The sequence below is a fragment of the Streptomyces sp. NPDC059477 genome (assembly GCF_042749375.1).
In the GTDB taxonomy this organism is placed as follows: domain Bacteria; phylum Actinomycetota; class Actinomycetes; order Streptomycetales; family Streptomycetaceae; genus Streptomyces.
Map to the genome: position 1 here is coordinate 28681 of NZ_JBHYUG010000034.1, position 43736 is coordinate 72416.

Annotated in this window: 41 protein-coding genes and 1 pseudogene; 19 read left to right on the plus strand and 23 right to left on the minus strand. The window is 72.6% G+C overall.

The features are described 5' to 3' along the window. Nucleotides 1-328: 328 nt before the first annotated feature. Both ACFXAZ_RS18940 and ACFXAZ_RS18945 read right to left on the minus strand, forming a co-directional pair. Nucleotides 329-1993, minus strand: a complete 1665-nt coding sequence (locus ACFXAZ_RS18940) for a DUF3152 domain-containing protein (protein ID WP_384592034.1) — start codon at nt 1991-1993, stop codon at nt 329-331. 162 nt (nt 1994-2155) lie between these two features. After that, on the minus strand, nt 2156-3190 hold the full coding sequence (locus ACFXAZ_RS18945; RefSeq protein ID WP_384592037.1) for an alpha/beta fold hydrolase: 1035 nt from the start codon (nt 3188-3190) through the stop codon (nt 2156-2158). A 245-nt stretch (nt 3191-3435) separates the two neighbouring features. Between ACFXAZ_RS18945 and ACFXAZ_RS18950 the strand changes: the two genes are divergently transcribed. The 4 genes from ACFXAZ_RS18950 to ACFXAZ_RS18965 all read left to right on the plus strand — a co-directional run bounded on the left by ACFXAZ_RS18950 (nt 3436) and on the right by ACFXAZ_RS18965 (nt 5577). After that, nucleotides 3436-3660, plus strand: a complete 225-nt coding sequence (locus ACFXAZ_RS18950) for a hypothetical protein (protein ID WP_384592040.1) — start codon at nt 3436-3438, stop codon at nt 3658-3660. Nucleotides 3661-3958: 298 nt separating this feature from the next. Next, a complete protein-coding gene (locus ACFXAZ_RS18955; RefSeq protein WP_384592043.1) occupies nt 3959-4606 on the plus strand; it encodes a TetR/AcrR family transcriptional regulator in 648 nt (215 codons plus the stop codon). 151 nt (nt 4607-4757) lie between these two features. Further along, nucleotides 4758-4985 carry a DUF3107 domain-containing protein gene (locus tag ACFXAZ_RS18960; RefSeq protein ID WP_382684966.1) on the plus strand — a complete coding sequence of 76 codons (228 nt, stop codon included), beginning with the start codon at nt 4758-4760 and terminating at the stop codon, nt 4983-4985. 322 nt (nt 4986-5307) lie between these two features. Beyond that, nucleotides 5308-5577 carry a hypothetical protein gene (locus ACFXAZ_RS18965; protein ID WP_384592046.1) on the plus strand — a complete coding sequence of 90 codons (270 nt, stop codon included), beginning with the start codon at nt 5308-5310 and terminating at the stop codon, nt 5575-5577. Between the two features lie 87 nt (nt 5578-5664). Here the strand turns inward: ACFXAZ_RS18965 and ACFXAZ_RS18970 are convergent, their stop codons facing one another. Further along, nucleotides 5665-6462 carry a ferritin-like fold-containing protein gene (locus ACFXAZ_RS18970; RefSeq protein ID WP_384592049.1) on the minus strand — a complete coding sequence of 266 codons (798 nt, stop codon included), beginning with the start codon at nt 6460-6462 and terminating at the stop codon, nt 5665-5667. Nucleotides 6463-7042: 580 nt separating this feature from the next. Here ACFXAZ_RS18970 and ACFXAZ_RS18975 point away from each other — a divergent pair. Together ACFXAZ_RS18975 and ACFXAZ_RS18980 are read left to right on the plus strand one after the other, a co-directional pair. After that, entirely contained in the window at nt 7043-9526 is a 2484-nt protein-coding gene (locus ACFXAZ_RS18975; RefSeq protein WP_384592052.1) for a DEAD/DEAH box helicase, read from the plus strand. Nucleotides 9527-9700: 174 nt separating this feature from the next. Continuing rightward, nucleotides 9701-10627, plus strand: coding sequence for an alpha/beta fold hydrolase (locus ACFXAZ_RS18980; protein ID WP_384592055.1), 927 nt, complete (start codon nt 9701-9703; stop codon nt 10625-10627). An 8-nt stretch (nt 10628-10635) separates the two neighbouring features. Here the strand turns inward: ACFXAZ_RS18980 and ACFXAZ_RS18985 are convergent, their stop codons facing one another. Then, on the minus strand, nt 10636-11541 hold the full coding sequence (locus ACFXAZ_RS18985) for an NYN domain-containing protein (RefSeq protein ID WP_384592164.1): 906 nt from the start codon (nt 11539-11541) through the stop codon (nt 10636-10638). Nucleotides 11542-11699: 158 nt separating this feature from the next. Here ACFXAZ_RS18985 and ACFXAZ_RS18990 point away from each other — a divergent pair, with 158 nt between their 5' ends. Next, nucleotides 11700-11852, plus strand: coding sequence for a hypothetical protein (locus ACFXAZ_RS18990; protein WP_129801357.1), 153 nt, complete (start codon nt 11700-11702; stop codon nt 11850-11852). 80 nt (nt 11853-11932) lie between these two features. Here the strand turns inward: ACFXAZ_RS18990 and ACFXAZ_RS18995 are convergent, their stop codons facing one another. The 3 genes from ACFXAZ_RS18995 to ACFXAZ_RS19005 form a co-directional block, all read right to left on the minus strand. Continuing rightward, nucleotides 11933-12781 (minus strand): PHP domain-containing protein, encoded by an 849-nt coding sequence (locus ACFXAZ_RS18995; protein WP_384592058.1) that lies wholly within the window; start codon nt 12779-12781, stop codon nt 11933-11935. A gap of 164 nt (nt 12782-12945) precedes the next feature. Beyond that, nucleotides 12946-13587, minus strand: coding sequence for a DUF6758 family protein (locus tag ACFXAZ_RS19000; protein ID WP_384592061.1), 642 nt, complete (start codon nt 13585-13587; stop codon nt 12946-12948). A gap of 341 nt (nt 13588-13928) precedes the next feature. After that, a complete protein-coding gene (locus ACFXAZ_RS19005; RefSeq protein ID WP_384592063.1) occupies nt 13929-14525 on the minus strand; it encodes a suppressor of fused domain protein in 597 nt (198 codons plus the stop codon). Nucleotides 14526-15062: 537 nt separating this feature from the next. Here ACFXAZ_RS19005 and ACFXAZ_RS19010 point away from each other — a divergent pair. Together ACFXAZ_RS19010 and ACFXAZ_RS19015 are read left to right on the plus strand one after the other, a co-directional pair. Further along, the gene (locus ACFXAZ_RS19010) at nt 15063-16178 is read left to right on the plus strand and encodes a magnesium and cobalt transport protein CorA (protein WP_384592066.1); all 1116 of its coding nucleotides are present in this window, start codon (nt 15063-15065) and stop codon (nt 16176-16178) included. A 42-nt stretch (nt 16179-16220) separates the two neighbouring features. Beyond that, nucleotides 16221-16739 (plus strand): hypothetical protein, encoded by a 519-nt coding sequence (locus ACFXAZ_RS19015; RefSeq protein ID WP_384592069.1) that lies wholly within the window; start codon nt 16221-16223, stop codon nt 16737-16739. 70 nt (nt 16740-16809) lie between these two features. Here ACFXAZ_RS19015 and ACFXAZ_RS19020 read toward each other — a convergent pair whose 3' ends face one another. Next, the gene (locus ACFXAZ_RS19020) at nt 16810-17556 is read right to left on the minus strand and encodes a hypothetical protein (RefSeq protein ID WP_384592167.1); all 747 of its coding nucleotides are present in this window, start codon (nt 17554-17556) and stop codon (nt 16810-16812) included. Nucleotides 17557-17813: 257 nt separating this feature from the next. Here ACFXAZ_RS19020 and ACFXAZ_RS19025 point away from each other — a divergent pair, with 257 nt between their 5' ends. From ACFXAZ_RS19025 to ACFXAZ_RS19035, 3 genes are read left to right on the plus strand one after another with little or no spacing between them, the layout of a single operon-like run. Then, a complete protein-coding gene (locus ACFXAZ_RS19025; RefSeq protein WP_384592072.1) occupies nt 17814-19103 on the plus strand; it encodes a magnesium transporter MgtE N-terminal domain-containing protein in 1290 nt (429 codons plus the stop codon). Continuing rightward, on the plus strand, nt 19093-19686 hold the full coding sequence (locus ACFXAZ_RS19030; RefSeq protein ID WP_384592075.1) for a DUF1003 domain-containing protein: 594 nt from the start codon (nt 19093-19095) through the stop codon (nt 19684-19686). The genes ACFXAZ_RS19025 and ACFXAZ_RS19030 overlap by 11 nt, the downstream gene beginning before the upstream one ends. A gap of 44 nt (nt 19687-19730) precedes the next feature. Continuing rightward, entirely contained in the window at nt 19731-20864 is a 1134-nt protein-coding gene (locus tag ACFXAZ_RS19035) for an Mrp/NBP35 family ATP-binding protein (RefSeq protein ID WP_384592078.1), read from the plus strand. 184 nt (nt 20865-21048) lie between these two features. Here ACFXAZ_RS19035 and ACFXAZ_RS19040 read toward each other — a convergent pair whose 3' ends face one another. The 5 genes from ACFXAZ_RS19040 to sigE form a co-directional block, all read right to left on the minus strand. Further along, entirely contained in the window at nt 21049-21711 is a 663-nt protein-coding gene (locus tag ACFXAZ_RS19040) for a hypothetical protein (protein ID WP_384592081.1), read from the minus strand. Between the two features lie 258 nt (nt 21712-21969). Then, nucleotides 21970-22428 carry a sec-independent translocase gene (locus ACFXAZ_RS19045; protein ID WP_384592084.1) on the minus strand — a complete coding sequence of 153 codons (459 nt, stop codon included), beginning with the start codon at nt 22426-22428 and terminating at the stop codon, nt 21970-21972. A 175-nt stretch (nt 22429-22603) separates the two neighbouring features. After that, nucleotides 22604-24691: a trypsin-like peptidase domain-containing protein gene (locus ACFXAZ_RS19050; RefSeq protein WP_384592087.1), complete on the minus strand. Its 2088-nt coding sequence runs from the start codon at nt 24689-24691 to the stop codon at nt 22604-22606. A gap of 488 nt (nt 24692-25179) precedes the next feature. Beyond that, entirely contained in the window at nt 25180-26157 is a 978-nt protein-coding gene (locus ACFXAZ_RS19055; protein ID WP_384592090.1) for an anti-sigma factor family protein, read from the minus strand. Next, complete coding sequence (sigE, locus tag ACFXAZ_RS19060) at nt 26154-26927, minus strand: RNA polymerase sigma factor SigE (RefSeq protein ID WP_384592093.1); 774 nt, start codon at nt 26925-26927, stop codon at nt 26154-26156. Before sigE ends, ACFXAZ_RS19055 begins: the two co-directional genes overlap by 4 nt. 163 nt (nt 26928-27090) lie before the next feature. Here sigE and ACFXAZ_RS19065 point away from each other — a divergent pair, with 163 nt between their 5' ends. Further along, entirely contained in the window at nt 27091-27789 is a 699-nt protein-coding gene (locus ACFXAZ_RS19065; RefSeq protein WP_384592170.1) for an O-methyltransferase, read from the plus strand. Nucleotides 27790-27946: 157 nt separating this feature from the next. Here ACFXAZ_RS19065 and ACFXAZ_RS19070 read toward each other — a convergent pair whose 3' ends face one another. Next, nucleotides 27947-28114, minus strand: coding sequence for a DUF3117 domain-containing protein (locus ACFXAZ_RS19070; RefSeq protein ID WP_003966491.1), 168 nt, complete (start codon nt 28112-28114; stop codon nt 27947-27949). 381 nt (nt 28115-28495) lie between these two features. On the opposite strand from ACFXAZ_RS19070, the gene ACFXAZ_RS19075 reads away from it, so the two are divergent. Then, nucleotides 28496-29299 (plus strand): enoyl-CoA hydratase/isomerase family protein, encoded by an 804-nt coding sequence (locus ACFXAZ_RS19075; RefSeq protein WP_384592096.1) that lies wholly within the window; start codon nt 28496-28498, stop codon nt 29297-29299. Between the two features lie 17 nt (nt 29300-29316). On the opposite strand, the gene ACFXAZ_RS19080 is transcribed toward ACFXAZ_RS19075, so the two are convergent. Both ACFXAZ_RS19080 and ACFXAZ_RS19085 read right to left on the minus strand, forming a co-directional pair. Continuing rightward, complete coding sequence (locus tag ACFXAZ_RS19080) at nt 29317-29904, minus strand: DNA-3-methyladenine glycosylase I (protein ID WP_384592099.1); 588 nt, start codon at nt 29902-29904, stop codon at nt 29317-29319. Continuing rightward, nucleotides 29901-30278, minus strand: coding sequence for a DivIVA domain-containing protein (locus tag ACFXAZ_RS19085; RefSeq protein ID WP_384592102.1), 378 nt, complete (start codon nt 30276-30278; stop codon nt 29901-29903). The genes ACFXAZ_RS19080 and ACFXAZ_RS19085 overlap by 4 nt, the downstream gene beginning before the upstream one ends. A gap of 172 nt (nt 30279-30450) precedes the next feature. Here ACFXAZ_RS19085 and folP point away from each other — a divergent pair, with 172 nt between their 5' ends. Next, nucleotides 30451-31311 (plus strand): dihydropteroate synthase, encoded by an 861-nt coding sequence (gene folP / locus ACFXAZ_RS19090; RefSeq protein ID WP_384592105.1) that lies wholly within the window; start codon nt 30451-30453, stop codon nt 31309-31311. Nucleotides 31312-31434: 123 nt separating this feature from the next. Here the strand turns inward: folP and ACFXAZ_RS19095 are convergent, their stop codons facing one another. Beyond that, complete coding sequence (locus ACFXAZ_RS19095; protein ID WP_384592108.1) at nt 31435-32193, minus strand: TIGR00730 family Rossman fold protein; 759 nt, start codon at nt 32191-32193, stop codon at nt 31435-31437. A 165-nt stretch (nt 32194-32358) separates the two neighbouring features. Next, the gene (gene dapE, locus ACFXAZ_RS19100) at nt 32359-33438 is read right to left on the minus strand and encodes a succinyl-diaminopimelate desuccinylase (protein WP_384592111.1); all 1080 of its coding nucleotides are present in this window, start codon (nt 33436-33438) and stop codon (nt 32359-32361) included. Nucleotides 33439-34119: 681 nt separating this feature from the next. Between dapE and ACFXAZ_RS19105 the strand changes: the two genes are divergently transcribed. Further along, nucleotides 34120-35103 (plus strand): heavy metal transporter, encoded by a 984-nt coding sequence (locus tag ACFXAZ_RS19105; RefSeq protein WP_384592114.1) that lies wholly within the window; start codon nt 34120-34122, stop codon nt 35101-35103. A gap of 342 nt (nt 35104-35445) precedes the next feature. After that, the gene (locus tag ACFXAZ_RS19110) at nt 35446-35877 is read left to right on the plus strand and encodes an ATP-binding protein (RefSeq protein ID WP_384592117.1); all 432 of its coding nucleotides are present in this window, start codon (nt 35446-35448) and stop codon (nt 35875-35877) included. A gap of 78 nt (nt 35878-35955) precedes the next feature. Here the strand turns inward: ACFXAZ_RS19110 and ACFXAZ_RS19115 are convergent, their stop codons facing one another. Beyond that, complete coding sequence (locus ACFXAZ_RS19115) at nt 35956-37056, minus strand: bifunctional succinyldiaminopimelate transaminase/glutamate-prephenate aminotransferase (protein ID WP_384592120.1); 1101 nt, start codon at nt 37054-37056, stop codon at nt 35956-35958. Between the two features lie 116 nt (nt 37057-37172). Further along, nucleotides 37173-37493, minus strand: a complete 321-nt coding sequence (gene fdxA, locus ACFXAZ_RS19120; RefSeq protein WP_003985062.1) for a ferredoxin — start codon at nt 37491-37493, stop codon at nt 37173-37175. A gap of 141 nt (nt 37494-37634) precedes the next feature. Here fdxA and ACFXAZ_RS19125 point away from each other — a divergent pair, with 141 nt between their 5' ends. Continuing rightward, nucleotides 37635-38627, plus strand: a complete 993-nt coding sequence (locus ACFXAZ_RS19125) for a GNAT family N-acetyltransferase (protein WP_384592123.1) — start codon at nt 37635-37637, stop codon at nt 38625-38627. Between the two features lie 387 nt (nt 38628-39014). Further along, complete coding sequence (locus ACFXAZ_RS19130) at nt 39015-39866, plus strand: tetratricopeptide repeat protein (RefSeq protein ID WP_384592127.1); 852 nt, start codon at nt 39015-39017, stop codon at nt 39864-39866. An 83-nt stretch (nt 39867-39949) separates the two neighbouring features. On the opposite strand, the gene ACFXAZ_RS19135 is transcribed toward ACFXAZ_RS19130, so the two are convergent. The 3 genes and pseudogenes from ACFXAZ_RS19135 to mshB form a co-directional block, all read right to left on the minus strand. Beyond that, nucleotides 39950-42361 (minus strand): hypothetical protein, encoded by a 2412-nt coding sequence (locus ACFXAZ_RS19135; RefSeq protein ID WP_384592130.1) that lies wholly within the window; start codon nt 42359-42361, stop codon nt 39950-39952. A gap of 198 nt (nt 42362-42559) precedes the next feature. After that, the gene (locus ACFXAZ_RS19140; protein ID WP_384592133.1) at nt 42560-42970 is read right to left on the minus strand and encodes a DUF6113 family protein; all 411 of its coding nucleotides are present in this window, start codon (nt 42968-42970) and stop codon (nt 42560-42562) included. Next, nucleotides 42967-43608 (minus strand): annotated as a pseudogene (gene mshB, locus ACFXAZ_RS19145) (N-acetyl-1-D-myo-inositol-2-amino-2-deoxy-alpha-D-glucopyranoside deacetylase); the annotation flags it as partial. The gene ACFXAZ_RS19140 and the pseudogene mshB, both read right to left, overlap by 4 nt. Between the last annotated feature and the right edge of the window lie 128 nt (nt 43609-43736).

Consider the following 43736-nt stretch of genomic DNA (forward strand, 5'->3'; position numbering starts at 1 on the left):
CGTCCGCTTCTTTTTTTTATAATATACTGGCACGTGGGGGTCGCCGCCCGTCCCCCTGCGGCTCGCCGCGGCACGACCGTTTGCGGCCCGGGGGGGGGCGCTCCGGAGGTTTTCCCAGCGCCCCACCAAAAGGGGTGAACGGTCGTAACTTTCCCGTGCGGATCGCGTTCGATCGCGCTAGGCGATCATTCGACTACCCCTCGCACGCGCGGACGCCCCACCGACCGGGCCGACCCAGCAGCCGACTCGGCGGGCCGCTCCCGGCACCGATCCGCCACCGCCCGGCCGATCGCCCGGCCTGCCTCCCGCCGCCTCCCGCGGTCTCGCGTCATCTCCCGGCGTCGCCGGGATACGGCCACGGATTGGGCAGACAGCGCACCCCGTCGTACTCCAGGAACTTCGTCTGCTGCTGCATGACCGGCGCGAGATCGCCGTCGCTGTCGCAGGTCACATGGGTGTAGCCGAGCCGGTGGCCGACCTCGTGATTGATCAGCATCTGCCGGTAGGCGAGGATCTCGTCGTCGCCGTACGTCTCCGCCCCCTGCGCCCAGCGATACGCGTTGATCATCACCCGCTCGGTGGAGGCGGAGTCGCAGGAGACATTGTCGATGGTCGTGTCCAGCCCGGACTGGGCACACCAGTCGGCGGTGGTGCCCGGGCTGGCGAGCGTGATCACGAAGTCCACCGAACCGGAGTGGACCCGCTCAAACGTACGACCGCCGTCGTGCGCCCAGCTCCGCTCGTCGTTCAGCGTCCGGTGCACGGCCTCCGCGAACAGCTCGGCGTCGAGCCCGAGCCCCTCCTCGACATCGACCCGGTAGGTGTACTGCTCCCCCGTGCCCGGCGCCTGCTCGATCCCCTCGATCGCCTCGAAGGTCCCCGGTCCGGCCAGCGACGCGCTCAGCGGGTAGATCTTCGACATCTTCTGCTCGTACGTCAGCGGCACCGGGCTCGGCGACTCGGACGCCGTCGGCCGCCCGTCCCCGAGCGCGGCCCCGTCCCCGTCCTCCCGCGCCTGCTCGGCGGCGGACCGCGACTGTACGGAGGTGTCCACGCCGCCGTCGCGCACCTGCCCGGCGACCACCACGGCCAGCACGGTCGTCACCGCGAGGGCCGCGATCCCGGTGAAGGTCCGCCCCTTGCCGCCCTTGGCCCGCTCGGGCACGCCGACCGGCGGCGCGTCCTCGTCCGGCTGCCGGGGGTCGGTGAGCAGCCCGACCCGCCCGCGCGGCTCCGCCTCCCACTCGGTGACGGAGGCGTACGGGTCGTCGGGGCGGCCCTGCTGCCGGGAGACGAGGACGTTCTCGTCACCATCGAATGCACCATCGAATGCACCTTCGAAGGAACCTTCGCGTGCACCTTCGAAGGCACTACCGGGAGCGCCGCCGGACGCACCCTGGGACCCACCGTCAAAGGCCTCGACGTAATCCTGCCGGGGTCCCACCGCCGGCGTCGGCCGCTGTCGCGGTATGCCGCCGCCACCAGGACCCGCGGAGGTACCGCCACCGGTCCCCCGCCCCCGGAACTCGCCCCAGCCGCCCCCGGTCTCGTGCTGCTCGGGGTGCCCGCCCCGCACCGGCGACGTGCCGCGCGCGGGCGTGCCGTCCGGCAACGGGTTCGCGCCGTGCGCCGGCGTGCCGTCGGGCAGGCGCGGGAATCCGTGCGCGGGCGTGCCGTCCGGCAGCCGGGGAAATCCGTGCGCCGGGGTGCCGTCGGGCATCCTCGGGAACCCGTGCGCCGGCGTACCGTCAGCGAGCCTCGGCCCACCGGTCCCGGGCATCCCCGGCCCTGATGCCCCGGCAGCGGACGTCCCGTCAGAAAAACTCGGGCCCCGATACCCCGTTCCGGGCACGGCGGCCGACCCGGCCGACCCCTCGGCCCGCGCCGCACCGGAGGAACCGCGCGCCGACTCGGCCCCCGCCCCCCGGCGACGGCTCCCGGTGTCCGCGGCGTCCCCCTTGGGGGCGGGCCCACGGCGACTGTGGCGTCCCACGTCGCGCCTCAGCTCCCTGTGTTCGTCTGCGTCACTGACCGGGCTTCCGTCATCGATGTCTACGTCTACGTCTACTACTGTCTGCTACTTCTGCTGTCTTCTGCTTGTCCGCTGCCTGTCTTCCGCTTGTCCGCCGCCTGTCCGCTACGTCCAGGTCCGGATCTAGGTCTCAGCACCCTCCGAGACCTGAACGCCCTCCACGGCCTCCGAGCCCTCGGCGACGGACCTCGCATCCGTACCCGTTTCCGCGGCGACATCCCGAAGCAGTTCGCGAAACGCCGTGGCCACCGTCTCCGGATACTCCATCATCGCCACATGCCCGGCGTCCGGCAGCGACAGCAGCCGGGAATCGCGGAAGGCGCGGGCCGCCTTCTGGGCCATCCGGAAACCGACGAGCTGATCCCGGCCGCCGTAGACGAGCAGCGTCGGCGCGAGGACCCGTTCGGCCTGCCGCCAGAGCCCGTGCTGGCCGCCGAGCGTGTACGCGTCGACGATACCGCGCGCGGAGCGCGCCATCGCGTCCCAGAAATACGGCAGTTGGAGCCGTCGTTCCATCTCGTCCACGGCGTGCCGGAACCCCTCGGACGAGACGCGTCCGGGATCGCCGTAGCACAGCGACGTCACCCCGCGGACCCGCTGTTCGGCGGTCCAGCCCTTGGTGAAACGGGTGAACAGCCCGACCACACCGGGCAGGGCGAGCAGCGCGGTGGGCACCGCCGTGCGCTGGACACGCAATTCCGGCAGCGCGGGCGAGATCAGCGTCAGCGTACGGACGAGATCCGGGCGCACGGCGGCCACTCGGGTGGTGACCGCTCCGCCGAGCGAGTTGCCGAAGAGATGGACGGGGCCGCGGGCGGCGGCGTCGAGATGGCGGATGACCGCGCGGGCGTGCCCGGTCACCGAGTAGTCCCCGTCGTCCGGCGGCGGGGAGTCCCCGAATCCCGGCAGATCGAGCGCCTCGCCCTCCACCGTGTCGTCGATCAGCTCCATCAGCGCCGACCAGTTCTGTGAGGAACCGCCCAGTCCATGCACGTACAGCGCGGGCGGCAGCCCCTCGCGCCGCCCCGGCCTCGAACGGACCGTCAGCGAGATCCCCGGCAGTCGCACCGACCGCAGCCGCTCACCGTCCGCGACCCTGACGGGTGCCACCTTCGGAAGCACGTTGGCCGACATGGACGGCAACTCGGTCGAAGACATGCGGCAATGTTACGAGACGATCACGTACGGGCTCATGTGTTCGCCCTCACAAATCCACCCGCCCCGATCCACCCTCCCGAACCCACCCTCCCGAACCGACCCTCCCGGACCCGCCCTCCCGGACCCGCCCTCCCGCGATCCACTCTCCCGGACCCGCCCTCCCGCGATCCGCATTCCGCCGGACGCGGACCGCATAGCGTCCGGAGAAGCTGTCTCCTAGGCTCATAGGTGGAAGGGAGCCCGCCATGGCCGTCGATCCCACCGACCCCGAGACGTTCGTCGACGAGGACGCGCAGAACGGAGTGGAGTACGACGTCGAGGCCCCGGACGCCGACACCGCCGAGCAGCACGCCACGCTCGCCCAGGACCGCGACGATCCGCTGACCGGCGCGACCACCGAAGAGGCGGACGAGGGGGACCTGGCCGAGCAGGCCCGCGTGGTCTCCCTGGACGAGGACGACTACCGCTGACGGAACCGAACCGACCGGAACCGAACGGGACGGAACCGAACGGGACGGAATAGAACGGGGCAGAACGGGACCCGACGGACGGCACGGGACGCCACCGCCAGGCGCCTGTCGATGTCCTGTGGACCGCGCGCCACCCCGCCCGCTTTCACCCGCCCGGACCGTGTTCAAGCCCATACGCACGGCTTTCAAGACCGTCCGGTCCGTGAAATTCTGCGCTCGCACCGCGCACACCACGGTTACCGAAAAGTACGATGGCCGCGCGGCGGCACACCGCATATGGACGATTTTGGGAGGCGGCGTGACAGCCATCGAGCAGACAGAGGCGGCGCGCCCGCGGGGCACTCGCCTGCCGCGCCGCGCACGACGGAACCAGCTGCTGGGCGCCGCACAGGAAGTCTTCGTGGCGCAGGGTTACCACGCGGCGGCGATGGATGACATCGCCGAGCGCGCCGGGGTCAGCAAACCGGTCCTCTACCAGCACTTCCCCGGCAAGCTCGACCTCTACCTCGCCCTGCTGGACCAGCACTGCGAATCCCTCATCCAGGCCGTGCGCAACGCGCTCGCGTCGACCAGCGACAACAAGCAGCGGGTCCGGGCGACCATGGACGCCTATTTCGCGTACGTCGAGGACGAGGGCGGCGCCTTCCGGCTGGTCTTCGAGTCGGACCTGACCAATGAGCCGGCCGTGCGCGAGCGCGTCGACAAGGTCACCAACGAATGCGCCGAGGCCATCTGCGACGTCATCGCCGAGGACACCGGCCTCTCCCGGGCGGAGTCGATGCTGCTGGCCTCCGGCCTCGGCGGGCTCGCCCAGGTGGTGGCCCGCTCCTGGCTGCACAGCGACCGCAGCGTCCCGCGCGACCAGGCGGTCCAGCTCCTCACCTCGCTGGCCTGGCGCGGCATCGCCGGCTTCCCGCTGCACGGCAGCGACCAGCCCCAGCACTGAGCCGCCGATACCGGCCCCGGCCTTTTGTTCCCACCCCCTGTTCGCTCCTGGCGTGGCAGGGCGGAGCGTACGGGTCCCCTCACCGGGCTAATGTGTGCTGCGTACGGCGCGGAAGGTCGCGCACATTTCTGACCGTCGGAGGGACATAGCCGTGGAGGTCAAGATCGGCGTGCAGCACGCGCCCCGCGAGATCGTTCTGGAGAGCGGTCAGACCGCCGAGGAGGTCGAGCGTGTGGTCGCCGAGGCGCTGGAGGGCAAGGCTCGGCTGCTGAGCCTCGTGGACGAGCACGGCCGCAAGCTCCTCATCCCGGCCGACCGACTCGCGTACGTCGAGATCGGCGAGGCGGCCCCGCGCAAGGTGGGCTTCGGCGCGCTGTAGCCGCCACCACGCACGCCGTTGGGCACGCCAGTACGCGCGCCACTACGCACGCCATTGGGCACGCCGGTACGCGCGTCACCAACCCGCCACTACGCACACCAGGGCCGGCGGGCCCGACGAACATCAATGGGCCGGTGGGCCCGCGGTCGAGTACCTGCGGATCCACCGGCCTTTGACGTTCTTTCAGCTTCTCGCCCGCCCCACCTGCGCCTCCACATCCCTGCCACAGTTCGTCCACAGAGGAGGATTGCATTCCGCAGGTCAGGGGTAAGACGGGCTACGACCGTTTAGGGCAGCACGGCCGGGTGGGAGGAACCCCGACATGGTCTTGGAAGCGATCAGTTCCGCGGTGCTCGGTCTGGCCCTCGCGTGGGCGGCCATGAGCCGGCTCCCGCACCGTCTGCCCGCCCGCCGCGTGGTCCTGTCGACCGGCGTGGCCGGCTCCCTCTTCGGCGCCTTCGTCACGCACAGCGCCCTGGAGACGGGCAGCCTCCTGCTGATCCTGACCGGCTCGGTGATCGTCTCGACGGCGTCCGTCTCCCTGCTGCTCCGCCCGACGGGCAGACTCCGCCGCCGCTCGGCACCGGCGTAGGACCGACGTAGGACAGGTGTAGGACCGACGTAGGACCGGCACGGCTCGGGCGCAGCGAAGGGTCGATACACCACCGAGCCGCCCCCCCTACGCAGCCAGCCCCAACGCCGCCATCCGCTTGGTGTGCGCCTCGGTGATCCGCGAGAACATCCGCCCCACCTCCGCGAGGTCGAAGCCGTCCGCCACCCCGCCCACCAGCATGGTCGACAGCGCGTCCCGCTCGGCGACCACCCGCTGGGACTGCGACAGCGCCTCCCCCATCAGCCGCCGCGCCCACAGCGCGAGCCGCCCGCCGACCCGCGGCTCGGCGTCGATCGCGGCCCGCACCTTCTCCACGGCGAAGCTCGCGTGCCCGGTGTCGTCCAGCACGGCCAGCACCAGCTGCCGGGTGTCGGAGTCCAGCCGGACGGCGACCTCGCGGTAGAAGTCACTGGCGATCGAATCACCGACGTACGCCTTGACCAGCCCCTCCAGCCAGTCCGAGGGCGCGGTCTGACGGTGGAAGCCGTCGAGCGCGGCGACGAACGGCTCCATGGCCTCCGTCGGCTCCGCGCCGATCTCCGTCAGCCGGTCCCGCAGCCGCTCGAAGTGGTGGAACTCGGCCGACGCCATCTTCGCCAGCTCCGCCTTGTCCGCCAGCGTCGGCGCCAGCTTGGCGTCCTCGGCGAGCCGCTCGAACGCCGCCAGCTCCCCGTACGCGAGCGCGCCCAGCAGATCCACGACCGCGGCCCGGTACTGCGGCGCGGCGGCGACGGCGGCCGTCCAGTCCTGGGCGGCGACCCCGGTGTGCCCGGCGGCACCCGCGGACGGATCACCGGAGGAGGCGGCCCGGGAGGAATCGGGGACAGTGTCGGAGACGTGATCGGACTTGTCAGCGGAGGTCATGCAGCGCACAATAGCCCGCTCCTCGCATGACGGAACCCCCTGGCCAGCCATGGTGAGAACACGCGGAAACCCCCGTACGAAGGCCCCGACGCACGCCTCTCGCACCACCACCGCATCACCCCCCTGTGAACGCCCGGGTGAATGTGACGACGGCAACGTGACCGAATCGGCCATCACGTGTGCGCCATTCCGGGGTATGGTGGTAATGCGCCTGCTGAGTATCCAGCCGTCATACGACGTCCTCGCTCGACGGGCCGCACGTATGAGGATGCCCGGTCGGTGGCCCGATCGGCTCCGACCCGACAGCTCTCCCTGACCGTACGCGTTCCCGCGTACGACGATCGGAGGGAACCCTCAGCGGTACGAGCGCTAGAGCGTCGGCAGAGGTCCCGTGCCCTACGGCTCGCCGTACGGCAGCCGACGTCCCCCGGCATGGTCAAGCACGACCCCCGCGCTCGCCTCGCACCGCGCACACAGAAGAGGCAAAACCCTGACTACGTTCCGAGAGCTCGGGATCCTTCCCGAGACCGCTGAGGCCCTTGAGGCAGTCGGCATCGTTTCCCCGTTCCCCATCCAGGAGATGACCCTCCCCGTCGCCCTCTCCGGCACGGACGTCATCGGACAGGCCAAGACCGGCACCGGCAAGACGCTCGGTTTCGGCCTGCCGCTCCTTGAGCGCGTCACCGTCCCCGCCGACGTGGAGGCCGGACGCGCCACCCCCGATCTGCTCACCGACGCCCCGCAGGCACTGGTCGTCGTCCCGACCCGTGAGCTGTGCACCCAGGTCACCAACGATCTGCTGACCGCGGGCAAGGTGCGCAATGTGCGCGTCACCGCGATCTACGGCGGTCGTGCCTACGAGCCCCAGGTCGAGGCCCTGCGCAAGGGTGTCGACGTCGTCGTCGGCACGCCCGGCCGGCTGCTCGACCTCGCGGGCCAGAAGAAGCTCGACCTCAAGCACGTCAGGTCCCTGGTCCTGGACGAGGCCGACGAGATGCTCGACCTGGGCTTCCTGCCCGACGTCGAGAAGATCATCAACATGCTTCCGGCCCGGCGCCAGACCATGCTGTTCTCGGCGACCATGCCGGGCGCGGTGATCGGCCTGGCCCGCCGGTACATGACGCAGCCCACGCACATCAGCGCCACCGCGCCGGACGACGAGGGCGCGACGGTCGCGAACACCGCGCAGTTCGTCTACCGCGCGCACAACATGGACAAGCCCGAGCTGGTCGCGCGGATACTCCAGGCGCAGGGCCGGGGCCTGGTCATGGTCTTCTGCCGCACCAAGCGCACCGCGGCCGACCTCGCCGACCAGCTCAAGCAGCGCGGCTTCGCCTCCGGCGCGGTCCACGGCGACCTCGGCCAGGGCGCCCGTGAGCAGGCGCTGCGCGCGTTCCGCAACGGCAAGGTGGACGTCCTCGTCTGCACGGACGTCGCCGCCCGCGGCATCGACGTCGAGGGTGTGACGCACGTCATCAACTACCAGACGCCCGAGGACGAGAAGACCTACCTGCACCGCATCGGCCGCACCGGCCGCGCGGGCGCCTCCGGTACGGCGATCACGCTGGTCGACTGGGACGACATCCCGCGCTGGCAGCTCATCAACAAGGCGCTGGACCTGAACCTGGGCGATCCGGTGGAGACGTACTCCACCTCCCCGCACCTGTTCACCGAGCTGAACATCCCGGCGGGCACCAAGGGTGTCCTGCCGCGTTCGGAGCGGACCCGCGCCGGGCTCGACGCCGAGCAGCTGGAGGACCTGGGCGAGCCGGGTGGCCGCGGTCCGCGCGGCCGTGGCGGTCGCGGCACCGAGTCCCGCCCCGAGCGGGAGCGCGAGCGCCCGTCCCGCGCCCCGCGCAGCCGCCGCCGTACCCGTGGGGGTACGGACCTGGAGTCCGGCCCCGCCCAGCAGCCGGCCGCCGCCCCCGCCCCCGCCGAGCAGGAGTCCGGCACCGGCACGCGCACGCCGCGCCGCCGTCGCCGTACCCGCAACGGAGCCGTGGCGGCCCAGACCTCGGCCCCGGCGCTGACGCCGACCGAGCAGGCCGCCGCCGCGGTGACGTCCGTGACGACGGCGGAGGGTCCGACCACACTCGTCGAGCCCCGGACGCCCGAGGTGCCCCAGGCACCCCAGACCGACCCGGAGTCCGCGGCGAAGCCGCGCCGCCGCCGCACCCGCAAGTCGGCGGAGGCGACGACCGCACCGGTCGCGGAGACAGTGGTCACCGAGACCCCGGCCGAGCCGCAGGCCCCGGCCGAGCCCGCCGGGACCGCGCTCGACACGGCCGAGGCCACGGAGACCAAGCCGCGCCGCCGCACCCGCAAGACCACCGCGATCGCCCCGGCGACCGAGGTGAAAGCGGTGGCAGAGGTGACCGAGGCGGCGGAGACCGCCGTCGACACGGCGGAGGCCACGGAGGCAGCGCCCAAGCCGCGCCGCACCCGCAAGACCACGGCCACCAAGGCCGTAGCCACCACGGAAACGGCCACGGAAACGGCTGTGGAGGCCCCGGAGGCCGAAGCCGCCGAGGTCAAGCCCAAGCGGGCCACCCGCAAGAAGGCCACCGCCGCCCCCGAGGTCACCGCCGAGGCCGCTCTCGACACCGCCGAAGGCGTCGAGGCCAAGCCCAAGCGGACCCGCAAGAAGGCCGCCGCCGCGCCCGTTGCCGCGGAGACCCCGGACACCACCGAGGCCGAGGCCAAGCCGAAGCGCACCCGCAAGAAGGCGGCCGAGGCCGCGGTCGACACGGCGGAGGGCACGGAAGCGGCCCCCAAGCCGCGCCGCACCCGCAAGACCACCACCGCCAAGGCCGTAGCCACCACGGAAACGGCCACGGAAACGGCTGTGGAGGCCCCCGAGGCCGAAGCCGCCGAGGTCAAGCCCAAGCGGGCCACCCGCAAGAAGGCCACCGCCACGATCCCGGCGCAGGCCACCGCCGAGGAGGCCGAGGCCAAGCCGCGGCGTACGCGCAAGGCCGTGGCCGTGGAGGCCGACGCCGAGCCGAAGCCCAAGGTCCGCCGCACCCGCAAGGCGACGGCAGCCGCCGAGCCCACGGACAGCTGACCAGCCCCACCCGCACCACCCGCATCACCAGGCCAACCCGCATCACCCCGCTCCACCCGGCGGCCCGGCCCCTCACCCGAGGGACCGGGCCGCCGCCGTATCCCCACCTCCGGCCCGCCGCCGTTTCCCCGCCTCCGGGCCGCCGTCCGCCGCCCCGCCGGTTACCCTCACCCCGTGAGCCGACCCCCGACCCTGACCCCGCCGCCCGCCGCCCGCGCCTACCCCCTGCGCACCGCCCGTGGGGACTTCGCCGTCGTGGACCATCCCGTGGCGCCCGGCGTCGAGCCCCGAGGGGCGGCGCTGCTGCTGCCGGGGTTCACGGGCAGCAAGGAGGACTTCCGGCTGCTGCACGAACCGCTCGCGGCGCGCGGCTACCGTACGGTCGCCGTGGACGGCCGGGGCCAGTACGAGTCGGATGGCCCACAGGACGACGAATCGGCGTACGCCCAGCCGGAGTTGGCGAAGGACGTCCTCGCCCAGGCGGCGGCCCTGGGCACCCCCCTGCATCTCTTCGGCCACTCCCTGGGCGGCCAGATCGCCCGCGCGGCCGTCCTGCTCGACGCCGACACCACGCCGGTGTCCCCCACCGAGGTCCCTTTCCGCTCCCTCACCCTCCTGTCATCCGGCCCCGCCCAGATCTCGCAGCCCCAGCAGGAGCGCGTCAAGCTGCTGCGGGACGCGCTCGCGGTGATGTCGATGGCCGAGGTCTGGGACGCGATCGAGTCGATGGGCGCCCCCGAGGACGTCGGCGGTCCGGCCGTCGGCACGGGCGGTCAGGAGCATCTGCGCCACCGCTGGCTGCGCAACAAGCCGGCCCAGTTGATCGCCACCGGCCGTCAGCTGTGCACCGAGCCGGACCGGGTCGGCGAACTGGCCGCCGTCGCGCTCCCCGTCCATGTGCTGTCCGGCGCGAGCGACGACACCTGGCCGCTGCCGCTGCTGGACGAGATGGCCGTACGCCTGCACGCCCGCCGCACGGTCGTCGCGGACTCCGATCACTCACCGAACGTGGACCGGCCGCTCCCGACCGCCGAGGCCATCGCCGACTTCTGGGACACGATCCAGGCCCCGCCCGCCCGACGGAAACAGCCGGCCCCCTGAGAAAAGTCTCAGTACAGCGTCCGCAGGTGCTCCCAGAACCCGTCCCGCAGCGCCCGCCGCAGATCCGCCTGGCCGCGCAGCGAGTACTGCAAAATCCCCTCCGCCTCGACCAGCAGGTCCTGATCGACCGAGCCGGGCAGATAGGGGTGGCCGGGCAGCAGTTCCACCAGCGCCTCCCGCCCCCGTGACGCCAGCCATTTGGCGGCGATCTGGGCGCCGACGAACCGTACGTCCTCGCGGCCGGGCCGGGTCGCGCCGGCCGACTCGTAGGCGGCGGCGGTGCGCCGGCTGACGTACGGCTTGAAGAAGTCGAGGTCGAGGGTGCGCTGGCTGTCGACCTCCCAGAGCAGCGGCTCGGCCTGGTTGCGGCCCTCGGGGGCCTCGATGCCCCACAGATGCACCCGGGCGCCGTACCCCTGCGCCGCCTCGACGGCCGACACCAGGTCCTCGTCACCGCCGAGCAGGGCCGCGTCGCTGACCGCGCGGTGCCGGGCGAGGGATTCGAGATCGGTACGGATCAGGGAGTCGACGCCCTTCTGCTGGTTGTTGGCGTTGAGGTTGCCGAGGCGGACCTTGACGTCGGGCAGTTCGGCGATGACCTGCTGTTCGGCGGTGTGGATGCGGCGCCGGGCGCCGTCGTACCAGTACACCCGCAGCAGTCTGCTGTCGGCGAAGATCTGCCGGGCCTTGTCGATGAGCGCCTCGATCAGTCCCTCGGGGTCGAGGTCGAAGGCGCGGCGGTCCTCCGTCCCGGCGATCAGCCGGCCGGCGGCGGCGTAGAGATAGCCCGCGTCGACGAAGATCGCATGGGTCGAGGGTGTCTTGGCCACCTCGGCGAGCATGCGCTGCAACAGCTCGTTGGTGCGGTCGATGCGGGCGGACAGTGCCGCCAGGTCTTCGTTCATCCATTCCATTGTCCCGGCCGTCACGCTACGAACACAACCGGTCCCGATCAGTCTCCGTACATCCTCTTACCTCACGGTAATTAGGCGTTCGAAAGTTTTCTTTAGCGTAGGGAATGTTTGTAACAACCAGACTGTTGACTACGAATGGAACACGAAGGGAGAAGCCCATGCGCTTCGAGATCATGCGCCTCGACGATGTGGACGGCACACCTGTCGACACCACCGTCGTGGACGCCGCCTCCGTCAACCGGATCGTTCAGCAGGCCGCCGCCATCGGGCAGCGATTGTGGATCCGCCCGGCCGACACCTCGGCCTCATAACAACGGATCACTGCTTACGAAGCTTCAGGGCCCTGTACGGAAACCCGTACGGGGCCCTGTGTCGTACACCAGCGGAAGGCTCAGGCCCCCGTCACCGGGGACGCGCCGGTCGCGCGCCGGACGATCTCCCCGTACACCTCGGGGTCGGTGGTGTGCTCGCCCAGCACACAGGTCTTGCGGCTGCCGTGGTAGTCGCTGGACCCGGTGACCAGCAGCCCGAGTTCCCCGGCGAGCCCGCGCAGCCGTGTCCGGGTGCCGGGGTCGTGGTCCATGTGATCGACCTCGATCCCGTCCAGCCCGGCGGCGGCCAGCTCGCCGATCGCCGCCTCCGGCACCGTACGGCCGCGCTTGCCGGCTCCCGGATGGGCGAAGACGGTGACCCCGCCCGCGGCCTTGACCAGCCGGATCGCCTCGAACGGGTCGGTCTCGTGCTTGTCCATGTGGGCCCGCCCGCCATCGGCCAGCCAGTCCTTGGTGAAGGCGCCGTCCACACTCGGTACGACACCCAGCTCGACCAGCGCGGTCGCGAGGTGCGGCCGGCCCACGGAGCCGTTCCCGGCGATCCGCTCGACCTGTTCCCAGGTGACGGGCACCCCGAGCGCGTTCAGCTTGGCGATCATGCCCTTGGCGCGGGGCACCCGGTCGTCACGCACCAGCTCCCGCTCGGCGAGCAGCGCGGGTTCCCCGGCGTCGAAGAGGTAGGCCAGCATGTGCATGCTGATGCCATCGATACGGCAGGACAGCTCGGCCCCGGTGACCAGCGTGAGCCCCCGCGGCACCGCGGCGACGGCCTCGGCGTGCCCCCGCGTGGTGTCGTGATCGGTCAGCGCGACCACGTCCAGCCCGGCAGCGGCGGCCTTGCGCACCAGCTCGGCGGGGCTGTCCGTCCCGTCGGAGGCGGTGGAGTGGGTGTGCAGATCGATACGCACGGACGGACCCCCACCACGAACAGACGACCAGGAACGCCCCCCAGACTATCCGCACCCCTTCAACGCCCCGGACACCAGCGCCCCGAAAGGGGCGCGGGGAACCGCGCGCCCAGCCCCCACGAACCCGCACCCGCGCGCCTCCCCCGCCCCCACCCCGGTAGGCGCTACGGCTGAAGCAAGCGCCGCGACAACGCGCCGCAGGGCAGCAGCTCGATCTCCGCCCCCGCGTCCCGCAGATCCGTCAGCACCAGTTCCTCGTACATCAGCAGCCCCGCCTGCTCGGGCCACACCACCGCCCACAGCCACAGCCCCCCGGCCTCGCCCGCGAAGACGGCCCGGTCGCCCGGGGTGCCGGAGACATGCCACAGGGGCGTCGGCCGCCCCACCGCCAGCACCTTCGCCTCGGCGGGTTTCTCGACGGTCATGTACGGGCCCGGATCCGGTCCGTCGATCCCGGCGTAGCGCGCGCCGAGGCCGACACCGATCTCCTCGGCGATCAGGATCAGCTCGCTCGTCCCGCCGAGCGGGCCGGGCCCGGAGCAGGCCACGGCGGTGGCCCGGCCCCCGGTGCGGTCGTCGCCCGCGTACGCGATGCCGGTGAACAGCCAGCCCACGGGCAGCGGCCAGGGCATCCAGACCGGCACCTGGGTGTGGTGCACGACGACGGCGATGGAGTCGACGCTGGGCGGGACCACGGGCTGTACCGGATGGACCGCGCCGTGGACAGCGCACTGCCAGGAGTCGGCGAAGAGACCGGGAGCCCTGACCCGGCCACCGCACTTCGGGCAACTGGGTTCGCCCCTCATAGAGCCCCACGGTGCTACCCAGGTCCCGTCCCGTCAAGGACGATCACCCGTCCGCTCCGCCGGGTGTCCCCTCCGGCCTTCGCGCGGAGCGGGCTCCCGGCGGCGGGACCGGCGCGGGACGTACGTCCTGCGGCCCCTAAGCGGACCCGGCACGGCACCCGCCCGGCCCGCACCGCGGCGACGCTCCCGGCACCCGGATCCGGACCAACTGACCGGCCGGACAGGTGAGTGCGGCCACGCTCCCGGCATACGGATCCAGACCAACTGACCGGCCGGACAGGTGAGTTCCGTCACGGCGGGCCCGCGCACCGGCTCGGCCGAGCAGGACGCCCACGCCCGGTTCAGTCCAGCGGGACCTGCCCGCGCAGCGGGTCGCGGAGATCGGTGCCGTGGGCCAGCCATCGCTCCTGGAGCGCCGCCGCGCCATGCACCCGCTTCCACGCGGCCTCGTTCGGCGTCATCGGCAGCAGCGGCAGGAACCGTACGGGATCGAGGGGCGGGTCCAGTTCCAGGTCCTCGACCAGGCCGCCCGGCTCGGCGACCAGGACCGAGGTGAAGGGGGCGCCGGGCCACAGCGGCCCGCCCACGTCGAGCGAGGCACCGGGGGCCACGATCACGCCCTCGACCTGCGGTGACGCGGCGAGGACGGCAAGCGGGCGGAGCACCTTGTCGGTGTCGGCGAGCCCGGACCGTACGGAGATGACCAGCTCGGCGCGGGGGCCCTTCACCGGGTCGGCGAGCAGCGCGCCGGGGTCCGCCATGGGCTGGGCGGACATGCCGAGGGTGGCGTAGCGGACGAGGTCCCCCTCCGCCGCGGTCTCCTGGAAACGGAGCACCTCGACGCGGTCCGTGCCGAGGAAGGTGACGGCCGCGCGGGCGTCCGGCACACCGAGCGCGAAGCGCAACCGGGCCTCGACCAGAGGAAGAACATCAGCCATGCCGCGAGCATAGAACTCGTCAGTACCGGGCAAAGCAGCCCCTTGACACTTCGGCCGGCTGTTACTCTGGGCCGGTCGTCGGGCAGCGCACGGCAAGCGTCGGCCCACCGCCCGGCCGACACCGACGTATTCCCCGGGACTCCCCTCGGGGAAACTCCCCACGGGGAATGGATCGTCCCTCACCAGGGACCGGCCGGAGGAGGTGGGGCTGCAATGGACCGAAGTCGACCGTGCAGTATCACCCGCTCTTCCTGCCGCTGACGTAGCCGCCCCGCACAGGGCTTCCCGCTCTGGCCGGCTGCCACCTCTCGCGTTCTCGTCACCACGGAAGAGCACTCGTTTCGATCTGCGTGATCCGTCTGTACTTCCGCCTGTACTGACTCAGCAGCGAAGCTTGCGCAGCGCGTCACCGCGACGATGCGGTGCTCTCCGCTTTGTGGACGTGCCACCATCCCGTAGCACGGACGTCCTCATTCCGGGCAGTTCCACCCGTCGCAGGCCGCCGTGAGCTGCTGCTCCGTCGCGAAGGAGCCTGCCATGTCGATGATCCGTGACCTGCGCGCCGCCGTCCGCCCCGGCCGCCCCGCCCTGCGCAAGGACACCGGCGGTTACGACACCACCCGTGACCCCTCGACCCCCTCGGCGGTCGTGGACTGCGCCGTCTACCGCGACGGCGCCCGCGTGGAGACCCCGAGGCCGCTCACCCCGCAGGAGGCGATGCGTCAGGTGCGGCGCACCGGCGGCTTCGTGTGGATCGGGCTGCACGAGCCGACCGAGGCCGAATTCGCCGGGATCGCGGGCGAGTTCGGGCTGCACCCGCTGGCCGTGGAGGACGCGGTGCAGGCGCACCAGCGGCCCAAGCTGGAGCGCTACGACGACTCCCTGTTCACGGTCTTCAAGACCATCCACTACGTCGAGCACGACGAGCTGACCGCGAACAGCGAGATCGTGGAGACCGGCGAGGTGATGTGCTTCACCGGCCGGGACTTCTTCATCACCGTCCGGCACGGCGGGCAGGGCTCGCTGCGGACGCTGCGCCACCGGCTCCAGGACGACCCCGAGCTGCTCGTCAAGGGCCCCTCGGCGGTGCTGCACGCCATCGCCGACCATGTGGTGGACGGCTATATCGCGGTCGCCGACGCCGTGCAGGACGACATCGACGAGGTGGAGACCGAGGTCTTCTCGCCGGGTCGCAAGGGTGCCCCGCGCGGCACGGACGCGGGGCGGATCTACCAGCTCAAGCGTGAGGTGCTCCAGTTCAAGCGGGCGGTGTCGCCGCTGCTGCGGCCGATGCAGCTGCTCAGCGAGCGGCCGATGCGGCTGATCGACCCGGACATCCAGAAGTACTTCCGGGATGTCGCCGACCATCTGGCCCGCGTCCAGGAGCAGGTCATGGGCTTCGACGAGCTGCTCAACTCGATCCTCCAGGCCAACCTCGCGCAGGCGTCCGTGGCGCAGAACGAGGACATGCGGAAGATCACGTCATGGGCCGCGATCATCGCCGTACCGACCATGGTGTGCGGGGTCTACGGGATGAACTTCGACCACATGCCCGAGCTGCGGTGGCGCTTCGGCTACCCGATGGTCCTCGGGATCACCGCGCTGATCTGCTTCGGCATCCACCGGACACTGAAGCGCAACGGCTGGCTGTGAGGGAGGCCAGCGCCGGGGTGGGGGCGTCGTTACGCTTCTGCCATGACATCTGAGCTGGTCGACCGGGCCCTCGTCGAGGAGGCCACCAAGAAGTCCGGCCTGATCTGGGTCCGCGGGCCCGGGGCGGCGTCCCGCGCGCTGTGGCACAGCTGGCACGAGGGCGCGGCGTACGTGGTCGGCGACGGGCCGGGCGAGCAGCCGCTGCCGGGGCTGGCGGACGGGGCCGGGGCCGAGGTGACCGTGCGCAGCAAGGACAAGGGCGGCCGGCTGGTGTCCTGGGCGGCGGCGGTCACCGAGCTGGAGCCCGGGTCGCAGGCGTGGGAGACGGCGGTCGGCGAGCTGAAGGGCAAGCGGCTCAACGCCCCCGACGGCGAGGCGATGCCGGAGCGCTGGCGGCGTGAGTGCCGGGTGCTGCGGCTGACCCCGACGGGCGTCACGGCACCGCTCCCGGACGGCTCCCTGGCCGCACCTCCGCTGCCGACCCCGGCGACCACCCGGGAGCCGGTCCCGGCGGGGCTGCCCCGGCTGCTCTTCAAACGGCGTCGGTCCGCGAGCCGCTGAACGCGCCGCGAGCCGCCGACCGGCCGGAGACCCGCCGACCGGCCCCGGGCCGCCGACCGGGCCCGAGCCGCTAAGAGGTCGGCAACTGCTTCCCGTAATCCACCGTCTCGTCCTCGGCGGGCTCCTCCAGGGGGAAGTCCTTGCCCCAGTCGGAGAAGATGAGGGTGCCCGCGCCGCCCGCGCGGGACAGGAGGAGGGGGTAGGGGGTGCCCTCCAGGGAGACATCGAGGGTGCCGCCGGAGCCCTTGTCGCCGGTGATCCGGATGGTGCGGACGCCGGACTGCTCGTGACGGCCGTCGGTGGACAGGGTGCCGTGCAGCGTCAGCAGGCTGTCCAGCAGCATGTCCTTGTCGGTGAAGCCGCTGAACTTCTCGTACGAAGGGTCGCCCGCCGGCACCTTCACATACTTGCCGTCGAGCTTGCCGGCCGCGGCGGTGTCCGGCTCCTCGCCCGCCTCCCCGCCGGTCCAGAAACCGGCGTCCGCCATGAGGTACAGCTCCTCGCCGACCCGCAGCAGCTGGAAGGTCGCCCCCTCGGCGGTCACCGACCCGGTCCCGCCGTCCTGCTTCAGCTGCATGTCGAGCTTGTACGTCTTGCCGCCCGCCGTCACGCTCCCCGCCAGCCGCACCGCCGGCGCGGCCTCGGCGGCCGTGCGGGTCTTCGTCCGGATCTGGTCCGGGGACAGCTTGCCGACACCGTTGGTGCCCGCGTCGGGGTCCTCACCGCCGCCGCACCCGGTCAGCCCGGTCGCCGCGAGCACGACCAGGGCGCAGATCGCGCCCACCCCAGTGGTCCGGCGGAAACGGCCCCGGCGCATAACGATCACAGGTGACGCTGCCTTTCTGGCGGGTGTCCTCAGCGGCGTACGGCAGCGTACCGGGGCCCCGAACACGGGTCGGAGCCAGTCCGTCCGGACCCCCCACCAGCGCGGATCCGATCGGGACGGGCTAGCCTGAAGCCCGATCGAACCACCGATTCCGAGCGTTCTGGATACTCCGCGTTTTCAGTACGTTCCACGCATTCGACACATTCGGCCCCGGCCATGCCCGCCCGGCCCGCGAAGGAGGCGCAGTCATGGCCACCGGCGCACCCCGGATCTTTGTCTCGCATCTCTCCGGCATCGCCTGCTTCGACCCCAACGGCGACCAGGTGGGCCGGGTCCGGGACGTCGTGATGATGCTGCGCGTCGGGCACCGCCCGCCCCGGGTGCTCGGGCTGGTCGTCGAACTCTCCACCCGGCGCCGGATCTTCCTGCCCATGACCCGGGTCACCGGCATCGAGTCCGGCCAGGTCATCACCACCGGCGTGGTCAACGTCCGGCGCTTCGAGCAGCGGCCCACCGAGCGGCTGGTCTTCGGCGAGCTGCTGGACCGGCGGGTGACGCTCACCCAGACCGGCGAGGAGGTCACCGTCCTGGATCTGTCGGTGCAGCAGCTGCCCGCGCGCCGGGACTGGGAGGTGGACCGGGTCTTCGTCCGCCGGGGCCGCAAGAGCCGTACGGGCGGCTTCCGGCGGGCCCGCGGAGAGACGCTGACCGTGGAGTGGTCCGCCGTCACCGGGTTCACCCTGGAGGAGCAGGAGCAGGGCGCCGAGACGCTCCTCGCCACCTTCGAGCAGCTGCGCCCGGCCGACCTCGCCAATGTGCTGCACCATCTCTCCCCCAAGCGCCGCGCCGAGGTCGCCGCCGCCCTGGACGACGACCGGCTCGCCGATGTCCTCGAAGAGCTGCCGGAGGACGACCAGATCGAGATCCTCGGCAAGCTGAAGAAGGAGCGCGCCGCCGACGTCCTGGAGGCCATGGACCCCGACGACGCGGCCGACCTGCTCTCCGAACTCCCCGAGGAGGAGAAGGAGCGGCTGCTGAGCCTGATGCAGCCCTCCGACGCGGCCGACGTCCGGCGGCTGATGGCGTACGAGGACCGCACGGCCGGCGGTCTGATGACCACCGAGCCGATCGTGCTGCGCCCGGACGCCACCGTCGCCGAGGCGCTGGCCCGGGTCCGCAACCCCGATCTGTCCCCCGCGCTCGCCGCCCAGGTCTATGTCTGCCGCCCGCCCGACGAGACCCCGACCGGCAAGTACCTGGGCACGGTCCACTTCCAGCGGCTGCTGCGCGACCCGCCGTACACCCTGGTCAGCTCGCTCGTCGACGACGACCTCCAGGCGCTGGACCCGGACGCGGCGCTGCCGCTGGTCGCCGGGTTCTTCGCCACGTACGACATGGTCGCGGCGCCCGTCGTGGACGAGGGAGGGCGGCTGCTGGGCGCGGTGACGGTGGACGACGTGCTGGACCATATGCTGCCGGAGGACTGGCGGGAGACGGAGTTCCATCTCGGGGAGGGGGCGGTGACCGATGGCTCCTGAGCGGGAGAACCCCCGGGAGCACGGCACCCCGGCCGGGGCGACCGCCGCCACCCGGCCGCGCGCCCGTCTGGACCTGCCCCGGCCGCCGCGCCGCCGCCTCCTGCCCGACTGGGACCCGGACGCCTTCGGGCGGCTGTCAGAGCGGATCGCGCGGTTCCTGGGCACCGGGCGGTTCCTCGTCTGGATGACGGTCGTCGTCTTCGTCTGGGTGCTGTGGAACGTCGCCGCGCCCGAGGCGGTGCGCTTCGACGAGTACCCGTTCATCTTCCTGACCCTGATGCTCTCGCTCCAGGCGTCGTACGCGGCGCCGCTGATCCTGCTCGCGCAGAACCGGCAGGACGACCGGGACCGGGTCAATCTCGAACAGGACCGCAAGCAGAACGAGCGCTCGATCGCCGACACCGAGTATCTGACCCGCGAGATCGCCGCCCTGCGCATCGGCCTCGGTGAGGTCGCCACCCGGGACTGGATCCGCTCCGAGCTCCAGGACCTGGCCAGGGAGCTGGACGGACGCGCCGACGGCGACGCCCCGCGGGCATTCCCGGCGGAACGCCCGGGGGCACGTGACACAGAAGACCGGTGACAGGGCTTTCCGGGGGGCGCGTACGGCCCCGTACCATCGTCCTTATGGCTACGGAAGACGCGGTGCGTGAAGCACTGGCGACGGTGAACGACCCCGAGATCAACCGCCCCATCACCGAACTCGGGATGGTCAAATCGGTGGAGATCGGTGCGGACGGAGCGGTCGCGGTCGCCGTGTACCTGACGGTCTCCGGCTGCCCCATGCGTGACACGATCACCCAGCGGGTCACCGACGCCGTCTCGGCGATCGAGGGCGTCACGCGGGTCGATGTCACGCTCGACGTGATGAGCGACGAGCAGCGCAAGGAGCTGGCGACCTCTCTGCGCGGCGGCCGGACCGAGCGCGAGGTCCCCTTCGCCAGGCCCGGCTCGCTGACCCGGGTCTACGCGGTCGCCTCCGGCAAGGGCGGCGTCGGCAAGTCCTCGGTGACGGTCAACCTGGCGGCGGCGATGGCGGCCGACGGCCTCAAGGTGGGCGTGGTCGACGCCGACATCTACGGCCACAGCGTGCCGCGCATGCTGGGCGCGGACGGGCTTCCCACCCAGGTCGAGAACATGATCATGCCGCCGTCGGCGCACGGCGTGAAGGTCATCTCCATCGGCATGTTCACGCCGGGCAACACCCCGGTCGTCTGGCGCGGCCCGATGCTGCACCGGGCCTTGCAGCAGTTCCTCGCGGACGTCTACTGGGGCGACCTCGATGTCCTCCTGCTGGACCTGCCGCCCGGCACGGGCGATATCGCCATCTCGGTCGCGCAGCTGGTCCCCAACGCCGAGATCCTGGTCGTGACGACCCCGCAGCAGGCGGCGGCCGAGGTCGCCGAGCGCGCCGGGTCCATCGCGGTCCAGACCCACCAGAAGATCGTCGGCGTGGTCGAGAACATGTCGGGCCTGCCCTGCCCGCACTGCGGCGAGATGGTCGACGTCTTCGGCACGGGCGGCGGCCAGCTGGTCGCCGACGGCCTCACCCGCACCACCGGCGCCACGGTCCCGGTCCTCGGCTCCATCCCCATCGACGTCCGCCTCCGGGAAGGCGGCGACGAGGGCAAGCCGATCGTCCTCACCGACCCCGACTCCGCCGCCGGCTCCGCCCTGCGCGCCATCGCCGGAAAACTGGGCGGCCGACAGCGGGGCCTGTCGGGCCTGTCCCTGGGCATCACACCGAGGAACAAATTCTAGAGGGATCCGGAGGGGGCGACCCTACGGGAGCTGCCCGCGGGGATGGCCTGGTTGTGGGGGCACGGGCAACTCCGTGCCCCCGTGCGGCCGAGGGCAACCCACGCTTTTAGGGGCGCGGGGAACTGCGCGAGAAGCGACCACAACCCGCACCCGCGCACCCGCCACCCACCGCCCCCCAGAAAACCTACGCGTACCCGGCGATGTCCTTGATCACGGCAAACCCGAGCCCATACGCGCTCATACCCCTCCCGTACGCCCCGAGGTGCACCCCCTCCGCCGTGGACCCGGCCAGCACCCACCCGAACTCGGACTCCCGGTAGTGAAAGGCCCGCGGCACCCCGTCCACCGGCAGGGACAGCGTCGACCACTCCGCCCCCTCCAGATCGTCCGCGAGGACCCACGCGGTGTCCGTCTGCTGGTCCAGCCAGTCGTCCCGCAGACTGTGGTCCATCTGCCCCGGCCAGGTGACCGCCAGCAGTCCCACCCCGGCCAGCCACGCCGCCGAGGACACCGAGGTGGCCTCCAGCAGCCCCGTACCGTCGGCGCTGCGCCGGGACGGACTCGCGGCGACGGTCACGACGACCGCGAACCGCTCCCGCTCCTCCGCCGCCACCTCGCCGCCCCGCACGGAGGGCTCGTCACCGTGTCCGACCGAACCGTGCTCCACGGCCCCGTCGGCCGCCATGCCCACCTGCATCAGCCGGCGCGGCCCGGTGAACGCCTCGTCGAGGCCGTACCACGGGAAGGGTGCGCTCAGGTAACCGTCGACCGTGCGGCGCGCGGAGGACAGCGGTTGTCCGCCCTCCGCGGCCGGCGCCTGCGCGACGGCTCGACTCGTCGTCTCCATGTGCCCGGACGCCTCCTCGCTCTCGTCGGACCGGAGCGGCCCGCCCCCCTTCGGGCGTACTCGTCCGGTCCGCACAACAACTCGGCAGCATATCCACACCTGTGCGGGCATCCGGGAAAGCACCGGGCGCGTGGGTCGCCCGGACGGCGCGTTCACGCCGCGCCGTCCGTCGTACGGCTATGAGAAGCGTCACGTACGACGGATCTTGAACTTCCTTGATACGACGCCCGGTTGGGCCCGCGTCGACCGGGCGGACGCTCAGGTGGCGTCGGCGTCGAAGGGCGGGCGATCCTCGCGCGCGGGCTCCGGCTTCTTGGCCAGGTCGACACGGCCGGCGGAGGGAGCCGGAGAGCCGGACGGGTCAGCCGACCCGGAGGAGCCGGCCGCCTCGGACTCGCGGCCCTTCACGGCGTCCGCGACCTCGGCCATCTCCTTCTTCAGGTCGAAGCCGTTCCGGATCTCCTTCAGCCCCAGCTCGTCGTTGTCCAGCTGCTTGCGGATGAACGTCTTGGGGTTGAGATCCTCGAAGTCGAAGTCCTTGAACTCCGGTCCCAGCTCCTGCCGGATGTCCTCTTTGGCGCTCTCCGAGAAATCCCGGATCTTCCGTATCATCCGGGTCACGTCCTGGATGACCTTGGGAAGCTTGTCCGGACCGAAGACGAGCACGGCGAGGACGACGAGCGTCACCAGCTCAAACGTTCCTATGTCATTGAACACCTGAAGCTCCTTGCCATGTCCCGGGCCGGATCCAAGGTACCCGCCGATACTGTCCGACCGGTACCGCCCCGTGACGTCCGAGTGCGTGTATGCGACCGCTTTTTCCCGTTGTCCGCCGATGGGACCGGAGGGACGCACGGGAGGTTCGTACGGAATTCACCTTTTGTGCGCCTTGTCACCCTCCGTCGGACGAGCCCAGCACGAGCGAGACCGTCCGTTCCTCGCCGTCCCGGAGGAGCTTCAGCTCCAGCCGGTCGCCGGGGCGGTGCGAACGGGTCTTGACGATCAGCTCCTCGCCGGAGTGGACCCGCCGGCCGTCGATCTCGGTGATCACATCGCCGGGCTCGATCCCGGCCTCGTCCCCCGGGCCGCCCTCGGTGACCGGCGAGCCGCCGTCACTGCTCTCGGTGCCCACGCGGGCGCCGTCACCGGTGTAGTTCATATCGAGGGTGACGCCGATCACCGGGTGGGTGGCCTTCCCGGTGTTGATCAGCTCCTCGGCGACGCGTTTGCCCTGGTTGATCGGTATGGCGAAGCCGAGTCCTATCGAACCGGCCTGCGTGCCGTCCGGCTCGGAGCCGCTGCCCGCGGAGCGGATGGCGGAGTTGATGCCGATCACCCGGCCCTGGGAGTCCAGCAGCGGACCCCCGGAGTTCCCGGGGTTGATGGGGGCGTCCGTCTGGAGGGCGTCGACGTACGAGATGTCCGTGCCGTCGCTCTCGCCGCCGGCCGTGATGGGCCGGTCCTTGGCGCTGATGATCCCGGAGGTGACCGTGCCGGACAGATCGAAGGGGGCGCCGATGGCCACGACCGGGTCGCCGACCTGCACATTGTCGGAGTTGCCGAGCGGTGCGGGCCGGAGCCCCTTGACCCCGGACACCTTCACCACCGCGAGGTCGTAGCCGCCGTCGCTGCCGACCACCTCGGCCTTGGCGGTGTCCCCGCTGTTGAAGGTGACGGTGATCTCACCGCCGTCGCCCGCGGGCTCGACGACATGGTTGTTGGTCAGGATGTGACCGCTGCCGTCCAGCACGAACCCGGTACCGGTGCCGGACTCGGCGCCGCCGGACACATGCAGGGTCACCACGCTCGGCAGCGTCCGTGCCGCGATCCCGGCCACACTGTCCGGCGCCCGCTCGGCCGACTCCTTCCCGGCCTGCGGCAGCTCCACGGTGGTCCCGCCGTTCCGCTCCAGATACGCCCCCACCGCCCCGCCGAACCCACCGGAGACCAGCGCCAGCACCAGCGCGCCCCCGAGCAGCGTCCGCCGCCTGCGCCCTTGCCGCTCACCCTCCCCCGGCACCGCCGCCCCGGTCTGCTGCAACGGCCCCGACAGCCCCGTCGGCTGCGCCCAGGGGTCATACCGCCGCCAGGGGTCGACGGAAGCGCCGTGGGGGGCCGGGGGCGCGGGGTGGGGGCTGGGGTAGGGGGCGAGGTGCGGGCCGGGGTGCGCATCGACGGGGGGTACGCCATGGGCACCGCCGACGGGAGGCTGCGCGGCGGTGGCGGGCGGGTGCTGGGCGACGCCGCCGGGGTGCCCAGCGACATCCGCTGCGTGCTGGGCGAGCCCGCTGGAGGGGTGCCCGACGTGGCCTGCCTGCTGGGCGAGCCCACCGGAAGGCTGACCGACGCCGCCTGCCTGCTGGGCGAGCCCACCGGAAGGCTGGGCAACGTGGCCTGCGTGCTGGGCAGAACCGGCCGAGGGCTGACCGACATGGCCTGCGTACTGGTCAAAACCCCCGGAAAGCTGACCGACGCCGCCTACCTGCTGGGCAGGGCCGCCGGAGGGCTGGGCCACATCGCCTGCGTGCTCGGCAAGACCGGTCGACGGCTGGGCAAAGCCGCCCGGGGACTGGGCAACGCCCCGCACCGCCCCGACCGGAGGCCCCGCGCTCCCCTCGACCGAGGGCGCGCCCGAGGTCTGTCCCGGCACACTGGCCCCAGCCTGCCCAGGCGCACCCGCACCCGTCCCGCCGGGCATACCCGCGCCCCCGCCCTGCTGCTGCGGAACGCCCGCCGCGACCGCCGTGCCCCGCGCCGGAGTGGCCGCCGGATGCTGCACCGGCGGCGCCGGAGCCCACGGCCCGGGTTCACCGTAGGGCGGGGTGCTGTAGGGGTCGGGGTCGTGCAACGGCTTGGGCTGCTCGACAGCCGCCCCGGCATCTACGGCCGCACCGGCATCGACAGCCCCACCAACGCCAGTCACCGCATCGGCATCGCCAGCCCCACCGGCACCAGCCACCGCACGAGCATCGGATGCCACCCCGGCACCAGTTGGCGCCCCGGCACCTGCTGCCACCCCCACGTCAAGGGCAACCCCGGCATCCGCACCCACCCGAGCATCCGCCCCCGGCACGGCATCCACCGCCCCCACAGGCCGCTCCAGCACAAAGTCACCGTCCCCCGGAGCCTCCCCCGAGCCCGAGTCCGCGCCCACGTCCTCCCCCGCGCCCGCCTCCGGACGCCTCAGCTCGAAATCGGCGTGGGGGTCGTGGGAGTCATGAGAACCGACGGCGTAGCCATCCGCACCCGAACCGGCCCCCGCGTCGGCCGGTGGCGGCCCGCTCGGTGCCGGGTGACCCGCTGGGCCCTGTGTGGGCTTCCCCTCGTCCATGCTCTCCCCACAGCTGGCCGCGACCGGCCGCGCAGGCGGTGGCCGCGGTACGTCGACTCCGCGCCCGGCAGCCTGCCGAAGGCGCGGTCCACCCAGAATTCAACCAGGTTCACCCCGCCCGCGAGCGACGCTCCGGCTCAGCGGGCCGAGGCGGAGGGGCCGGGCGGCGGTGGGGTGGCCGAGCCGGGGAACTGTCCGGCGAGCAGACCCGAGGTGGTGGCGTCGGACGCTTCCAGCCACGCCGCCAGGGTGAGCGGCGGGGTCGCGGAGAACGGTCGTATCAGCGGGGACATCGCGGCGGCCCCGGCCTCCACGGCCGCGGTCAGCGGATGCGTCACCCGCCGGTCCTGCGGTCCGCCGGGCAGCAGCGGCGCGGACACCTCCGTGGCGGCCACGGAGGAGTCGAGCGACTGCTGTCCCTGGGCGAGCAGCGGTCCCGCGCCGCGCCGGCGCTGGCTCTCCGCCGCGGTGGTGGTGGCACCGGTGGCCGGGGTGCGCATCGGCGTCACATTGCTGCCGTTGCCACCACGGGCCTCGTTGGTGGTGTCGCCCGGCAGGCCCGTGGTGACCCCGCCGAGGGCGATCGCGGCCAGCGACACCGCTCCGGCGGCGGCGAAGGCGAACCGGCGGCGGCCACGGGAGGCGGCGGCCCGATCGGCGTCGTGCCGCCCGACCTCGTGGATACGGAAGCCGCGCTGGGGGGCCGCGGCGGCCGGGAGCAGGGTGCCGGGCCGCCGGGCGGAGAGGTGGTCGAAGTCGAAGCGCTCGCCGCCACGCTTCGGGCCGAGGATCCCGGGCGGTCCGCCGGGGATCCCGTCGAGGAAGCTCCGCTCGTCGAGCGGGTCGCCCCCTTCGCCGTCACCGCCGCCGGGCAGCCCCTGGAGGCGGGCCAGAAAGCTCGCGGAGGGGGGTGGGGGGGCGGCCTCCGCGAAGACGTTCTTCAGTCGGCGCTGGGCGTCGACCTCCGCCCGGCACCGGGCGCAGGTGGCCACATGCGCGAGCACCCGCTCACGCGACTCATGACCGAGCTCGCCGTCCACCAGGGCGGCGAGTCGGTCTCCCAGATGCTGTTCTGCCAGGCGCTCCTCGGCAGACTTCGGCCGTGAACCACTCACGCGGACGCGCCCCCTCCCCCCAGAGCGGGCACACGCGACGCGAACGAGCGGCGCTCGGCGCGCGCCTCCGGCGAGCGGTGCGCGAGGGCCTTGCGGAGCTGGGAGCGACCGCGGTGGATCCGGGAGCGGACCGTGCCCAGCTTCACGCCGAGGGTCGCGGCGATCTCCTCGTACGACAGTCCTTCGATGTCGCACAGGACGACCGCGGCGCGGAACTCGGGCGCGAGGGTGTCCAGCGCCTGCTGGACGTCCGCGTCGAAGTGGGCGTCGTTGAAGACCTGCTGCGGGTTGGGCTCGCGGCTGGGCAGGCGCTCGGCCGCGTCCTCACCGAGGGCGTCGAAGCGGATGCGCTGCTTGCGGCGCACCATGTCCAGGAAGAGATTGGTGGTGATGCGGTGGAGCCAGCCCTCGAAGGTGCCCGGCGTGTAGGTCGACAAGGACCGGAAGACCCGGACGAAGACCTCCTGGGTGAGATCCTCGGCGTCGTGCTGGTTGCCGGTGAGGCGGTAGGCGAGCCGGTACACCCGGCCGCTGTGCGTGCTGACGATCTCCTCCCACGTGGGCGGAGTCCACGCCTGCCCGTCCGCGTCGGTGGAGAAGGTCGCGGTCTGGGTCTGGCCAGCGGCGTGGCTGTGGTCAGCAGCGGTGTTGTTCACGGATTTCGGCCTGCCCGCCGACCTGAGAAAGCGCCGCAGCACTCCTCCCCGATCCACAGGTCCGGCCGCACCTCCCCTGTCGGCTCTGGTGGTGTCCAGTGGAGCCCCTACCATAGCCACCTCGCCCGTTAGCTCCCCATAAGCGGTTTTGCAAGAGTTTGATCTGTGCTGATACGGCTCATGCGGCTGCGTCAGCACTTGGTCTTCCCACCGCTCGCCGTCGTGATCCAACCGTGTCCCCCCGTAGTCGCGCACACCCTTCTAAACGCCCGGTCCCATCTGCGGGTTCCCGGCGCCAACGGATACAGTCACGCCGAAGGACCAACGGGGACAGGAGAGGGTCATTACCGGCAACCGGCAGACGAGCTGGGCGTTCGCCGACGCCTATGTCGCCGAGGACGAAGCGCTGCACTGGGCCCGCGACCGGGCCCTTGACGCAGGGCTGCGCTCGGTGTCGCCCGGCACGGGTGCCGCGTTGCGGCTGCTGGCGGCCTCGGTGGACGCCAAGGCGGTCGCGGAGATCGGTACCGGCACGGGAGTCTCCGGAATCCATCTGCTGCACGGGATGCGCGCCGACGGGGTGCTGACGACCGTGGATCCCGAGCCGGAGCACCAGCAGTTCGCCCGGCAGGCGTTCCGCGCCTCGGGCTTCGCCGGCAACCGGGCCCGGTTCATCCCCGGCCGGGCCCTGGACGTGCTCCCCCGGCTCGCGGACGCGGGCTACGACCTCGTGTTCTGCGACGGTGACCGGCTTGAGGTCCTCGACTACCTCGCTGAATCGTTGCGCCTGCTGCGCCCCGGTGGCCTGGTGGTTTTCGAGGGTGTCTTCGCCAACGGCCGGACGGTCGACTCGGGTCCGCAGCCCACGGAGGTGCTGCGGCTGCGTGAGCTGCTGCGGTCCGTGCGGGAGAGCCAGGAGCTGGTGACGTCCCTGCTGCCGATGGGCGACGGCCTGCTGTGCGCGGTCAAGCGCTGACCCTGCGCCGGCCCTGCCTCCACCTCTCCCCCCATCCCTCTCCCCTCCGCTGTTTCTGCCGAGCCGGGGAACGAGCAACCGCCCCGGCACCGGAAAGGTGCGGGGGCGGCTGAAAGGGTATGGCCGCTCGCGACCGGCACCTTCATGGGCGCTCTGGTCAGCCCACGACCTTCTTGAGGGCGTCGCCGAGCGCGTCGGCCTCGTCCGGGGTCAGCTCGACGACGAGCCGACCGCCGCCTTCGAGCGGAACGCGCATGACGATGCCCCGCCCCTCCTTGGTCACCTCGAGCGGGCCGTCACCCGTCCGCGGCTTCATGGCCGCCATGCTCGTTCCCCTTCCTGAAACCAGCTCAATCGTCAAAGCCGACGGCCCACTGAAGGGCACGCGCAGCCCCTGAGCGGGACACGCGCCACCGGCATCGAACACATTGCTTCCCAGCCATTATCCCGCATCGTGCGACCCGATGACCAACATCGGTCGGCATCGCTTGGGCAACGCGCCCGAGCAAAACCACCCAATTCGGCGATCGGAACGCGATACCCCGCGCCCGCACAGACTTCCGGCCGCCGGAATCGGGCCCGAATTCTTTGACGCAGGTCACACGTCCGTTCCAGTGCTTCGGCGGTGATCTCCGCCATGCTGTCCCCAGGACACGACCTACCGTTCGGTACGCCGCCGGACGACCTGCGACGGAGGGGACCCGCCATGGCCGACACCGTGCTCTTCGAGGTGAGCGACGGACTCGCGACGATCACCCTGAACCGCCCGGAGGCGATGAACGCGCTGGACGTCGTCACCAAGGTCGCCCTGCGCGAGGCGGTGCGGTCGGCGGCCGACGACCCCGGGGTACGGGCCGTGCTGCTGACCGCCGCCGGGGAGCGGGCGTTCTGCGTGGGCCAGGATCTCAAGGAGCACATCGGGCTGCTCGCGACGGACCGCGAGGCGGGCGGCGGGCAGACCATGAGCACCGTACGGGAGCACTACAACCCGATCGTCAGGGCGCTGGCGGGGATGGCGAAGCCCGTGGTGGCCGGGGTGAACGGGGTCGCGGCCGGGGCCGGCTTCGGCTTCGCGCTCGCGGCGGACTACCGGGTGGTCGCCGACACCGCGTCCTTCAACACGTCCTTCGCGGGCGTCGCCCTCACCGCCGACTCCGGGATCTCCTGGACGCTGCCCCGGCTCGTCGGCCCCGGCCGCGCCGCCGACCTGCTGCTCTTCCCCCGCGGGGTCAAGGCGCAGGAGGCGTACGACCTGGGGATCGCGAACCGGCTGGTGCCCGCCGCCGAGCTGCGCGCCGAGGCCGAGAAGGTCGCCCGCGCGCTGGCCGCCGGGCCGACGGTCGCCTACGCGGCGCTGAAGGAGTCCCTGGCCTACGGCTTCTCCCACTCCTTCGAGGAGACGCTGGAGAAGGAGGACGAACTTCAGACGCGGGCCGGGGCGTCCGAGGACCACGCGATCGCCGTCCAGGCCTTCGTCAACAAGGAGAAGCCGAAGTATCTGGGGCGGTGAGAAACCCCGGGGGCCCGCTACGAGGTGCCTCTCGCGACGCACGCCTCCAGGTGGTCGTCCACCAGTCCGCACGCCTGCATCAGGGCGTACGCCGTGGTCGGGCCGACGAAGCGCAGGCCGCGCTTCTTCAGGGCCTTGGACAGGGCGGTGGACTCGGGGGTGATCGCCGGGACGTCGGCGATGTTCTTCGGGACCGGGCGCAGGGTCTGGTCGGGGGCGTGCGACCAGATCAGCTCGTCCAGCTCGCCGGGGGCCCAGTCGGCGAGCACGCGCGCGTTGGCCATGGTGGCGTCGACCTTCGCGCGGTTGCGGATGATGCCGGGGTCGGCGAGCAGACGTTCGCGGTCGGCGTCGGTGAAGCGGGCGACCTCGGCGATGACGAACCCGGCGAAGGCCGTACGGAACCCGGGGCGGCGGCGCAGGATGGTGAGCCAGGACAGGCCGGACTGGAACGCCTCCAGGCAGAGCCGCTCGAACAGCGCGTCGTCGCCGTGGACCGGGCGGCCCCACTCCTCGTCGTGGTACGTCACGTAGTCGGGGGTGGACAGGGCCCAGGGGCAGCGCAGCGCGCCGTCCGCACCGGGGACCGCGGATCCGTCGCTCACTGGTGGTCCCCCTCGGCGGGCTTGCCGAGGTCCACGTAGCCGTCGTCGAGGTCGGCGTGGCCGCGCCCGGTGCGCGCGCCCGCCAGCGCGGACTCCAGGTCGGCGATCCGGGCGTCCCGCTCGGCCAGCTCGGCCGCGACGCGGTTCAGGGCGTCGTCCACGTCCTCCATGCGGTAGCCGCGGACGGCGAGCGGGAAGCGCAGGGCGTCGACGTCCGCGCGGCCGAGCGGGCGGTCCGGGGGCAGCGGGTCGCGCAGCCGCTGGGGCGCCGCCTCGGGCAGCGGGCCGGTGCCGTCACCGCCGCCGACGACCGCGAGGGTGACCGCGGCGACCACGACGGCGAGCGCGACGACCAGGAACAAGAACATGACCATCGGGTGTGCCCCCACGCTGGGTGTGCTCGATCTGAGGTGTCTGAGGTGTTCGGCTCCGATCGTGCCATGCGAGTCTGACAGTAGGCTCGCGGACGGCCGACAAAGGTCACGGACCAGGATGAACACAGTCGGTACGTCGATACGTACGTCGGGACGAGGAGGGGCGCAGGGGATGCTCAGGCTGGGCAAGAGGGATTTCGCAGCGCACGAGCCGGTGATCATGGCGATCGTGAACCGGACCCCGGACTCCTTCTACGACCAGGGGGCGACCTTCCATGACGAGGCGGCCCTCGCGCGCGTGGAGCGGGCCATCGCCGAGGGGGCCGCGATCATCGACATCGGCGGGGTGAAGGCCGGCCCCGGCGAGGAGGTCACGGCCGAGGAGGAGGCGCGGCGCACGGTCGGGTTCGTCGCGGAGGTGCGGCGGCGCCACCCGGACGTGGTGATCAGCGTGGACACCTGGCGCGCCGAGGTCGGCGAGGCGGTCTGCGAGGCCGGGGCGGATGTGCTGAACGACGCCTGGGGCGGGGTCGATCCACGGCTGGCGGAGGTGGCGGCGCGCTACGGGGCGGGGCTGGTGTGCACGCACGCCGGGGGCGCCGAGCCGCGTACGCGTCCGCATCGGGTGACGTACGACGATGTGGTGGCCGACATTCTGCGGGTGACCGTGGGGCTGGCGGAGCGGGCGGTCGCGCTCGGGGTGGACCGGGAGTCGGTCATGATCGATCCGGGGCACGACTTCGGGAAGAACACGCGGCACAGTCTGGAGGCGACGCGGCGGCTGGGGGAGCTGGTGGACACGGGGTGGCCGGTGCTGGTGTCGCTGTCCAACAAGGACTTCGTGGGGGAGACCCTGGACAAGCCGGTCAAGGAGCGGGTGCTGGGGACACTGGCCACGACCGCGGTGTCGGCGTGGCTGGGGGCGCGGGTGTACCGGGTGCACGAGGTGGCGGAGACGCGCGAGGTGCTGGAGATGGTGGGGGCGATCGCGGGGCATCGAGGGCCGGCGGTGGCGCGGCGGGGGCTGGCGTAGGGCTGTTCCTCGCCCCCGCCGCCCCTGCCCTTCCCGTCCCTGCCCTTCCCGTCCCTGGGGGCCGCACCCCCAGCCCCCCTTCGCCCCCTGGCCTCTTTCAGCCCTTTCCGCTCTTTCCGCTCTTTAGCGGCCCGTCTCCTTCGACACCAGGGACACCGCCTCGTCCACGTCGTCCGTGACGTGGAACAGGAGGAGGTCCTTCTCCGCCGCCTTGCCCTGGGCCACCAGGGTGTTGCGCAGCCAGTCGAGCAGGCCGGTCCAGTAGTGGGTGCCGAACAGGACGATCGGGAAGCGGGTCACCTTCTGGGTCTGGACGAGAGTGAGGGCCTCGAAGAGTTCGTCGAGGGTGCCGAGGCCGCCGGGCAGGACCACGAAGCCCTGGGCGTACTTGACGAACATCATCTTGCGGACGAAGAAGTAACGGAAGTTCAGACCGATGTCGACATAGGGGTTCAGCCCCTGCTCGAAGGGGAGTTCGATGCCCAGGCCGACGGAGACACCGCCCGCCTCCAGGGCGCCCTTGTTCGCGGCCTCCATCGCGCCGGGTCCGCCCCCGGTGATCACCGCCCAGCCGGCCTCCACCAGCGCCCCGCCGAGCCGCACGCCCGCCTCGTACTCCGGAGAGTCCACGGGCGTGCGGGCGGAGCCGAAGACGCTGATCGCGGGCGGCAGTTCGGCGAGGGTGCCGAAGCCTTCGATGAACTCCGACTGGATGCGCAGGACCCGCCAGGGGTCGGTGTGGACCCAGTCGGAAGGGCCGCCCGCGTCCAGGAGGCGCTGGTCCGTCGTGCTCGCCGTCACCTGACCGCGCCGCCGCAGGACCGGTCCGAGGCGCTGCTCCTCCGGCGGCTGGTGCTTGCCCTCAGGGTTGCCGGTGGCCATGTGCGCTCCCTCCGATCGGGTCCCGCCCCGGCGCCGGCGGCCGGGGCCGCGGATCCGGGGAGGGACGTCTTTCCACCTCAGCGTAGATCTACGCCGGTTACACGCGGGGGACGTCGGCGTGTCCGGCCCGGAGCGGGCTCCCGGACAACCGGCCGGAAAGCTCCCCTACACCGTCAGCCAGGACCTCAGCCGCTCCTCGGCCGCCAGGATCTTCCCGGTTTCGACCCGTTCGTCCCGCTTGTGGGCCAAATGCGGGTTGCCCGGGCCGTAGTTGACCGCGGGGACGCCCAGCGCGCTGAACCGGGAGACGTCCGTCCAGCCGTACTTGGGCATCGGCGTGCCGCCGACCGCCTCGATGAACGCCGCCGCGGCCGGGTGCGACAGCCCCGGCATCGCCGCGCCGCTGTGGTCGACGACCTCGAAGTCCGTCACCCCGCAGTCCGCGAAGACCTCATGGACATGGGCGACGGCCTCGGCCTCCGTACGGTCGGGGGCGTAGCGGAAATTGACGGTGACCACGCACTCGTCGGGGATGACATTGCCCGCCACCCCGCCCGAGATACCGACCGCGTTCAGGCCCTCGCGGTACTCCAGGCCGTCGATCACCGGGTAACGCGGCTCGTACGCGGCGAGGCGGGCCAGGATCGGGGCGGCGGCGTGGATCGCGTTGGAGCCCATCCAGGAGCGCGCCGAGTGCGCGCGCTCCCCCTTGGTCCTCAGCAGCACCCGCAGGGTGCCCTGGCAGCCGCCCTCGACCTGACCATCGGAGGGTTCGAGGAGCACCGCGAAGTCGGCCGCGAGCCACTCCGGGTGGGCGGCGGCGAGATGCCGCAGGCCGTTGCGCTCGGCGGCGACCTCCTCGTTGTCGTAGAAGATGAAGGTCAGGTCGCGGTTGGGGGCCGGGACCGTCGCCGCGATGCGCAGCTGGACCGCCACGCCGGACTTCATGTCGCAGGTGCCGCAGCCCCACAGCACCCCGTCCGCGTCCAGCCGGGAGGGGACGTTGTCCGCGATCGGTACGGTGTCGATGTGCCCGGCGAGCACCACCCGCTCCGCGCGCCCCAGCTCCGTACGGGCGACGACGTTGTTGCCGTGGCGGTCGACCGTGAGGTGCGGCAGGGCACGCAGCGCCTGCTCGACGGCGTCGGCGAGCGGCTTCTCGGTGCCGCTCACGGACGGGAAGTCGACGAGCCGCGCGGTCAGCCGGGCGGCGTCCAGGGTGAGGTCAAGCGGGGTGTCGGACATGCCCCGACACTATCGCCGCGAGGGCGGGGCACCCGCCGACACCCACACGGCCCCCTGCTCTGACGCCGCCGACGTCCGGCGGCCCGACGCACCGCTCGGGCGCCGCCCAGCCGCCCGTCCGGCCCCACAGCCGCCCGCCCGCCAGCACCCCCGAGCCGCTCAGCCCCGGCACACCCGCCTCCGGCGAGCACCCGGCCACGGCGGCGCGGCTGCCAGGGCCGGTCCGGGCCGCTCTCCGGCGGCGGCGCGCAGGGGAGTGTCGTCCTGCCCATGAACGGTCCGCCCGGACGAGGCGCCCGCCCGACACCCACCCACCCGAACCCGCGGGATACCGACCGCCCAGCCTCCCGGCTACCCGCCCGTCGACCGCCGTCCGTCCATGAACACCCGCCCGGCCCCCACAGACTCCCGGCCACCCAACGCACCACGAGACCGCCACCCGCCCGACCACCCCGCTGCCCGCCCAACGCCCGACCGGCCCAAGCGAACCCCCACCCCTCGACCAACCCTCCGCCGACCAACCGCCCACCCGTGGCCGCCCGTCAACACCCGGCCCCCTCCACCGCCCCGCCACCCCACCCCCACCCCCACGCCCGCCCATCCGGCGCCGCCGGTCGCCCTTCCGTACATCCTTTCGTCGCTCCGCGGAAGCGGTCCCGCAAGCTCCAGTACCTTGGACGGGTGTCAGAGCCGTCCCCTTCACCCAAGCGTCCCGGTCGTCTCCTGCGTCTCGGAGCGGCCTTCGTGGTCCTGCTCGCCGTGGCGGGCTACCTCGTCGTGCAGTACGTCACCGGCGCCTCGGGGTCGGGCTGCAAGGTCGTCGCGGGTGACGGGGCGGACAGAACGTACGAGTTCACGCCCGAGCAGGCGGTGAACGCGGCGACCATCTCCGCCGTCGGCACCGCTCGCGGGCTGCCCGAACGGGCCGTCACCATCGCGCTGGGCACCGCGATGCAGGAGTCCGCGCTGCGCAACCTCGACCACGGCGACCGCGATTCGCTCGGCCTCTTCCAGCAGCGGCCGTCCCAGGGCTGGGGCACCGAGCAGCAGATCATGGACCCGGTCTACTCGGCGAACGAGTTCTACGAGCACCTCGAAAAGGTGCCGGACTACACCGAACTCCCGCTCACCGAGGCCGCCCAGCTCGTCCAGCGCAGCGGCTTCCCGACCGCGTACGCCAAGCACGAGCCGGACGCCCAGCTGCTCGCCGACGCCTTCACCGGCCGCTCCGCCGCCACCCTGACCTGCGCCGGCCGCCCCGACACCACACAGCCCCAGGGGCAGGCGCGGGCCGCCGGTCCGGACGCCGTGCGCTCCGCCCTCGTACGGGACTTCGGGCAGTTGGAGCAGACCGGCGCCGAGGTGAGCGCGGACGGGCAGGGCACGCCGTCGCCCAGCCCGACCGGGGTCACCACCGAGACCAGCGGGCGGACGGTGACCGTGCCGGTGACGCCGGACACCAACGAGGCATCGGGCAGCACCGCCGAGGAGCGCGGCTGGCAGGTCGCGCACTGGGCGGTGGCCAACGCCTCGGCGCTGCGCATCGAGAACGTCTCGTTCGCGGGCCGGCAGTGGACCGCCGGGACGTCCGACGAGCCGTGGACGACGGTGGACGCGGGGGACGACACCTCGCGGGATGCCGTACGGATCGTCACCGCACGCTAGTGCGATCGGTCACCCTCGGGGGGTAGCCCGGGGCGGTCGCGGCGCGGGGGTGCGCAGGTTTTCGCGCGGTCACCCCGCCCTTCGGCGAATCCCTTGGGGGCACAGGGCCGTAAGGATTCGGCAGACATTCCCACCGAGTGCTCTTTGCCCGTTTTTATCCGCAACCGATAATGCGACGCATTACCAACTCTTTACGTTGGCGCTCCGCAACCTCTCCGGGGGGTCGAGCGGTAGTCACTGCGTCCGAGCCCGGACAGCGGGCCGCCGAATGAACCCTCGTGAGGCGGTCAACTCCCGGGCCGGACAGGACACTTCACCGTTCTCTTCCGTCAAAGGAGCATCATGTCCCTCCCCCTGACCCGCCGGATCGCCCGTGCCGCGCTGCTCGTCGCTGCGGGAGCGGCTGCCGGGGTCGGTGCGGCCGGCTCCGCCAGCGCGGCCCCCGAACTGCCCGCCACCCCCAACCTCGGCGGCCTGACCGCCCTCGACGGCGCGAGCGTCGGCAACACCGTCGACGGCGCGGCGCGCAGCGTCACCGATGTGGCGGGCGAGACCGGCGGCAAGACCGTGAAGCAGACCGTGCCGGCCGCGGGCAGGACCACCGGACAGGCGGCGAAGACGGCGACGCCGGCCGCGCAGAAGGCCGCGGGTGACGTCGCCGGGTCCGCCGGGGCGGTCGTGGGAGAGACCGCGAAGACCGCGACCAAGGGCGGTCTGCCGACCGAGGGCCTGACCAAGGGCGGCCTGCCCCTCAAGGGGCTCCCGCTGGGCTGACCCGTCCGAGCCGTGCGCGGTGGGTGTTCGCGGGGGGTGCCCCGGGCGCGGGGCTTCCCCGGGTCCCTCCACGCATGTTCATCCCCCCGCGAGCCGCGCCACCGCCGCGCGCACCCGCTCGTCCGTCGCCGTCAGCGCCACGCGGACGAAGTTCTCGCCCGCCTCGCCATAGAAGTCCCCCGGCGCCACCAGGATGCCCAGGTCGGCCAGGTGGGCGACCGTGTCCCAGCAGGACTCGTCCCTGGTCGCCCACAGATAGAGGCTGGCCTCACTGTGCTCGATGCGGAAGCCGTGGGCGAGCAGGGCGGCGCGCAGGGCCTCGCGCCGGGACGCGTAGCGCTCGCGCTGGACGCGGACGTGCTCGTCGTCGCCGAGGGCCGCCACCGCCGCCGCCTGGGTCGGCGCGGAGGTCATCAGGCCGCCGTGCTTGCGGATCTCCAGGAGGGGGCCCAGGACCGCCGGATCGCCCGCCAGGAAGGCGGCGCGGTAGCCGGCCAGGTTGGAGCGCTTGGAGAGGGAGTGGACGGCCACGATGCCGTCGTACGAGCCGCCGTTGACGTCCGGGTGCAGGACCGAGACCGGGTCGGCCTCCCAGCCCAGCTCCAGATAGCACTCGTCGGAGAAGACCAGGATGCCGTGGGCCCGCGCCCAGGCGACGATCCTCGTCAGCTCCGCCTTCGGCAGGACCTGCCCCGTCGGGTTGGACGGGGAGTTCAGCCACAGCAGCTTCAGGCCCTCGGGGTCGAGGGCGGTCGGGTCGTCGTAGACCTCGTACTGTGCGCGGGCCAGCCGGGCGCCCACCTCGTAGGTCGGGTAGGCCAGGCGCGGGTGGGCGACCCGGTCGCCGGGGCCCAGGCCCAGCTGGGTGGGGAGCCAGGCGACGAGTTCCTTCGAGCCGACGATCGGCAGGACGTGGTGGTGGGTGACGCCTTCGGCGCCGAGGCGGCGGGTGAGCCAGCCGGTGATCGCGTCGCGCAGCTCGGGCGTGCCCCAGACCGTCGGATAGCCCGGCGAGTCCGCCGCCGCGATCAGCGCCTTCTGGATCACCTCGGGGACCGGGTCGACCGGCGTGCCGACCGAGAGGTCGACGATGCCGTCCGGGTGGGCCTCGGCGGTCTTCTTGAACGGGGCCAGCCTGTCCCAGGGGAAGGTGGGCAGACGGTCGGTGACTGCGGACACGGGTTCGTGCTCACTTTCGATTGCGCGCTGGTACGGCGAACGCCCCGGCCCCGTCCGGCGATCGTGGTGATCAGGCCGTACGGGACCGAGGCGGTGCGAGGCGGTGCGGCGCGCGCTCAGCCGTTCTGCGGCGGCAGCGCGGCGATGAAGGGGTGGTCCCGCTCGATCAGCCCGAGTTTGCTGGCGCCACCGGGAGAGCCCAGCTCGTCGAAGAACTCGACGTTCGCCTTGTAGTAGTCCTTCCACTCCTCCGGAGTGTCGTCCTCGTAGAAGATCGCCTCGACCGGGCAGACCGGCTCACAGGCACCGCAGTCGACACATTCGTCCGGGTGGATGTACAAGGACCGGGAGCCCTCGTAGATGCAGTCGACCGGGCACTCCTCGATGCACGCCTTGTCCTTGACGTCGACACAAGGCTGCGCGATGACGTAGGTCACGCTGTCGTTCCTCCTCGATACGGGCGCTGGCGGGCCACCTCGGGCTCCGCCGCCTGGCGCGCAAAAGCGCGGCGTCGTCGATGCCCACACCTAGTATCTCCGTTCTTGGGCTTGATCCGTACAGGAGGGGTGGATTGACCTGTGGAAATCTCGGCGAGCGGGCGCCTCGTGGTCCGAATCAACGCGGCTGACGTGGGCAAACGGGTCTCCGTCCGGCGGCGTCTCGATCCCCGGGACACCCGGGGTGAATTCACCGACACGGTGGGTGTTCTCACATCCTGGGACAATGGTGTGCTGGTGATCACACGCCGGGACGGCGAACGCGTCCGGATCGTGGAGTCCACGCTGGTCGCGGGCAAGGTGGTGCCGCCCGCGCCGGCCCGTCGCCGGGGGCCCTCGGCGACGTACGACGAACTGGCCCGGGTCTCCTCGCGCGCGTGGCGTCCGCTGGAGAGCGAGCGGCTCGGCGACTGGGAGCTGCGGGCCGCCGCCGGGTTCACCCGCCGGGCCAACTCGGTGCTGCCGCTGGGCGATCCCGGACGGCCGCTGGACGCCGCGCTGGACGCCGTGCGCGACTGGTACGGCGCGCGGGGGCTGCCCGCGTACATCCAGACCGCCACCGGCGCCGAGGGCACCCAGGAACTGCTGTGCGCGTGGCTCGCCGAGCGGGGGTGGGTGCGGGAGGTGAGCGCCGAGCTGTGGATCGGCGCGCTCGCGCCGGTCGCCGACCGGGCGGAGGGCGCGGGGGTCGTGCTGGCCCGCGAGGCGGATGCCGGGTGGCTGGCGCGGTACCAGCGCAAGGGGGTGAGCGAGGTGGCGCTACGGGTGCTCGGTAGCGGGCCCTCGGTGTGGTTCGCCAGTGTGCCCGGGGAGGGGGCGGCGCCCGCCGCGATCGGGCGGTGTGTGGTGGACGGGCGGTGGGCCGGGTTCGCCGCCGTGGAGGTGGATCCGGCGCTGCGGCGGCGGGGTCTGGCCACCGAGGTCATGGCCGCGCTCGCCCGGCGGGCGCTCACCGAGGGCGCCTCGGCCGGCTGGCTCCAGGTCGAGACGGACAACACCCAGGCGCGGGCGCTGTACGGCAGGCTGGGCTTCGACGCGCATCACACGTACCACCATTTCCGGGCCGGCCACTGAGCCCGGTCCGGGCGGGCGCGGAGTCCCTACCGGGCTTGCGCGCCGAGTGCCATCCGGACCGGGCGTCGAGTCGCCCGCGGGCCGAGGGCCGAGTGCCGGTCGGGCTTGGGCGCCGAGTGCCGGTCGGGCTTGGACGCCGAGTACCGTCCAGGCCAGGCGCCGAGTCCTCGTCAGGTCCGGGGGCCGGATCCCGTGCCCTCGTGCGAGGGCGTTCGCGTCCCTTCGTGCGGGGGCGTCCGGTGTCGTCGGGGAGGCGCCCCGTGCGCGGTCCGGGGGTGGGGCGGTGTCGGTCTGGCGGCTACCGTCCGGGGACGTGTCGCCCGCCGTGCGGGGGCTCCCCGCGTGTCGTCCGATTCCTTCTTTTCGTCGAAAGGGTACGAGGCTGTCATGCCGTCTCCCTTGCCCCCATCGCCTGAGCGGTCCGCCGAACTGCGGCGGCGGTTCGCCGAGGAGGCGCGCTCCGGGGCGCCCGATCTGTCCGCGCTGTGCCTGCTGATCGGGGCGCAGGCGGACGGGACGCTCGACGACGCCGGGATGGACGCCGCGCAGGTGGAGCTGGACGAGCTGGCCGGGCGGCTGCCGTTCCGGCCGGGCGGGCCGCACGACTGGGCGGTGGCGCTGCGGGAACTGCTCGGGGAACGGCTCGGGTTCCGTGGCTCCGCCGCGGAGTACCGGCGGCTCGACGCCTCGCTGCTGCACCTGGTGCTCCGGCGGCGGCGCGGGCTGCCGATCCTGCTGTCGGTGGTGTGGCTGGAGGTCGCGCGGCGGGCGGGGGCGCCGGTGCACGGGGTCGCGCTGCCGGGGCACTTCGTGGTCGGGTTCGGTCCGGCCGGACGGCAGGTGCTCGCTGATCCGTTCGACGGGGGACGGGTGCTGACCGGGGCGGACACGGAGCTGCTGGTCGCGGGGGCCACGGGGGGCGGGGTGGACGCGGCGATGCTCGCGCCGGCCGATCCCCTGGACGTGGTGCTGCGGATGCTGAACAACGTACGGGTGTGGGCGCGGGTGCGGCCGGAGCGGTCGGATGTGGCGCTGTGGGCCGTGGAGTTGTCGTTGCTGCTGCCCTCGCATCCGGCCCGGTTGCGGTACGACCGGGCGCAATTGCTGGTGCGGCGAGGGGATTTCGTCGGCGGGGCCGTCGAGTTGGAGGCGTACGCGGACGTGGTGGAGGGGGTGGACGGGCGGGCCGCGGAGGCAGTGCGGGGGGAGGCCCGGGCCGCTCGGGCGTTGCTGAACTAGCCGTTCGGGCGCGGAGGCGGGGGAAACGGCGTCGGGGCACCCGGTGATGCCCGGGTGCCCCGCTCTTCGCCGCCTACGGCCCGTCAGCTCGGGTTCGTCTCGATGGTCGCGACCCGGTCCGTCGTGCTCATCAGCGCCGGGCGCAGGGCGCTGATCACGTCCTGGACGGTGACCGGGGTCTGGTCGCCGGTGCCACGGGTGACCAGGACGTCGGCGAAGGTGCTGCCGTACAGCTCCTGGAGCGCCGCCTCGTCGTAGGAGTCGACCAGTTTGCCGTCGACGGCCTTGACCTGGAGGAACTTCCACAGGCTGTTCTCAGGGCTGAAGTCGATGGAGTGGCCGGCGTCGGTCTGGACGGTGACCAGGCCGGACATCGCCGGTTCCGCGAACTCCTTCATCATGCGGTCGACCTCGGCGTCGGACACCGTCGGCTGCTGTTCGGTGGTCGGCAGCGCGACCGGGCCACCGGTGCCGGTCTCGACCTGGGTGCGGTACGCCTCCTCGACCGCCGCGCCCGCCTGCTCGGCGTCGATGCCCTTGCCCGCCTTGCCGTAGACGGCGACCGCCTTGCCGGACTCGAACTCGATGGTGCCCTCGCCCGCGCTGGTCGCGCCGCCCGCCGCGTCCGCCAGGGCGGAGTGCAGCTTCTCCACGTCGACCGGCATGACCGGCTCCACGATCCGCTTCTCACCGAAGAGGGAGCCGATGACCGACACCGGGTTGTAGTCGCTCTTCGCGGCGATGGCGACCGTGGCGTCCGCGTCGAACTGGAGGCCCGCCTGGTCCGGCGGGAGCGAGACGGTCTCGCCGTCGACGGACAGCTCCAGCGGGACCGCGGTGCGTTCGCCGAGTGTCTCGTCCAGCTTCTTCACGGCGTCGTCGCGGGTGCCGCCGCCGATGTCGACGCCGAGCACGGTGGTGCCCTTGGGCACGTCGGAGTGGTTCATCAGCAGTCCGGCGCCGTAGGCGACACCGCCGATGAACACGACCGCGCCGACGAGCAGCATCAGCTTGCTGCGGCCCTTCTTCTTGCGGGGCGCGGCGGCGGGTGCGCTCCGCTGTGCCGGTTCGGGGCGCTGCGGTGCCGTCCGCGGGGCGCCGTCCGGACCGCCGCCGCCCGGCGCCGGGGAAGGGGACGGGCCGGGGGTCCGGTCGTCGGGCGGGACGACGGGGATGCCGCTGGTGAGGGTGTCGCCGGAGACGTTCCCCGGCGTGGGGTAACGGCCGCCCGGGGGGGCGGAGGCCTGTACCTGCGGGGTGAGGATCGCGGTGTCGTCGCTCAGGCCGCTGCCGGGGGCCATGGGGACGCCCGGCGCCATGGGGGCACCGGGGACGCCGGGGGCCAGGGTGGCGCCGGAGGCCATGGAGGCGTCGAGCGCGCCCGGGACACCCGGGCCGCTGGAGACGCCGCCAGGGACTTGCCGCGCGGCGAGTGGGCCGTCGCCGGTGACCGGGCCTCCGGTGGGGCCCGCGGGGCCCTGGGGGCCGCCGTAGCCGTGCGGGCCGCCCTGGCCGTTCTGGCCGCCGGGACCGCCGGGGGCACCGGGCATTCCCGAACCCGGCACGACACCGTGGCCGTTGTGGGCCGTGTGTCCGTTGTGGGCGGCGTGGCCGTCGTGGCCGTGGTCACCAGCGTGCCCGTTGTGGCCATTGTGGCCGTTGTGCCCGTTCGCCCCGGGCTGTCCGGCGTGTCCCTGGCCGGTGAAGCCGTTGCCGGGGTGGCCGCCGTCCCCGTAGCCGCTCTCCGGGGCGTAGGGCCGGTCGTCGCGCTGGGCGGCGCCGTTGCCGCTCGTGCGCTGTCCGGCCGTCAGGGCCTCGGTCACGTCGAAGGAGCCGGTGCCGCCGCCGTGGCCGGGGGCCACCGGACCGCCGGTGGCCCCGGTGGCGCCGGTACCGCCGGACAGGGCGGCGCCGGTCGCCGGGCGGGCACCCGGTGTCGTACCGCCCGGGGCGCCCAGGGTCGTACCGCCCGCCGGGGTGGCACCCGAACCGAGGCTCCGGCCCGCCCCGTTGGCGGCGCTGCCGCCCTGGGCAGGCTTCGGCGGCTGGCCGGCCTTGCGCGGTGCGAACCAGTCGCTGGTCTTGTCCTCTCCCGGGGCACCCGGGGCACCCGGTGAGCCCGGTGCGCCCGGTACTCCTGCCGCGCCCGGCACTCCCGGTGCGCTCGCCGCGCGCGGCGGTCCCGGTGCGGCGGCCATCTGGCCGTGGGCCGGGGGCGGCGGGGGCTCGGGGGCCCGGTCGTCGGAGTTGTCGCCGTCGGCGACGGGTGTGCGCACCACGACCGGGGGGATCGGCCGGGACCCGGGGATGTTGATACGCACCCGGGTCGTCAGTGTGGTCTCGGTCTTGCGTTCCTCCGGCTGCGCGGCCGAACGGCCCGCGTCCGCACCGCCGTCGGGGGCGGCCGGCGTACCGTACGGCGGCGTGCCCGAGGGGTATGCGGCTCCGCCGCGCCCTTGGGGCCCGGAGGACGGACTGTCAGTTTCACGACTCAAGGCAGGTTCTCCCGGTTGGCTCCGCCGCCCGTTGCGACCTCACTCTGCTTGGGGGTCCCCCCTGGCCCGAACCGAGTCGGGCGGATGGGGAGGATCGGCGGCGCGCACCACCATACTGGCCGCTTCACACGCGCATCCCATGACCGCTGGGGAAACCCGCACGGGACGCGCACGCGCCGGGGGCGCAGAAGTGGTACGTCACTTGCCAAGTCGGACGGATGGGCCGCCCGGTTGCCGCCCCAGGCCGAGCGTGGCGCAGATCACAGCCACGGCCATCCCGCCGAGCAGGAAGAGGTACGAGCCCGCGCCCGCCGCGAACGCGAAGTCCCCTTCCGGGCGGGTCGTGGTGAGCAGGATGACGGAGAGCATCCAGCCGGCCGCCGGGGCCACCGCCCCGGCCCGCCCGCCGGTGGCGAGCGCCCCGCCCAGGAACGTCCCGGCCGCGCCGGCCAGCGACAGCAGCAGCCCGCCGGGGAACCAGGCGGCCTCCACCAGCGTGCCCGCGATGCCGATGACCAGCCCGAGCGCGAACAGGGCGAGGTGGGCGGCGATCCGGCCCGGGGAGGGCCGGCGCAGCGGCTGGGCGAGCAGCGGTTGCCGGTCGCTCATGACGGTTCTCCGATCCCGGCGAAGAGATCCCGCCGCACGCCCGGCGCGCGCTCCCCGTGCACCAACTCGTAGTACTCGGTGGTGAACAGTGGCTGGACAAGGTCGTTGGAGAGCACGAAGTACGGCTCGTGGACGGTGATCTGGGTGGCGTGCGCGGCCATCGCGGCGGCCTTCGCGGCAGCGAACGCGGTGCCGTCGATCGCGGTGGTGATCAGGGCGTCGTCGACCACGCCGGGGAGGTCGCCGACGCTCGCGGCGCGCTCGTACGGCAGGGCGGGCAGGTCGGCGGCGAGGCGGGCGAAGGCGGTCTCGGCGACGGTGCGCGGGACGCGGTTGTAGAAGATCCGGTCGATGCCGATGCCCTCGGCCGCGGCCAGTTCGGCGGCGCGCAGGGCGACGCGGTGGGCCTGGATGTGGTCGGGGTGGCCGTAGCCGCCGTCCGGGTCGTAGGTGACCAGGACCTGGGGGCGGACCTCGCGGATCACGTCGAGGAGCAGGGCCGCGGCCGAGTCGACGTCGGCCTGCCAGAAGCAGGTGGGGTCGTCGTTGTCGGGCAGGCCCATCATGCCGGAGTCGGTGTAGCGGCCGGCGCCGCCGAGCTGACGGAAGTCGGCGACGCCGAGGGCGCTCAGGGCAGCGGTCCGCGCCCCCCCCCCGGGGGGGGCCCACCCGCGCGCCCCGCTAATGGGGGCGCAGCGGCGGGTTTAAGACCCCCCCAGTCACCGCCGAGGCGTGTCACAACTTCACCCCCCGCCCCAAGCCGCGC

Bases quoted from the DNA above. Each gene is read 5' to 3' on its own strand.
- ACFXAZ_RS19110 (WP_384592117.1), top strand. From the start codon at position 35,446: ATGTCCCTCCCCCTGACCCGCCGGATCGCCCGTGCCGCGCTGCTCGTC.
- ACFXAZ_RS19095 (WP_384592108.1), bottom strand. From the start codon at position 32,193: ATGGCCACCGGCAACCCTGAGGGCAAGCACCAGCCGCCGGAGGAGCAG.
- folP (WP_384592105.1), top strand. From the start codon at position 30,451: ATGCTCAGGCTGGGCAAGAGGGATTTCGCAGCGCACGAGCCGGTGATC.
- ACFXAZ_RS18945 (WP_384592037.1), bottom strand. From the start codon at position 3,190: ATGTCTTCGACCGAGTTGCCGTCCATGTCGGCCAACGTGCTTCCGAAG.
- ACFXAZ_RS19140 (WP_384592133.1), bottom strand. From the start codon at position 42,970: ATGAGCGACCGGCAACCGCTGCTCGCCCAGCCGCTGCGCCGGCCCTCC.
- ACFXAZ_RS19040 (WP_384592081.1), bottom strand. From the start codon at position 21,711: ATGGAGACGACGAGTCGAGCCGTCGCGCAGGCGCCGGCCGCGGAGGGC.
- ACFXAZ_RS19000 (WP_384592061.1), bottom strand. From the start codon at position 13,587: ATGAGGGGCGAACCCAGTTGCCCGAAGTGCGGTGGCCGGGTCAGGGCT.
- ACFXAZ_RS18970 (WP_384592049.1), bottom strand. From the start codon at position 6,462: ATGACCTCCGCTGACAAGTCCGATCACGTCTCCGACACTGTCCCCGAT.
- ACFXAZ_RS19130 (WP_384592127.1), top strand. From the start codon at position 39,015: ATGCCGTCTCCCTTGCCCCCATCGCCTGAGCGGTCCGCCGAACTGCGG.
- ACFXAZ_RS19030 (WP_384592075.1), top strand. From the start codon at position 19,093: ATGGCTCCTGAGCGGGAGAACCCCCGGGAGCACGGCACCCCGGCCGGG.
- dapE (WP_384592111.1), bottom strand. From the start codon at position 33,438: ATGTCCGACACCCCGCTTGACCTCACCCTGGACGCCGCCCGGCTGACC.
- ACFXAZ_RS19020 (WP_384592167.1), bottom strand. From the start codon at position 17,556: ATGCGCCGGGGCCGTTTCCGCCGGACCACTGGGGTGGGCGCGATCTGC.
- ACFXAZ_RS18990 (WP_129801357.1), top strand. From the start codon at position 11,700: ATGCGCTTCGAGATCATGCGCCTCGACGATGTGGACGGCACACCTGTC.
- ACFXAZ_RS19015 (WP_384592069.1), top strand. From the start codon at position 16,221: ATGACATCTGAGCTGGTCGACCGGGCCCTCGTCGAGGAGGCCACCAAG.
- ACFXAZ_RS19035 (WP_384592078.1), top strand. From the start codon at position 19,731: ATGGCTACGGAAGACGCGGTGCGTGAAGCACTGGCGACGGTGAACGAC.
- ACFXAZ_RS18975 (WP_384592052.1), top strand. From the start codon at position 7,043: ATGACCCTCCCCGTCGCCCTCTCCGGCACGGACGTCATCGGACAGGCC.
- sigE (WP_384592093.1), bottom strand. From the start codon at position 26,927: ATGGTAGGGGCTCCACTGGACACCACCAGAGCCGACAGGGGAGGTGCG.
- ACFXAZ_RS19005 (WP_384592063.1), bottom strand. From the start codon at position 14,525: ATGGCTGATGTTCTTCCTCTGGTCGAGGCCCGGTTGCGCTTCGCGCTC.
- ACFXAZ_RS19025 (WP_384592072.1), top strand. From the start codon at position 17,814: ATGGCCACCGGCGCACCCCGGATCTTTGTCTCGCATCTCTCCGGCATC.
- ACFXAZ_RS19075 (WP_384592096.1), top strand. From the start codon at position 28,496: ATGGCCGACACCGTGCTCTTCGAGGTGAGCGACGGACTCGCGACGATC.
- ACFXAZ_RS19085 (WP_384592102.1), bottom strand. From the start codon at position 30,278: ATGGTCATGTTCTTGTTCCTGGTCGTCGCGCTCGCCGTCGTGGTCGCC.
- ACFXAZ_RS19070 (WP_003966491.1), bottom strand. From the start codon at position 28,114: ATGGCGGCCATGAAGCCGCGGACGGGTGACGGCCCGCTCGAGGTGACC.
- ACFXAZ_RS18985 (WP_384592164.1), bottom strand. From the start codon at position 11,541: ATGGAATGGATGAACGAAGACCTGGCGGCACTGTCCGCCCGCATCGAC.
- ACFXAZ_RS18950 (WP_384592040.1), top strand. From the start codon at position 3,436: ATGGCCGTCGATCCCACCGACCCCGAGACGTTCGTCGACGAGGACGCG.
- ACFXAZ_RS18965 (WP_384592046.1), top strand. From the start codon at position 5,308: ATGGTCTTGGAAGCGATCAGTTCCGCGGTGCTCGGTCTGGCCCTCGCG.
- ACFXAZ_RS19010 (WP_384592066.1), top strand. From the start codon at position 15,063: ATGTCGATGATCCGTGACCTGCGCGCCGCCGTCCGCCCCGGCCGCCCC.